The following is a 51,751-nucleotide window of genomic DNA, read 5'->3' on the forward strand; positions in this document are numbered from 1 at the left end:
CATTAGGCGCTATCCCCAAGCTCCGCATCACCCAAGACTTCCTCCCGTCATCCCGCGACTTGATCTCGGGATCCACAACGGAATACATAGATCCCGCGATCAAGTCGCGGGATGACGGGATCATTCTTATAAACCGACAAGAAAAAGACGGGTATATCACTCGGATTTCTGAGGTATTTAGAGTTCAGAGACAGAGCTTAGGCAACGCAAAAAAATATTTCACAGTCCTGTTATGGTCTTTGCTGATCCTATGTTTGGAAAACAAAGTTGTGTTGGGTAGTGGTCCTGGTCCTGCAACCAATCCCTGTCCCCCCGGGTACATAAATATACCGCTCGCTGGGACACATGGGCAGTGCGTTCCTGCGCCCGTTGCGCCTGTCCAAAGCCCTTCACTACAAACTCCGTCACGACTTGACGATGAACCGGGATACACACCCGATGGACCCCCGCCAGCAGGTAATGACTTCGCCGCTTCTGCCAAAAAGTTAGCCATTCTTTTGCAAAGGTTCAAGGGTTTTCAACGTCAATCAACGCCATCTGATCGCCCCACGATCCGGTATATGCTGAGTGAACAAACAAACCAAGAACCCATCGTTATTAAACCAAAGGATAGTAATTGGGGATTCTTTGTTGCGGGTCTGTTTTCCACCGGAAAAAACGAGAAAACAGATCTATCGCCCGCCAGTAAAGATTACCAGGAGGGGATCCTGACCGGTGTTGAATGGCGTGATGCTGCGCAGGAAAATTTTATTAATCTGGCAATTGGGGGAACTCTTGGTGAATCTCATGAGCAAATTCAGCCCAACAATATAATGAAGGGAAAAACCGCCCTATCCACGCTGTATTATAGCCACAGCTTTTGGAGGGAGGGGGAATTAAACACATATGGAACAGCATCGCATACTGTATCAAACGATCAACGTGTTGTGCCTAATCCGACAGGTAATTCTATGTATAGTCATGCTCGCCCCAAAACAGATCGCATTACAGTGGATCAGCAAATAGCCTATAAATTCAAATGGAAAGATGACACATCACATAAAACGATATTTTCAATAAAGCCTTATGCTGGCCTTGTTTGGGGCAATACAGCTCGACGTGCTTTTAAGGACCGTGATGGGGGCCCGAACGGATTTTCTCATGCACCCCTTGCTTACGATACCGTTGATGTGAACATGGGCTTGGGTATTCGTCGTCGGTGGATAACAGAAAACTGGACCCTAAAGGCAACGGGGGAAATGTCAATATCATTTAATTTAAATCGTCCGAAAATTAACGACATGGTGTTTGTAAATAGTTCCCCTGAGACGGGATTCTTAATCCAAGATCCGTCCCCCAGCCTGAAAACCCTGACGCCAAGTTTAAACATGAGCATGGCGCCCAAAGATGGAGCCTGGAAGCTTTGTCTGCAAATGGTAACACGATTGCAAGATCATCGGACATCGAATCTTGTGCTTTTGCGCCTTGTTGTGCCATTTGGGGCAGCAGCCCTTATGAATCCTGAATAGTTTTGTTTTCAAGCCAGGAGCATCGGTGGTTTCTGTGGTGGCCCATTGGCATGGGGCTGGGGATTTGGTTTTATTTCCAGCTCCCATTTGAACCCCCGCTCAGGGAAACGCTTATCGTTATCTTTCCCTGCATAGTGATCTTGAGCGGTATCTGGTTTTTTCTAAGCATTCGTTGGTCCTTTGCGCCATTGTGGCGTTTCATTGTCGCTGGAATGATCAGTGTTTGTATTGGATTTTCGGCGATCGTTATTCGGACGCACAGACTAGCAACCCCGATGTTGGAACAACCAGCCAAGGGTGTAGTGCTTTCTGGCCTTGTGCGCGAAGTGGATCACCCCAATTCCCGTAACGGGGGAAAAAGACGGTTTGTTTTAACCAAGCTAACATATGAAAATCAGCCGGCAGGCCGCACCCCAACAGCCGTACGGTTAACTGCTTTGCCAAATTTATTCGATCAAAAGCCCGGTGATTATGTCCAATGCTTGGTTGATTTATTGCCGGTTCCACCACCCGTCAGTTTGTATGGATATGATGCCCAAATTCATTCCTACTTTGCCGGCGTCGGTGCTGTTGGACGCGTTAAAAACCAATGCCACCTTATCAAGGGCAAGACGGAAACATCCTTGCAAAAGTGGCGGTATCTTTTGACTAAGCAACTTCGAACGCGGATTCCTGGCACCGCTGGCGAAATTGCTGCGGCCCTTGTGACGGGGGATCGCTCAGGTATTCCATCATCCGTGCGCCAAGATTTCACCGATGCTGGGATTGCCCATATATTGGCGATTTCCGGGCTTCACATTAGCCTGATTGCCGGGTTTGTGTTTTTTATTGTCCGCCGTGGTTTGGTGCTAATCCCCCCGGTTGCGGAACGGTTTATGATTAAAAAATGGGCCGCGTGCGTGACAATTGTGGCCACAAGTATTTATTTGGCCATTTCGGGATTTGGGTTTCCAGCGCAGCGTGCATTTATTATGACGTGCCTTGTGATGCTGGGTGTTTTTATGGATCGTAACCCGTTGTCTATGCGATCGGTTGCCCTGGCCGCCACGTTTATTTTGTGTATTTTCCCCGAAAGCATTCTGTCGATTAGTTTTCAGTTATCATTCGCGGCCGTTGTGGCGCTGATCGCGGCCTATGAATCAGGGTGGCAGCCTTTGCGAAATTGGGTTGCGGCCGGTGGGTGGTACAGGCGCCCCATCGGGTATTCTGTTGGCGTTACGATCACAACCATTGTTGCGACGTTGGCGACCACGCCATTCGTGATGGCGACGTTCAATCGGTTGACGGCGCAGGCGATCATGGGGAATCTGTTGGCTATTCCATTGACAAGCCTATGGATTATGCCAGCTGCATTGTTTTCGGTTCTGTCATTGGGTTTTGGTGGGGCTGATTGGATGTTTGATATCTGGGGGCGTGGCATTCATTTTTTGGTGGCTGTATCGCACAGCGTCGCTGGATTGCCGGGGTCTGGTATCCTTGTGGCGTCTCCACCGCCCGGTTTTGTCGCCCTTATTTTGGGGGGTGGTTTGTGGATTTGCTTGTGGCAAAAATTAGGACGCTGGTTGGGGTTGGTGCCCATTGTTCTTGCGTTGCTCATTATAAATGTCGATCACCATCCCCACATTTATATGGCCGGGGACGGCAGCATCATGGCGTATCGATCACTTGGCAAATTGTATGCGTCATCATTAAAGGCAGGATATTTCTTTGCGCAACAATGGGTAAAGGAGCTTGGTCTTTCCAGGATTGAACCCTGGCCAAATCCGATCATCATTATTCCCATTAAGCCTGATCAGAAAATCACCCTGGTTTCCAACCCCTATTATTGGAACAAGGATTATCCGGATTTGACTTTTAAAAGCACCATTCGTACGTGGTGCACAAAGGATGCAATTGTTTTGGGCAATGGATACCTGTGGCGATATTGCCGCAAAAAAAATTTCACAAGTATATTAATCGATCGATTCACCCTCAAGCAAAAAGGGACGCAATTTATCCGGGTCAAAGACGGGCTTGTCAGAGTCATAAACTTGGGGGAAACCTTAGGAAAGCGCCCCTGGAGAACGACTGCAGAAACCTTGACATTTAGATGATTATGTTCTCAAATCCTAGATAAGGGTATAGCAAGAATTTTTTTAGGGGGAAATCGTTTTTTATGAGTATGCGTATGTTAAAAAATCTTTTATTAATGGGTTGTGTTGGGTCGTTTTCCTTTCCTGGATGGGCTATGGACTCGGACCACGTTTTTTCATTCTTTGATGCAGAAGAGCCAGAAATGCCAACACTAAAGAAAAAAGGATCCTCCCGTAGGCGTTACACCACTGATTCTGCCCCTGCCAAACCTTTAAAGACTGTCGCTTCTTTCCGGCACCTTAGCATGGCTGCGTCGGCCAGCGTTTCCCAGACAGTTAAAATTGAATCAGCCCGTGAAATTCAGCCCAAAGTCAAGATTACTCATTCTCCTATCTATTCGAGCTTTGATCTTAATCGGCCTAAGACCCCGTGTTGTTCGTTTGCCTCACTTGATCGTGGTATGCCAGACCAAGAGGCAGAGCAAAAAATACAATCAACAACCTCTCATGATAATGATTGGCATGACGACGATGTGTTTCCGTTTGAGCTTGAGCCCCCGCAGACCCCGCTTCCGCCACCGAGTACGGTGAGTGTGCTCAATCCGCCGTCAATTGAGAGCACGGTATCGAATAATAGCCCGGACACAAACAACAGTCGCACGTCCAGTATATCAAGCGGCCAAACCGAAAATAGAAGAAGGTATTCTGATGCAAGTCGTAGCATGGCAAGCAGTAGCGAGAGCGATGATGAGCTAGGGCTTATCTCTTCCCGGGATCGAAGCCTAATCACGCCATCTCAATCAATCACAATACCCCCGAGTCGTCGACCTTCTTTGATATCCCAATTTTCAGGACTCAGTCAAAATTGCAGAAGCGGCTACCAGCCGGGAATAACAACCCCTTTAAATTCCTTATCAATAAAATCTTTTGTTTCTGGGCTTTGATAAAGGGCGACAAACTTTTGAATTGTGGGGTTTTTTTCGTCCCCCTTTCGGACTGCAATAATGTTCATATAGGGGGAATTTCTGTCTTCGTTAAACAGGGTGCTTTTCGGGTTGATATTGGCTACAACAATCCAGTCCGTGTTAATCACGGCGGCATCTAAGTCATCTAATGACCTTGGAAGGTGAGGGGCCTCCAGTTCAACAATTTTGATGGATTTTGGGTTGTGATCGATGTCTAGGACACTGGGGTTGGTCGATGCTTTTAAGGTTATGACCCCCGCTTTTTGAAGCAACAGCAGCGCCCGACCTCCATTGGTTGGGTCGTTTGGAATACCAATCTTGCTGCCAACGCTTAACGTTCCCAGATCCTTGATCTTGTTTGAATAAATCCCCATGGGCATTAAAACGCTTTGGGCCAGGCTTTGGATTTTATATCCCCGGCTTTTGATTTGTTCATCTAAAAAGGGTTTGTGTTGATAACAATTTACGTCAATCTCTCCCTGGTCCAGGGCTGCATTGGGCAACAGAAAATCATTAAATTCCACAACATCAATCGTCAGGCCATCTTTTTTGGCCATTTTTGAAACGTGGTCCATGATGGTTGCATGTGGCCCCGCAACAACGCCGATACGCAATTTGTTTTCGTTTATCGTGGGGGCTTTCCCAGGGCTTTTCCAATTGAAAAACGCCACCAAAGCTACCGTGCATAATAAACCAAGGACCGCTATTTTTTTCATCTCTTCCACTTTCATTTAGATTAGGTATATCATCATAATGAATGCGTTGGCGAAGCGATAGATCAAAAGCAGAAAGCAGACATGATAAAACTTACAACTATTCGTCACATATATAATCAGCAGATTGCCCTGGACGATATCTCTGTATCGTTTCCTGCGCGGTCCCTGACGGCAATCATTGGGCCGAACGGGGCAGGGAAAAGCACGCTTTTGAAAATAATGGCTGGGCTTTTGCTACCCTCAAAGGGAAAGGTTTCCATCAAACCCGAAAAGCGCGTCGCGTACTTGCCGCAGCATTCCAACATTGATCGTTCTTTTCCATTAAGCGTTTTGGATGTTGTCACCATGGGTTTGTGGCCAAAAATGGGCGTTCTAACGGGTGTTCCACTTGAAAAGAAACAGGATTTGCATCGGGCCCTGACAACGGTTGGGCTGGGTGGGTTCGAGGATCGCGCCTTAACGGCCCTGAGTGGGGGGCAATTTCAACGGCTTTTGTTTGCCCGGATGATAGTTCAGGATGCCGATATTTTACTGCTTGATGAACCATTTGCTGCTGTCGACGAACCAACGACAAAGGATCTTTTGCATATGTTGACAGAATGGCACCGCCAGGGGAAAACAATTATTGCCGTGATGCACAACCTGCATTTGGTTAAAAAGTTTTTCACGCGTACCATGATTTTGTCAAAGCGGGTTGTGGCATACGGGGAAACGTCTCGCATTCTGACGCCCGATAATCTGCTTAAATCCATGTTTGGGGGCGAATAAGAGGTATGGATTTATTTTCACTAGCCATTCAGCCATTTACTGATTATGTCTTTATGAAAAGGGCGTTGATTGCGTGCCTGGGGATTGCATTATCAAGTCCACCTGTTGGCGTTTTGCTTATCCACCGACGGATGAGTTTGATGGGCGAAGCCCTTTCGCACGGTATATTGCCGGGCATTGCCTTTGCGTATTTATTGTTTGGGATGTGGCTTCCGGGGTTGGCAGTGGGCGGCATTATTGCGGGTCTGATTGTCACGTTCCTGAGCAATATGGTTGCGCGCAAAACTGTCCTGCCAGAGGATGCCAGCTTTAGCAGTTTTTATATCACAGCCCTGGCGTTGGGAGTGTTGGTTTTATCCATCGCGGGGGGCAACATGAATTTGATGCATCTTTTGTTTGGCAATGTGCTGGCCGTTGACAAGAGTTCGCTGGTTTTTATTGTAACTACATCGCTTTTAACAATTACGGCGTTGATCCTGCTTTATCATCCGTTGATTTATGATTGTTTCGATCCGCTTTTTATGAGATCTGTGGGCCTGCGTAGCGGGGCCTATAATGCGCTGTTTCTGGTGTTGATCGTTTGTAATTTGGTTGCCGGTTGTCAGGCTTTGGGGACATTGATGGCATTGGGGATTATGATGGTTCCGGCAAGCACCGCGAAATTATTATCCAAACGGTTTGTTCCCATGTTTATCCTGAGTATCATGATCGCTATGACAGCCAGTTATGGGGGGCTTTTGCTGTCTTACCATTTGAACTGGCCATCGGGCCCAACGATCGTCCTTGTTTGTGGCTTTTTTTATGGACTGGCTTTAGTGTATTCGCTTAAGAAGGTTGACGCCCATCATGCGTCCAAGGCCTAGATAAAAGGCACCCCCTGCACTAACAAAGCCAAGGACACTTATAACCTCTAGAAACACAGAACCGTCTTTCGGCATAAAATTATTTTGTAAATACCATACAAAGGTGGCCATAGTGCAGGACACAAAAAGGATTTTTAACAGGGACAGCAAAAGGATTTTGTTAAACGAAAATTGTTGGCGATGTCTCAAGAAGCCCGCCAAAAGAACAACGTTGATCCACGCGGAAATGGATGTTGCCAGGGCAAGGCCAACATGCGCCCAATAACGCATCAAAATGAAATTCAGGACCAGATTGCATAGCACGGAAACCAGCGCCGCTTTAACCGGGGTCACTGTATCCTCCATAGCGAAAAACGTCGTTGAAAAAACCTTGCCGGCCACGTACGCGGGCAGGCCAATCGCATAGGCTGCCAATGTGGGGCTAGTATTCGCAACATCCATCGCCGTAAATTGACCATGTCCATAAATAAGATGAATCAAGGGATCTGATAATACAATCAAACCAAGGGCCGCCGGCACAGTGAATTTCATGGCAAATTCAAGCGCCATGGACTGTGTTTCTCTTGCTTTCTCAAAATCTTTTTGGCGCCAATATCGCGACAACGGCGGCAGCAGGGCCGTTCCAATTGCAACCCCGAAAATCGATAAGGGTAACTGGTTCAGGCGATCTGCATAATACAAATACGAAACACTTCCGGTCGTCAGGAACGATGCAAATATCGTATCGACCATGATGTTGATCTGCATCACGCCGGCACCAATCATTCCCGGGATCATCAATCTGATGACGCGACGCACATCGGGCGATAACGATGGCCATTTCAGACTAAGGGCAAAATCAGCCCGTTTACAAAAATAATACAACCATGATGGTTGCAAAATTCCCGCCACAAAAACAGCGCCGGACAGAATAATACCAGGCTCCAGGGATAAATTTGGCGTCAAAAGAAGCCCAATGATCATGGTGATGTTTAGTAAAATTGGCGCAGCTGCTGCCGCTGCAAAACGATCCAGGGAATTCAAAATCCCCGCCAACAAGGCCGACAATGAAATGAACAAAATATAGGGAAAGGTGATTCGTGTAAATTTTATGGCAAGGTCCAATCGTTCCGGAGTCGTTGCGAATCCGGGGGCCAGAACGGGCATTAATTGGGGGGTGAATACCAGAACAAACACAACAAAAAAGAATAAAAACCAGGCCATCACCGAAAATACGTCTGTGGCTAAGGTTTTAGCGGGGGCGGGTCCTTTTGTGGTCAGGCACCCTGCGAATTGGGGTACGAACGCGGCATTAAACGCCCCCTCGGCAAAGAAACGTCGAAAGAAATTGGGAAATTTAAACGCAACGATAAAGGCATCGGCAATCATCCCCGCGCCCAAAATGTGCGACATTAGGATCTCACGCACCAATCCCAGAATTCGGCTGAGGGCGGTATAGCCGCCAACCGTTGTTGCGGCACGGAAAAGATTCACTCTGTTATTCTTCCTTTTTGGCTCAAACTCACGAAAAACAATTTCATCTAAAGAGCTCCCAAGTCCTCCCGTGGCTTGACCACGGGATCCATGGGCCCCGCGATCAAGTCGCGGGGTGACGGGAGAGAAGAATCTGCAGGGGATTCATCCCCCTTTGGTTCGGAGCGCATCTGTTGTTGCTGCTTTCGCTTAATCAAATTTTTGCGTAATGCTGCCACCAATCGGGCCTGTTTTGGAGTGTCTTTTGGATTTTTAGTCATGTGTGTTCCGGGTTCTTTTCTTCTTTTCTTTTTTCCCTATTCTGGTGAGGAAATAGAGGGTTGGGACAGCGCTCAGGCTAGCAATAAAGAATAGGGTTGTCCATCCCAATAAATCGGCTGCCACCCCAGAAACAACAGAAACCAAAACACGACTAAGTGATCCGATGGAATAAAGCAATGTAAAATGGCTGGCTGTAAAGGGGCGAACGCAAAATCGCGAAAGATAGGAAATAAAAGCCGCTGAACACAATCCAGAACAAAAACTTTCAACGCCAATCGTTACAACAAGAACGCGCATATTGCAGCCGGCCCAGGATTGAACAACAAACATGAAGCATGATAATCCCTGCAAAATGGCGCACAAGACAAGGGACCGCGTTATTCCCATTTTGTGGATCAAAATCCCACCGACCAGGCTGCCGCTGACCATCATGCCGATACCAAAAAATTTGGTGACGTTTGCGTAATCAACCTTTGTAAAGCCAAGGTCAAATAAAAATGGAGATGACATTGCGCTTAAAACGGTATCCCCTACCTTGAAAAATAAAATAAAAGCCAGTAGCTGAATAAAAAATGGTCCGGATGCAAGTGTTTTCCACGAAGCGGAAAAATCAACAGAATGGTCGGGGATGGATACAGAGGGGGCGGTTTCTTTCATTGATAAAAGGGCGACAATGCCAACTGCGCAAAACACCGCCGTCAGGCAATAAGCCGCGGGCCATCCATAGCATGCTGCCAGGTAAAGTGTTCCGGCACCAGAGGTGAGCATTCCAAATCGAAATCCAATGGATTCGGCGGCGGCTCCTGCTCCGGCCATTTTTTTATCGAGCAAATCAATGCGGTATGCATCAACAATGATGTCTAATGTCGCCGCAAAGAACGAAATTCCAAAGGCGCAAAACCCAGAAAACAAAAGATTTGTCGCGGGATTGCTTAGGCCCAGCGCCACAATCATGCAGCAGCATCCGATTTGGGATACAAGGCCCCAGCTTTTCCTTTGCCCCAGGAGGGTAGTTAAAATGGGAAGGGATGCTTTTTCTATAACTGGGGCCCAAAGGAATTTCAAACTATAGGGCAGACTTGTGACCATGAAAAGTCCGATGATACTTTTGCTGACGCCGATTTCCGACAGCCAAAAGCTGAGCGTCGAAAGCGTCAAAAGAAAAGGCACGCCGCTACAAAAGCCCAGGCTAAAAAGGGTGATTAGATTTTTTTGAAGATAGATCGTAAACATTGTTTAATACTAGGACTTCGCCCGCAATAAATCCAGCTGCAATAAAGCGAGCTGATAGGTATGTTTTTTTGAAATCCCTAGTGTCTCTGCAACAATGCGACTGGCATCCTTTACGGATTCTGTTTTTAGATGATGGGTTAAAAGCGCGTTGATATCGTCGTCAGACAATTCCGTCTGTGATGGCGGGCTGAGGGTTATCACAATTTCCCCCCGCGCAGGGTGGTCGGTGAAGTGGGAAATCGCTTCTTCAAAAGTACCGGCGACCGCTTCCTCGAAAATTTTTGTGATTTCCCGAACAACGGTCACGTGGCGGTTGTTGAAAATTTGCGCCATCTTTTGCAATGTTTTTACCAAACGTTTTGATGATTCGTAATAAATCAATGTGCCGTCAATTCGTTGGTGTGCTGGGAATTTGGCTGATTCCACAAACCCAGCGAAAAAAAACCGATCACTGGGCATGCCGGACAAAACAAGACCGCTGATAACGGCGCAGGCCCCCGGGATTACGGTGTAATAAACGTCGTTTTCCTGACACATTTTGACCAATTTATATCCAGGGTCAGAAATAAGTGGGGTCCCTGCATCGCTTATCAGTACAATCGATTTCCCATCTTTGATATCCTGCAAAAGACGGGGGCGAATATGGTCCGCGTTATGGTCGTGATACACGACCAATGGTTTATTGATGCTGTAATGGCTAAGCAGTGTTCGGCTGATGCGGCTGTCTTCGCAAGCGATTAAGTCACAACTTTTGAGGATGCGAAGGGCGCGCACTGTAATATCCTCCAGGTTTCCAATCGGCGTTGCGACAATATAAAGCCCTGGTTTTAATCCTAAAGTCTGTGTCAAGGGAAGGGTCACGCGGGTGTCTCAGGTTTTGATGTGAATAAAGAAAATTAGTATAACCTGAGTTCGACGTAATAATCCCCAAAAACCTCATCTTTCATTTGGTAATCCTGGGTTGCTTCGTCGCTACGCTCCTCGCAATGACGTCGTTGCGAGGAGGGCGAAGCGCCCGAAGAAGCAACCCAGGCCTTAAAACACCAGTCTTGATAAGGGCTTTCGGTCCTTTTTACATCGAGCTCAGGTTACCCCACCCAATTTCGCCATCTTGTCTGCGATCCTTGCAACATGGGGTGAATCGGGTGGAAGGTGACCTTGTGCAATTTCAAAGGACTGTTTTATATAGTCAGTTGCTTTGATCTTGTGGTCTGCTGCCTGTTGGGCATCGCCTTTGGTAGTAGCATCTTCTGATTTTTTCAGATAGAGATCAGATAGGTTTTCAAAGATAATGTGTTTCCTGGGGTGTTTTTGGTGTTTTAAACTGTCCAATGAATCTTGAAAATACTTTTCAGCATTATCATAGTCGTTTTGTGATAAACAGATCTCTCCTTTTATTATTAAAGCCAGGGCAAGATTTATACGACTCATGTCGCTGTGGGTATTTATGATTTTAAGGCTTCTTTCGCAACAATCGTGTGCCTGTTCATAATTTCCAATCGCTGCGTAGAGTTCACTAAGGCGTAAGAAGGCCCACACTGTGTTGAGGGATGTTTCAGAGTGCAGCAGACATATTCTCAGACTATCTTTAAGGATCGGTTCGGCCTTTTCGTGCTGGCCCATGCAGCGATAACAATGTCCTAAAATTAGCAATGCCTCACCAACATCAGGATGATTTTTGGAAAACATCTTTTTATAAACAAGTGTGCTTTGTACTAATAGAGCTTCGGCATTTTTGTAGTATCCAACGTTGACACAAAGAAGTCCGAGCATCCGTTGAATGCGCGCGGCACCAATACTGTCTTTTGACATTTTCTGCTGAGAAAGTTCTAAGCCTTCTTCAAGGGCTTGTTTTGCTTTGACAAATTGGCCTAGGTTTCTATATGCATTTCCAAGAAAAACCATGGCCTGGACGCGCTCTGCGAAATTTTCTGGGTAGTATGTTTTGTAGATAAAAATACTTTTCTCTAGTGGCTCTATGGCTTGTTCAAATTTGTTGATATTTTTGTACATATTCCCGAGAAGGGCCAGAGTTCTTGCGATATAAACATGATTTTCCTGAAAATGTTTTTTGTAGATATTGAGGCTTTTTTCAAGCTGAGGAATGATTTCCTTGAATTGTCCAAGCTCTTGATCTACTTTTGCCAAATCACTTAAGCCTCGTGCTATGCGCTCGAAATTCTGATCATAATCACGATTCAGTAAAACCTGGCTCTCTTCTAGATTTTGCTTTGCCTTTTTATAATCCGCCATGTAAAAATAAATAGCTCCCAGTTGCCCCTTAAACGCCCCTTGTGTGGTATCCGATATTAACGGGGCATGACCCAAAATGGCTTCCCAGTGGCTAATGACAGTCTTCATTTTTTCACAGTCTTCGGTATCCAAAACCTTTTTCATGTAACCTTCCAGCGAAGATGAAATTGAGTGAATCATCGCCACTTTCCGGTCTGGCGACAGTGATTGCAATAAATGACTCAGGCAAATCGCCTGCATGCTTCGGTGAAGGGATATGAACTGGGTATCTGAATCTTGTGATGCTTGGCTCGTCATCAGTGAATAGGTTCGCATCATCTGGATAAACTTATCGACCGTATCCTTGTCTTTGTAATGATACAGAACATCCTTTGGGATTTGCTGGGAATCCATCACGCACAGCAAAAACAACAAGTCCTCAAACTCTGGTTTACCCTGAATCAGGCGGTCAATGACTGACACGATGACGCCATATCGTGTTTTCATATAATCACTGGTTTCTTTCATCAGATGCTCTTGGGATTTCTCGAACTCTTGGCTGTTCTTTTTGGCTTCTTTCAAATAATCTTCGTACGATATTTGTGTATTTTTGATGTAATGCGCTGCCGTGGATACATCCAGCGGAAACAAGGGGATATGATCCAGGAATTTTTCTGCCTCAGCAAATTGTTCGGGTTTTACATCGTAAGAACTGCGCCCATAAAGAATGCGGGTAAAAAGGGTGAGGGCATCCGCCCTTGATAAGGAATCAAGATGAATCACATTTTCGGGATTGATAAAATCAGCGTTTTTAAACGCCACATCGCGTGTTGTGATGATAACCTTGCCGGCCCCCCATGTGGTTTCATCCCGGGGAAAAAAATCCTTGATCTCTGAAAACGCATTCACGTTGTCATAAAGCAAAAGCCAGCCCTTTTGATCCTTGAGGTGTTTTTTGACCAGGGACAATAATTGTTTTTCTTTTTCATCCTGGTTTTTCAGGGTCTGGATGGATTCAAGCTCCTCTTTTTGAAGCCGTGTTTTTGCAAAAGTACCGGCCAAATCCATAAAGGATCGAATCAATTGGCTGTGTGTTTCTGCATTGATTTCCCACACAACAGATGCTTTGTGGGATCGACCAAACTGACGGGCTAGTGTTGTTTTTCCAACCCCACCCATTCCAACAATACCAACAAGCGCAACGGTTTTGATTGCATCATTTCCGCTTAGTTTTTGTTCAATTTGCAGGGATAATTGGGGGCGTTCTAGCAGAAAATTCCGTGTGGGATTGACCAGGTTGGATTTGATGGGATTGGGCGCAAGGAGATCGGGGTTTGTGCGGAGTAGCAGGATTACACACAAGGCGACCAGGCCAAGGGAAACAATTGTTATGAGAACCTTTCGTGCCAAAGATGGAAATTTCTTGCCAGCAAAAGGTGCATCATGAGTTGCATTGGAAGATTCTGTAAAGTTACTCAATTCACATCACCGTATTATGGGTTATTTGCCCACAAAAGATCATATAAAACAAAAGTTTGCAAGTTGTTTTATGGGGTAATAATGCAATGCTGTTATAGCGGATGGGTTGATTGGCGTAACCATTCCAAGGGCGATCCCTGAACCAGGGGTGATAAATGCTTGTAAATATGGGCGTGGTACGTATTCACCCATGCGCAATCCGTCGTGGTTAGTTGATCTAGATCGATCAAATTCCGATCAAGGGGGACCAGTGTTAGTGTTTCGAATTCCAATGCATCTTGTCTATGCGACGATTGAACGACCGTCATTAAATTTTCAATCCGAATTCCATACTCGCCGGGCTTATAATATCCTGGTTCATTTGATAAAATCATTCCGGGCTGTAATGTGGCATTACTTGGCCGTTTGCTGATGCCTTGGGGCCCTTCATGAACGTTTAGATAGCTCCCCACGCCATGCCCCGTACCATGATCATAATCCAGCCCTGCCTCCCACAAATATTGCCGCGCAAAACCATCCAACTGATACCCGCTGGTTCCCCGGGGAAATACAGCCTGGGCCAAAGCAATATGCCCACGCAAAACCCGCGTATATCGATCCTTATGTTCCGCTGTTGGGGCGCCAATAGCAACGGTTCGCGTAATGTCGGTCGTTCCATCCGGATATTGTCCGCCAGAATCGACAAGGTATAATTGACCTGTTTTTATGGGTGCATTACTGGTGGGTGTTGGTTGATAATGAATAATGGCGGCATTGGGGCCGGCTGCTGATATCGTTCCAAAACTAAGATTTTGAAATAAAGGCTGCGCCCGTCGTTGTGCCAATAAATAAGCGGCCGCATCTAATTCTGTGATTTGTTCTTTTTCGGCATTCTTGGAAAGCCAGGATAGAAAATGAATCATCGCAATGGCGTCACGACGATGGGCTGCGTGGGCCCCTTTAAGTTCGGTGGTGTTTTTGATCGCCCTTGGTAAAACTGACGGATCGTCCGCATAAATGACATTGATTCCAAGGTGATCCAGATCCATCGAAACTTTCACTGGAACCTTTGATGGATCCAGCATTATTTGCTGATTCTCAAGAGCAGGGAAGTAATCGATAAACTTGGTCATACAATGCCATCGGATTGTGTCACCGCAATACGTTCGAACATCATGATCGACCTTGTGTAAATCCACGAAAACATCCATCGACGCATCGGCATGTAAGATCGCAAACGCGTGGGCAACCGGCACATGGGGAACGTCATCCCCACGGATATTTAAAAGCCAAGCAACTGATTCCGGTGATGCCAAAATAACAGCATCAACCTTGGCGTTATGAAGGATTTTTGATACACGATGGCGTTTTGCATGGGATTCTTCCCCGCTCCATTCGATAGGGTGGGGGTGGATTCGCGATTTTGGGCGGTCTGGTCGCCCATCCCACAGCAAATCGATGGGATTGTGGGCACAGGGTTGCAGCGTAAAACCATACTGGTGCCCTCGCTTTTCCCATTCCGTGATCTGATTAATGGTATGAAGCCAGGGGTCGTAAAGAATAATTTTCCCGGGATGACTATATGTCGCAAGCCATTCCCCGATGCAGGCTGGCGTTAAGGGCAATATATCAAAAGAATGGGCAGAAACCTGTTTTTGGGCCTGCAACGTGTATCGTCCGTCAACAAATAAGGCGGCCTTGTGTTCCAGGATAATTGCCAAGCCTGCTGACCCTGTAAAGCCCGTTATCCAGGCAAGGCGTTCATCACAAGGGGCCACGTATTCCCCCTGAAAACAATCAGCGTGGGGCACAATCATGCCATGGACATGGCGTTCCCGCAGGTGACGATGGAAAGTTTCAAGATGTTCTGTGAAATTATGCATTTCTCATCATACAATAAAATGTGGAAAGAAATAAAGGTCCTTGTTATAGTGATGCATGTTTCTATTCAATGATAAAATCAAAACATAAGTATTGACAAATTATTAAATGAAAAAATATTACTTTAAAGATATTTAGTTGGTTATCTGTATATGAATTTTTTAAGACAAATTATAGGTGTTTTTCTTGTTACGGGTGTGATCGGATATGCGGCGGATGATTCATGCCAATCTTCAGATTTATTGCATGAAAGAGAAATCAATCCAAAGTTGAATCATATGAGTTTTGATTTTTCGGAATTTGGGGAAAAGGAGGCGATGACTCTTGTTCGGACTATTCGGTGCAATCGAAACCTTACGTCCTTGGATTTTGAAGGGAATGGCATGGGGTATAGTGGGGCGATTTATCTTGCCCGGATTATGAAAGAGAATCACACCATACAAGAGTTGCTTTTGTCCAGAACCAATATTGGTGATGCTGGGGCGGTGGTATTTGCTTGGGTCTTGGATCTAAGTCATAGTTTGATAACCCTGGATCTCTCCGGTTGTGGCATTACATCCATGGGTGGTATAGCCCTTGCTGGTGCCCTTCGACAGAACCGTGTCCTGACTAATTTGCTGTTGCATGACAATGATGTGGGGGATTCGGGGGTGATACATATTGCGGATGCTTTGGAGGGGAATAATACCCTAAAGCAGCTGGACCTAGCTGATAACAATATTGGGGATATAGGGGCGGAACATCTTGCCCTTTGTTTGAGGGTGAACAAAGGCCTGACGCATCTGTATCTTGCATTTAACCAGATTGGTGTGATAGGGGCGAAATTACTTTATGACGTTGTGCGGAATGATAATAACACCATAACGACCCTTCAACTCGAATCCAATGATATCGGGGAGGAAATGGAGTCCCTCTTCTTTAATATGGGACTCTAGCCATTCCCTAATTCTTCCCAAAAATCTTTAACCTTGGCAAAGAAACCACTGGATTGTGGATTGTTGGGTTCCTTTTGCATGGTTTCATCGAATTGTTTTAGGATTTCTTTTTGTTTCTTGGTCAGATTCACCGGGGTTTCAACGGTAACCTCAACAATTAAATCACCGCGTGCGTGGTTTCGGATGACTGACATGCCCTTGCTCCGGACACGGAATTGATGCCCGCTTTGCGTTCCGGATGGTACCTTGATCCCAACATGACTGCCATCAATGGACGGAACATCGATTTCCCCGCCCAGGCATGCTGTTATAATTGTAATGGGAACCTTGCAGTAAATATCGTGACCTTGACGCTTAAAGAAACGATGTGTGCTTATGCTTAGGAAAACGTATAAATCGCCCGGATGTCCGCCCCTAAGGCCCGCATCGCCTTCTCTTGAGACGCGAATTCGAGTTCCATCCTCAACCCCTGGGGGTATTTTGACCTCTAGGTTTTTCTCTCGCCTCGTTTTTCCTGTACCATTGCAGGATCGGCATGGATTGGAAACCATACGGCCGCTTCCGCCACAGGAATGGCATGCCCGTTCAATGGTAAAGAACCCTTGCTGCAGGCGCGTTTTCCCCCTGCCAGAACACGTTGGGCACATAACAGGATGCGCTCCACCGTCGCTGCCTGTCCCTTTACAGGGATCGCAAGCAACGCCCGTGGCATATTTAACGCGCGCTGTTGTGCCCCTAAACGCTTCTTCTAGTGAGATTTCTAGATTATAGCGAATGTCCGATCCTGGTTGCTGAAAGGCATCCGCCTGGGCGCTGCCACCCAAATCACCAAACATTTCGTCGATGATATCGGAAAAACTGGCCCCAAACCCACCATGCTGACCGCCAGCAAATCCAAATCCACCGCCGGGGTGTTGCTGTTGTTGGTTTCCAAATCCACCCTGCTCGAACGCGGCAGAGCCATATCGATCATAGGCTGCCCGTTTTTGATCATCCATCAGAATTTCATAGGCTTCGGTTGCTTCCCGAAACTTTTGTTCAGACTTTTTGTCGCCCTTGGTTCGATCGGGATGATGCTGCATTGCCAGCTTGCGATAAGCTTTTTTGATATCGTCTGAGCTGGCGGTTTTGCTAACGCCGAGTGTTTTATAAAGATCTTTAGACATTTTCTATTCTTGGTTATGGGGCAGTATCCGTCTTGTTGGTTTTGCCTGGTTATTGTTTATTGTCATCCCCGTCTTCACGGGAATGACAACTTGGATTTACTTTCCGTCTTTATGTCCATCTTCATCAGCATGGGAAAATTCTGCATCAACGACGGGGGCTGATTCACCCTCGGCTGGGGCGGCGCCGGCCTCTTGCTGAGCCTTATACATGACTTCCCCGATCTTCATAGATGACTGGGTAAGGGCCATTGTCTTTTCCTGAATCGCCTCAGCATCCTCACCCTCTAGGGTTTCTTTCAGGGCTGCCAAATCAGATTCGATCGTTGCTTTGTCAGCTGCATCTAATTTATCGCCATGTTCTTGCAGGCTTTTCTCTGTCGTATGAACAATGGCATCTGCATGATTTTTGGCTTCGATCACTTCGCGGCGTTTTTTGTCTTCCTCAGCATTGGATTCGGCTTCTTTAACCATACGATCAATATCAGCATCCGATAATCCACCAGAGGCTTGGATTTGGATTTGCTGTTCTTTCCCGGTTGCTTTGTCTTTGGCGGAAACCTTGACGATACCGTTGGCATCAATATCAAAGGTAACCTCGATCTGCGGAACGCCCCGTGGTGCCGATGGCAGACCCATCAAATCAAATTGTCCCAAGATTTTGTTTTGTGCCGCCATTTCACGTTCCCCCTGGAATACGCGAATGGTAACGGCCGTTTGGCCATCTTCTGCGGTTGAAAACGTTTGGCTTTTGCGGGTTGGAATGGTTGTGTTGCGATCAATCAGACGCGTAAACAATCCGCCCAATGTTTCAATCCCAAGGGACAGTGGTGTTACATCCAACAAAAGAACATCCGTGACATCCCCCTTAAGGACGGCGCCCTGAATGGCAGCGCCAATGGCAACCACTTCGTCTGGGTTTACGCCACGATTGGGTTCTTTACCGAAAAAGGTCTTGACCGTTTCCAGAACCTTTGGCATGCGGGTCATTCCGCCAACCATAATGACTTCGTCAATGTCTTTTGCCGAAAGACCAGCGTCTTTTAGTGCGGCCCTGCAGGGTTCGACGGTTCGTTGAATGAGGTCCTCAACCAAGGATTCAAATTTAGCGCGTGTCAATTTAACATTTAAATGCTTTGGGCCGCTGGCGTCTGCTGTCACAAACGGCAGATTGATATCTGTCTGAACAGAGGATGACAATTCAATCTTTGCTTTTTCTGCGGCTTCTTTTAAGCGTTGCAAGGCAAGGCGATCTTTACGAAGGTCGATCCCTTGTTCTTTTTGGAATTCACCAGCAACGTAATCAATAATGCGCGCATCAAAGTCTTCACCTCCCAGGAACGTATCCCCATTGGTTGATTTAACTTCAAACACACCATCCCCAATTTCAAGGATTGATACGTCAAATGTTCCACCACCAAGGTCATAAACAGCAAATATTCCGGTGGCTTTTTTCTCCATACCATAAGCCAAGGCTGCTGCCGTTGGTTCATTGATGATACGCAAGACTTCTAGTCCGGCGATTCGACCGGCATCTTTTGTTGCTTGACGTTGGGAATCGTTAAAGTAGGCTGGCACTGTAATCACGGCCTGTGTGACGGTTTCGCCCAGGTATGCTTCAGCTGTTTCTTTCATTTTTTGTAAGATATTGGCGCTGATTTGACTTGGGCTGTATTTTTTGCCACGTGATTCGACCCACGCATCACCATTATCACCAGCCACTATTTTATACGAGACTAGATTGACGTCTTTTTGGGTAATCGGGTCATTAAAGCGACGGCCAATAAGGCGCTTAATCGCAAATAATGTGTTTTCTGGGTTTGTAACACCCTGGCGTTTTGCCGCCTGACCGACCAGCACTTCTCCGGTTTCTGTAAAAGCAACCATGGACGGTGTTGTCCTGGCCCCTTCTGCATTTTCAATGACCCTTGCGGTTGCCCCTTCCATAACGGAAACACATGAGTTCGTTGTCCCAAGATCAATACCAATTACCTTTGCCATCGCTCTCTCTCCAAAATTTGAATATTATTATTTTCTGACGCGGCCACGTTAGCAGCATCAACGTCAGTCTGCTAGTAATATATAATTTTAAGCTTGCGAAATCAAGAGAATCGCTAGGGGCTTATTGTTTTTTATGAAAATGGCGTTATTTAGAGGGGGGGATTGCTCAAGGCAAATAAATATCGGATGGTCACGCATGCTTTATTCGTTCATGCGGAACATTATTTCTCCAAGCTTTGATTGTAAAAGACAGAAACTTATTTCTGCCTAAACGTGATGCGTCCTTTTGACAGATCATAAGGGGTCATCTCGACTGTCACGCGATCACCAGCCAAAACCCGGATACGATTTTTCCGCATGCGACCAGATGTGTGCGCAAGGATGACATGGTCATTTTCTAATTTAACACGAAACGTAGCATTCGGGAGTAATTCAACAACGACGCCACTAAATTCTATCAGGTCTTCTTTAGACATTAAGTTCCTAGGTAACTAATAATATGCACAATATTCGGTGCGAATTGGTTTCTGGTGCCGGTTGGAGGACTCGAACCCCCGACCTACTGATTACAAATCAGTTGCTCTACCAACTGAGCTAAACCGGCTTCTTAAAATATGTGGGGCGAGTGATCGGTCTCGAACCGACGGCCTCCAGAACCACAACCTGGCGCTCTAACCACCTGAGCTACACCCGCCATATGTATCCTTTTTATAACGGATTTGGCCGCTCGTCAATGATTATTGTGGTGATTGTGCGAGTTCCGGATGAATAAGGCTTTGCGTCCGCCTTGTTAGATTGTGAATTGGCGCGACCCTTTAACGATTTGTTAATATGTTCGTGTATATGATTGAATTTACTACGATGATATATTCTTAAAATAAGGACAAGTATGATGTTTAACTTTCTTTCCAGGGCCATAGTTTTGAGTTTGCTGATTATTCAGCCTTTGTGGGCTATTTGTGGACCTAGGGACAATAACCCTGTTGTGTTGGCAAATCGGCGCCCTCCTGTTTCGGTGAACCAATATGGCAATGGAAGGAATGCTCTTCCGGTTGATCAGTTTCCTTTTGTCAGCAATGAACAATACCAAAATATGGGGCTAAGGGCACCTCTATTAAGCGCTCAGGCTGCGCGCATCAATGCCGAGGAGGATCGGCAATTGAATTTAGCGATAGCGGCCTCTATGCTTGAAAATCATGCGCCTAGGCCTCGCCATAATAACGAAATAGTGGCTAAAGCTTCCATTGCAGCAGTAGCCCCGGAGGAGGAGAAAAAACAAGCCGTTGAACCCCGTGATATTCTTGATGAAATGATCCGCAACTTTAATCCAGAGCAATGGTTCAATCTTGATGTCAGCGAAAAACCATTAATTGCTTTGTATGAGATCTTTACCGAGATAGCAAGATCCAAACAAATAAACTGGAGCGCAAATAGAGGCGCCTTTGATCAAGAATTTTTTAATTTTTTTCGAGAGAGAAATTTTGATGCTGCGCCGGGTATCAATTACCAAGATGCCATTATTGTTAAAAAACAGATTCAAGAGATGCTGTATGGCAGTCTTACCGTAGGGCGTAATCACCATATGCTTGTTTATCAAAGGCTTGACCTAATTTATGATTCAGCCATAAGTGAAGCGAACAAAAAATACGGGAATCCTCCAAGGGAATCAATGAGGCAAAATGGATTTGTTGCGTGGTTTGCTTGGTATATAAAAGAGCTAACAGGCACATCTCACTTGGATCTTAATACCGCAAGCAATTATAAGTTAGCCGTTGATTACCTCGTGCAAAATAGTATCATCCCTGAAAAGTTCAAGCTTCCGCTTCTTGTGTATCAGGCTAACGGTTATTTGTGATTGCCATCAGGATGCTTTCTTGCAACCAAAGTCCGAGTAAGCAGACCATAAAAGTCAGGCCAATCTCCATGAGCATTTGATTTCTTTTATCACCTATATTTTTTTACCAAAGGGGGTTGATTTCTTAAAAATAGGGGTGTATAGACTTACGTGCAAGTTAAGTTTAATGGAGGAGGAAATTCCATGCTAACAGGAACGGTGAAATGGTTTAACCAAACCAAAGGATATGGATTTATAACACCAGAGAGCGGAGGCGAAGATGCCTTTGTTCATATAACAACCGTGCGCAAGGCAGGATGGAACACATTGTACGAGGGGCAGAAAATATTTTTCGATGCCCGAGACAACCACGGTCGATCTTCGGCAACTAACTTAGGACTCTTTTCGTAAAATCTGATGATGGCCTGCGTTGTTTGTCTTTTGTGGAAATGGCGCAGGTCATCAATACGCGATTTTATCAATTTTTTTTGTCCAGGCTGCAAAAACGTCGATGGCTTCGTGCCTTAAAAGTTGTTGCATTGGGACCTGGCGCGATTCTATTGGTTTGGCGATTTCCTGATAAAAGAAATCATCATCGAAATTAATGGATGCAGCATCTTGGCGTGTGTTCGCATAAAAGATAGCGTCAACGCGCGCCCAATACGCTGCCGCCAGGCACATGGGGCAGGGTTCGCAGCTTGTGTAAAGGGTGGCCCCGGCAAGACTAAAAGATGAAATATGGGCGCAGGCATTCCGTATGGCGACAACCTCTGCGTGGGCAGTTGGATCATTGGCGGATGTTACCTGATTCCATCCCTGCCCGATAATTTTGTTATCCAAAACAATAACGGCCCCGAATGGCCCCCCTGAGCCGTCTTGCATTTTTTCAAAAGACATCTGGATGGCTAGTCGCATCGGTGTTTCATGGCAGAATTTCAAATGAACTATACCCTTATCGCAGTTGTTGTGTTGGATAACTTGGGGCGGGATATGCCATCATCATGGGCTGTTGTTGTTGCATGGCGGCAGGAGCTGGATAATAAGCCTGACCGTATCCCTGGACGGGCAATGGCGCACCATAAGGAGCCTGCTGTTGCGCAATCGGACCAGTATAATTGTTGACGGGCATTTGTTGAGCAGGCATTTGTTGAACCTGGGGCCGAGGCTGTATCATGGCGCTGGGCAAATGGGGATTGGGGACCATATTGACCCCGCCAATTACGGCGTAGGGTGCGGCAACCTTGCTTGGTCTTCGATTGTCATTTTGGTTTGTAAGGTTTTGATTCACAGCAGGTGCGGATGCCAATCGGCGCTGTGCCACGATATTAGCGCTGGGCAGGTGTTGCGCCGCCGCCAATGTTTCAGGTCTTGCAACGCCCCCTCCCATTCCATAAAGATTAAATGCCATTAAAAATCCGCTTGTAAAGAACAAGGCCCCCAAAAACATAAGACCTGTTATTAATGCAGTAATTGATAATTTGTTCATGGCAAAAAAGATCTCCTTTTGTATGTACTGCTCTTTGATGGTTTGGCTGATGGCGGACAGCCTTTTTCCGGACTCAATCAGCGTACAAGCAATTGTGTCTGTTTTTTTATGGGTACGTTTTGCTGATTTTCGTGGTTTTCTTTTTTGATTCAACGATGCAGAAACTGTAAAATAATCGGCTGATGTAAAGCTTTCCCCGGGATATTTTGGCTGGTTATGGTGAGCTTGTTTCTGGGTTTTCTGGGCGGGAGCTTCTTGCCTTTGGTGGGTGGAAAAAGGTTGCTCATGCGGAGACGTAGCTCCCTTCCACCATGTTGAAAACGTATCTTCCCACAGATCCTTTTCGGATGGGTTTTTTTCAGCAATCCAAGGATCTGTTCTTTTTCTAGCGCTCGACAACACACATCACCAAACAGGGAATAAATATTTTGGTACCAGTTTAGCAAATTTTTACTATAATTGTACTAAAATAATTTCTAAGTGGCGTGAATGGCGTTTGGGGTAATTTTATGCCAGGCGCATTTCCTCAATTCGAACATCCTTGCCATCATTGGAAATGGTGATCTGCTCAACACGCATTTTTGCAGCCTCTAATTTTTGTTCGCAATGCCGTTTCAGGTGGGAACCTCGCTCGAACGCGCCAATTGCTTCCTCTAACGGTAATCGCCCTTCCTCTAGTCGCTTAACAAGCGTTTCAAGTTCCAGCATAGCCTGTTCGAAACTGAGCGTTTCCAATTGAACGGTTTCTAGTTTGTTGGTATCCATACTTTATCCTCTCTCATTCTATTCAATTTCTAATCCCACGATCGCACGCGCAAAATCCCGCGCATCAAATGATTGCAGATCGTCCTCTTGTTCTCCAACGCCAATCGCATGAATGGGAATTCCATACTTTTCCGCAAGATCAATAACAACGCCACCCCGCGCGGTTCCGTCAAGCTTGGTCACGATAATTCCTGTGACGCCGGCAATTTCTTTAAAAACGCCAGCCTGAGTCAAAGCATTTTGTCCCGTTGTGGCATCAAGGACTAAAATTGTATGGTGCGGTGCTGCTGGATCCATTTTTTTGATCACCCGAATTACCTTGGCCAGTTCGTTCATGAGCCCCTCTTTATTATGGAGGCGACCGGCCGTATCGATGCATAAAATATCCGCATTGTTTTTGGTCGCCTGGGTCAGGGCATCAAATGCAAGTCCCGCCGCGTCGGCGCCATGGGGCGCTGTGTGCACCGGAATCCCAAGGCGCTTTCCCCATACCTGCAGTTGCTCCACGGCGGCTGCCCGAAATGTATCGCAGGCTGCCAATTCCACACTAAGGCCATCCATTTTCCATTGATTGGCGAGTTTTGCGATGCTGGTTGTTTTCCCGGCCCCATTCACGCCAATGATTAAAATCACAACGGGAGTTTTTTGCTGTTCGATCACCAGGGGCACATCAACGGGCGCTAGGATTGATTCGATCTCTTCGGCTAGGCATTCTCGGACCTCGAGCTCGGTCACCTCCTGTCCGAACTTTTTCCTGGACAAGCTTTGGCATAACCTTTGGGCAACGGTCGCCCCCACGTCTGATTCGACCAGCAAATCCTCTAGTTCGTCCAGCGCCCCTTGGTCCAGCGTTTGGTGGGTCAACACGACCTGTAATTTGTCGCCAAACTGATTGGATGTTTTTTTTAAGCCTGTTTTAAGGCGCTGCCATAAACTCAACAGAATGCTCCCTCTAAATGATGTCCGCTTTTGCCAAGAACTTTGACGGTATGAACGGATCCAATTTCTATTTCGTGCAAGTCTACAGGAAATCGGATGGATGCGAAATGGTCTGTCTTGCCATCGGCAATGCCATCCTTTACAGATTCAACCAAAACGGCGACAGTTTCACCCAACAATCGATCGAAAAGGCGTTGAACGGCTTTTTCCCCGGCGTGTCTCAGGATTGCTGCCCTTTCTTTAATGATGGGTCCGGCCACTTGTGGCATCCGGCTTGCGGGGGTCCCGGGGCGTGGTGAATACGGGAACACATGCAAAAATGTTAAATCGCAGTCATCAATGATACGCAGGGTATTGTCAAACATTTCGGGGGTTTCCGTTGGGAATCCGGCAATCAAATCCACGCCAAACACGATGTCGGGCCTGACGTCGCGCGCACGTTTGCAAAATGCAATTGCATCCTCGCGCAGATGGCGTCGCTTCATCCGTTTCAGAATCATGTTGTCACCCGCCTGAAGGCTGATGTGCAGGTGGGATAGTAATCGGGGCTCAGATTCGATCAGTTTCCACAAATCATCATCGATTTCGACCGGATCCAGTGACGACAATCGTAACCGTTTTAAATCCGGAACCAATGCCAGGATTCGTTTGATAGCCTGTCCCAATGGGGGTGCACCGGGCAAATCAGCGCCGTATGCCGTGATATCAACCCCTGTTAAGACGATTTCTTGGTATCCTGATTCAATAACCTGGCGAATTTGTGCGACGACCTCGCCCAGGGGGACGCTTCGTGAATTTCCACGACCAAAGGGAATTGTGCAAAACGTGCACCGGTGATCGCATCCATTTTGAACCTGGACAAAGGCGCGGGCTTTCCCCTCGAATCCTGAAACCAGGTGACCGGCCGTTTCCCGAACGGACATAATATCGTTCACCAGGGTCATACTTTGATCCTTGATTGACGCATACGTGGATAGCTGTAATTTTTCTGCATTACCAATGACGCTGTTGATTTCGGGCATATTGGCATATTTATCAGGATCAATCTGGGCGGAACAGCCTGTCACGATAATCTCTGCATTCGGGTTTTCCCGACGAAGTTTGCGAATAGATTGCCGGACTTGTCGCTCGGCCTCCGCTGTGACAGCGCAGGAATTGATGATGATGGCCCCCTCTAACCCGGCCTCCGCTGATAATTTTTTAATCACCTCGGATTCATATGTATTAAGGCGACAACCAAACGTTACCACCCGATTTTTATTATCAGCGTTTTTGATATCAATCATGGCCAGAATAAATAAACTCTAATATCAGTAAAGGTACCCCAAGATAGGGTACCATACCAATGTCTGTAAAGTTTTTTCTGTGCAGTTTCTCAATGGTAATCACTTGAAATGGGGTTAAAATAATAATTGACGGCGGATTTTCTGGGTAAAAAAATACTAAACCAATGATCGGTTTCCTTGTCGATTATATGTTTTGTGATGAGTCCTTTGATTGTCCATGATGTTTTGTTGGCTTCAAGTGTGTGCCAAAATTCTGCTTTTGTCATTTCTGTCCTGGCGCATTCCTTGTCGATTAGTGGATAAATGAAGCGTGAAAATGCAATAAAGGCGGCATCATCTGGTGATCTTGGGCCATCCAGGTTTTCAATTCCCAATGATTTTGCGGCTAGTTTTTCATTGCATCCCGATTCTTTAAATGCCTGGTGAAACATTTTTATCGTGCGAGGCGTATAGGTATAGGTTCCGTTGTCATCATCGGCCGCAATAGCTTGTGTGGCGATTCCCATTAAGGTAACGACAAATATTAAGTTTGTTAATTTCATGAAATTTCCCTTCAGCATTAATATCTTCCTAAAGTAGACATAGTCTTCAATGGTTAACAAAGTGTTGATGTGGGTGTTAAAAAGCTCCCAATTTTTACAATTTTCGTGTATTATTCACATAAGACAGTATGAAAATAAAACCGAGAGTAAAATGACTCAGCGCCATGTGGCTGTATTAATGGGGGGATGGTCGTCCGAACGCGACGTATCCTTAACGTCAGGGCAGGGGGTTTCTCAGGCGCTTGTTGACCTTGGGTACAAGGTATCGATAATTGATGTTAGGCGGGATCTGAATGCCCTTTGTCAGCAGCTGTCCAATCCTCGACCGGATGTCGTGTTTAATGCCCTTCACGGTGTTGGGGGGGAGGACGGTGTCATCCAAAGTGTTCTGGAGGTATTGCAGATTCCCTATACGCACTGTGGTGTTACGGCATCAGCACTTGCGATGAATAAGATTTTGTCGCGTAAGATTTTTAACGAAGCCGGTTTGTTAACGCCGCCTTGGCTTTTGATTTCTTTAGAAGATTTTCAAAATGGACACCCTATGGAAATGCCCTATGTCGTCAAGCCCATTAACGAAGGGTCCAGTCGGGGCGTTTACCTTGTTTTTGATGAAAATGATTATCAGCATTGTTTGCATGATTGGTCATTTGGTGATCAACTATTGATCGAAAAATATATCCCCGGCAAGGAAATACAGGTCGCCGTTGTGGATGGCCGGGCCCTGGGCGCAATTGAAATAAAGCCATTGTGTGGTTTTTATGATTACGAGGCAAAATATACATCTGGCAAGGCGGACCATATAATGCCGGCCCCATTACCGCCAGAGGATTATCAAAAAGCCCTTGATTTGGCCTTGCGAGCCCATCAAGCCATAGGATGCCAAAGCGTTACGCGGTCAGATTTTCGATATGATGTGACCGATGGAGAGGGCAAGTTTTATTTGCTAGAAATCAACACGCAGCCGGGCATGACACCCTTGTCCCTGGTTCCGGAAATTGCGGCGCATGGTGGGATGTCTTATCGGGATTTGGTGGGGGTAATCCTTGAAAGCGCTAGCTGTGACCATAAATAAATGAGGCCGACAAAACGAAAAAGAATCCCTGCGGTGCCGGATCCCTTTTGGTCCCTTAAAAGGGTAAAAAAGCTATTTGTGTTTTCGGGAAAGGCAAAAACAAAGGGGCGGGGTTCTCAGCGAAAAATTAGGCAAAAGCGGTTTTTTAAGCACTACAAAGGGCTGTTTATTGCCGGGTTTGCAACGATTTTGTTTGTTGCTGGATACGTCAGCTGGTGGCTTGGATATCCCCAGCAGGCAACCATCGTGATCACGGACAAAATCGTTGCGTCCACGGCGATCATGGGGCTAAAGGTTAGCGATGTGTATGTGGAGGGTCGTCAGCATTCTTCCCAAACTGCGATCCTGGACTGTGTTCGTGCCAAACGGGGTGATCCAATCTTAGCCTATAATCTGGACACCATCAGGGCCGATCTAGAGAAAATTGATTGGATTAAGTCGGCCTGTGTTCGCCGGCACTTTCCGGGTTTTTTGTATATTCAGCTCGAGGAGCGAAAACCCATCGCCATTTGGCAAAACCAAAATCAGCAATTCTTGGTTGATCAAGATGGCATCACCATTAATATAACAAACGTAGCCTATTTTCAAAGTCTGCCCGTTATTGTGGGGGGCGATGCACCAGCCCATGCACCCCGTATTTTATCGCTTCTGGAAAAATTTCCGTTGATCCGAAAGGAACTCCGGTCAATCATTCGAATGCGGCAACGTCGGTGGGATCTTGTTTTAGAGAATAGCGTTTTGGTAAAGTTACCCGAGGAAAAGATGGAGGATGCATTGGCACATTTATCCGTTCTTATCGAGAAACAAAAAATTAATCCCGGTGAAGTATCGGTTATCGATCTGCGCATTCCAAAGCAAATTATTTTGAAATTATCGCCGGGTGCTGCAGTGCGCCTCAGGATAAAAGGGAAAGAAACGTGATCTGCCCCAAGATAGGGTAATGCTCTAAAAAAGATGCTGGTGCTGAAGAGAGGAATCGAACCCCCGACCTACTGATTACGAATCAGTTGCTCTACCAACTGAGCTACTTCAGCTAACACTTGAACGCTAATCTAATTTGCTATAAACGTCAAGGGATACCCAATCTAAACGGAAATGTTGATTTTTATGTTTGATATTTTCTCCATAAACGTCGACAAAAAATCCTTAAATAGAATAGCTATTCTCGGCTTTTTTGTCTTGTTTCTGAAAAAACTATCTTTCATAAAATTTCAACATTTCCATTCATCTTGAGTATAGGCTATGCTACTTTCGCATGAAACAGAACTATAAAGGGTTAATCTGGTGCCTAATCAACGAAACAGTGCTCGAAAAAATGTTGAGGTTGTTAAACTGGATCGGGTTAGCCTATATTACCCACAAGGGACCCCGATATTTTACGACCTGAGCTATTCATTTTTTGCGGGTGGATTTTATTTTTTAACGGGAGCCAGCGGCGCAGGCAAGACATCTTTGCTAAGGCTGATTTATCGTGGCGTTAAAGCAACCGAGGGGATCGTGCGTGTTTTTGGCCGTGATGTTTCACGCCTGTCATCAGAGGAACTTCCGCTATTTCGGCAAAAGATGGGATTGGTTTTCCAGGATTGTCGCCTGATCAATCATCTGACCGCCGTTGAAAACGTTGCCTTGGCCATGCGTATTGTGGGGAACCCCCCGCAGCGATGTTTTTCGTATGCAAAAGAATTACTGCATTGGGTTGGTCTGGGCGATCACTTGAATCACCTGCCATCCATGTTGTCAGATGGTCAAAAACAACGGATTGGCATCGCGCGGGCCGTCATTACACGTCCATTATTGTTGATTGCTGATGAACCAACGGGTAATGTCGACGAAGCGGTTGCTTATAAATTAATGATATTGTTTGAAGAAATGAATAAGGTTGGAACGACGGTGATTTTGGCAACACACAACACGGGCCTCGTTAAGTCATTTTCCTATCCCGTATTGCATTTGAACCAGGGGCAGTTGTTGCATGCCGAACCTCGGGATCAGGGTGTTTAGGGTGCGGATTTTTAATCAACACAGAATCCACGAGATCCCGATTGGAAAGGAAGGCGGAAATCGCTATTTGCCATGGGTTGTCGGGCTTTTGGTTTTCCTTTTGACGTTGGTGTTTGTTTGCGCCACAACATTGGGTGGGGCCTTGGGGCGTTGGCAGGGGCGATCGTCTGACAAAATTACCATTGAAATTCCCGCATCCGATATCTTGTCCGCCCACAAAGCGATGCCAGGCGCGCCGATTCAACAACCAGAAACTGACGCGATAACAACCATCGTTCAGCAAGTAACCTCTGTTTTACAAGGTACCCCCGGTCTTTGCGATATCGAGGTTGTCGATAACAAACGATTGTTGTCATTGCTGGCGCCCTGGATTGGGCAGGCCGAAACACTGCAGGGTGTTTTATTGCCCGTGCTTATTGATGCAAAGATTACGCCCGACCCGTCGGGTGTTGGGGTGCTGGATATCGAGGATTTGCGTCACCGGTTAAGGGAAATCAATGCCGGAATACGGATAGAGCCCCATGTTCAATGGCACCACATGTTGATGTCCCTTAGTCATACAATAAAGGCTGTCTCCTATATCGTTATTGCGTTTATTGTTGGGGCGATTTGCGTTGTGATTACGTTGATTACCAACGCGTCGCTTGCAACGCATCATTCCGTTATCGATGTTTTGCGATTGATGGGGGCGGGGAAACAGTATATCGCCAAAAATTTTCAATGGCAGGTGTTCAAATGCTGCCTAAAGGGTGGGGTGATTGGAACCATTTTGGCGTTGCCCATTATTTATGCCGTGAGTTTGCTGACGGAGGATTTTGGAATACCGGAGTTATTTAGGGGCGGACTTGCCAGTGAAATTTTGGTGATCGTTATGGCCTGCCCTTTCTTTGTGGCGGCACTGTGTATGATTGTTTCGCGATTGGCAGTTTATCGCGCACTGCATCGTATGGATTCATGAAAAAACGAATCACTGCGTTTTCAGTTTTCCTTGCGACCATCTTTACGATCTGGTTTATGGGTTTTCTTGCGTTCTGCTTTTGTCTGCCTGGGGATGGTGATCAAGATAAAATCATAACAGATGCTGTCGTTGTTTTAACGGGTGGCAAGGGGCGGGTTCAGATTGGTTTCAGCCTTGTTGAAAAAGGGTTGGCTCAGAAATTGTTTATCTCTGGTGTGAATCCAAAAGTCAAAATGCCTGTGTTGCTCAAGGGGCAGGGGGCAGAGGTGGCTGATGCAATCGTTTCCCGGGCGGAGCTTGGATATAATGCGCGTAACACGATTCAAAATGCCCAAGAAACGGCAGCCTGGGTGCGGCAACAGCATATTCAATCATTGCGATTGGTGACCTCTGATTACCATATGTTACGGAGCATGATCGAATTTGCACGGGCATTGCCAGATGTTCGGATTGTGCCGCACCCCATTCACGAGGGGCGCGGATTCGATCTAAAGACAACTAACAAGCTTCTTTCCGAATATCATAAACTACTGTGGGTTTATTTTGGATTCAGATTAAGCTAGGTCTAATGGCATTCGGTTAGAGAAAAAAGAACGAATTTCCCTCCCTAAATAACACCTCCCGTCATCCCGCGACTTGATCGTAGGGTCCATGTATTTCGTTGTGGATCCCGTGGTCAAGTCACGGGATGACGGGGGTGGGTGTTGTTTGATGTGAATTTCATACTATAGTGTTTTTCTACGTGATCAATAGAGAGATAGCTTTTTGGATGGCCACACTCTCTTCGTTCGCTCGCCATGACGTCATGGCGAGGAGGGCGAAGCCCGACGTGGCCATCCAGAAAGCCATCCTGTTGTCTATTGACTTTGCAGGAACATACTAACCGAATGTTATTGATCTCTATTCGCCCCCGGACGCATCTCCGCCACCAATCATGCTGTCAGCAACAAGGCCGGCATTATCACGGACTGATCGTTCGATTTGGGCGGCAGCCTCTGGGTTTTCCTTTAAAAATACCCGCGTGGCTTCGCGACCCTGTCCGATTCTGTGTGTCCCATAGGAATACCAAGATCCCGATTTTTCTATGACGCCCGCCTTAACCCCAAGGTCGATCAGCTCGCCTGTTTTGGAAATTCCTTCGCCGTACATGATATCAAACTCGACAACTTTAAACGGAGGTGCCATTTTGTTTTTAACAACCTTGACACGGGTTTGGTTGCCGGTGACTTGGTCCTTGTCCTTGATGGCGCCAATGCGACGAATGTCCAACCTGACGGACGCATAAAATTTTAGGGCATTTCCACCGGTTGTTGTCTCTGGGCTTCCAAACATCACGCCAATTTTCTGACGGATTTGGTTGATAAAAATCACCATGCAACCGGTTTTTGAGATTGATCCCGTTAATTTGCGCAAAGCCTGGCTCATCAGACGTGCCTGCAGCCCCATGTGAGAATCTCCCATGTCGCCCTCTAGTTCAGCCTTTGGGACCAACGCTGCCACACTGTCAATGACTACGACATCAACGGCGCCACTTCGAACCAATGTGTCGGCAATTTCAAGCGCTTGTTCGCCTGTGTCGGGCTGAGAGATAATCAAATCATCCAGATTAACCCCCAGTTTCCGGGCATAGCTTGGATCCAAAGCGTGTTCTGCATCAATAAACGCACAGGTTCCTCCGCTTTTCTGGGATTCCGCCACAACATGGATTGCCATTGTTGTTTTCCCAGATGATTCTGGGCCATAAATTTCAACAACACGCCCCTTTGGCAGACCACCGATGCCCAGGGCAATATCTAATCCTAATGATCCCGTGGAAATGACTTCGGCATCAACGGCGCTTTCCTTTTGCCCCAGGCGCATGATTGATCCTTTGCCAAAGGCGCGCTCTATTTGGCTGAGGGCTGCATCAAGGGCCTTTGTTTTATCTGTATCGGTTTTAGTGTTTCGTTCCATGATGGTCACAATGAGCGCTCCCTAAAATTTTATTAGCCGTTGGACTTTACATATTTAGAGTGTACCAAATAAATGCTTGCCAGGAAATCATTACCTTTTCCCATCAATTTCCGGGTTGAAAAAAATGCACTAAATTTATGTCGCTTTAACTTTATATTAAGGTTTTGCGATCTAGTATAGGGAATGCACAAATCAAATCGAGAAACGACTATGAAATTCAAACTAATCACAAAAAAACTAAAATGCCTATTATATTTGGGGTCCGCGGTCTGTGTCGGGGGTGCATTGACATCCATGGCGAACGCGAGCAGCCCGGGAGCGAGTGAGTTGACAAAATCTCTTATGCAAGCTCAGAATATGCCAGCTCTTGGTGCTTTGGCTGGTCTCACGCCAGCTCAGAAATATGATTTCGGAAAAAATCAGGCCATTGGTGCTCCGGCATTGCTGCCCATCGTGCCATCTGCTTATCAAACAGCAATGGTACAACAGCAGCTTTCCATACTATTGCGTGGCACATCTTTTGTGAATCAGCTCACAGCCAAACCTAGTAAGGTAAATAACGACGGTTTTGATGTTACAAAGTGTTCGAATCCACAGAATTTCGTTGCACCGTCCACAGAATCAGTGAATTCCGATCGATCGTTTGATATTTCTGCTCAACCTTTTTATACATCAACCAATATGTCTACTCATGGTCAAACTTTGGGAATGCATGGAACGACACAAGGGGTAATGATCAACCCCCAATACAAGATTTCGGATGATTATTCTGTGGGTCTGATTGCAATGGGGACAAGTTCTGATTATTCAATGCGTCAAAATCAGAGTGATGGAAAAATCAAAAGTGGTTCCTTGGGAATTCAGGGGGATTACATGTTGCCATTTGGCCTGCACGTGAATGGGGCTTTCTTGCTTGGTAAGAACCATTTTGACAGCAAGCGGTCAATTTTTGTTCCGACTCTTTCCCCATTTGTGGCAACACAATCTCATAAGGGGCTTGATACAACGGGTGTTATTGGGGCGGGTGCAACGATTCCTTTGACGCAGCATGTTTTTCTGTCACCCTATTTCAATCTAAGCTATACGCGGTCCCATCAAGACGCGTACACAGAAACTGGTGCGCCTGGGTTTAATGTGAATTCAAAGGCCCGTGATTCCGATACATTGGGGACGGTAGCCGGGGCATCCTTGGTTAACATCGCCCATATAAATAACGATATTGTCAGCACATCTTTTTCATTGACCTATTATCGTGACCAAAGCCTAAGACGAAAAAATACAGCTACTTTATCCTTTGTTGGGCCCAACAGCCAATCATTTGGCATTCCCTGCCCAAGTCCAAAGCATAATCAATTGGCTGCGGACGTTTCTGTCGTTATGTTTAAAAAAGGGGGCGTTTATTTTGGCGCCGATCTTGGCGGAAGGGCGGATCGCCAGACACAAAGCGTGCAAGGGACCCTTAAGGCTGGTTATCGGTTTTAGTGGGGTCGATATGCCCAATCAAACTGGATAAACAATAAAACACACTGGAAGCAAAAAAATGAAGATCTCCGTCACAAAGAAACTAAAATGTTTATTTTACCTAGGATCCGCACTTTATGCCGGGACCAATTTAATCTGCCAGGCAGAGGCCAGCAAATTTGACCTTGGTCAGGATTCGGTTATACCAACAGTCCCGTCGTTATTGCAGACATCGTCAACGCAGCAAGTGCTTGCGGCGGCGCTCAAAAGCATGCCAACCATAGCAAAGGCCATTGGTGCGAAAGAAAGTACCGCAGAGGAGAAGTCTTCTGGGAAAAAAGCAGGCGCTGATCGGTCATTTTATGCCTCCATTCAGCCCTATTCGTCGTTAACCAACGTAACAAAACACAGCGGTAATCCTGGATTAAGATCAACAACGCAAGGATTGGTCGCCAATACCCAATATAAAATCACAAATTCCTTTTCTTTGGGAATCATGGCGATGACATCAAAATTACACTACAAAATGGGGCATAGTTTCGGCGAGGGGAATAACGAAAATGTTTCCGCTGGTGTTCTTGGAAACTATGATTTGCCATCAAATGGCTATATCAATGGGGCTTTCATGGCCAGCGAAAATAATTTCAGCAATAATCGGCCAACCCTTTCCGGTGCGGTAGCAAGGGAATCGCATAAGGGGTATGAAACCATGGGTGCCTTGGGTGCTGGAATGACCGTTCCCCTTTGTTGTCAAATCAATTTGTCACCCTTTATCAACATGGGCTATGTGCGTTCTTTGCAAAATAAGTACACCGAAGAAGGGGTAGCGGGTCATAATATCCATTCGCAAACTCGTCTGTCTGATTCCTTGCAAACACTTGTCGGGGGATCACTAAGCAAAACCTTTGTTATGGATGACAGCATTGTGACCCCAAGTTTTTCCATCGGTTATATCCGTGACCAAAGTCTAAAAAGAAGAAACAAGGCGGCGCTTTCCTTTGTGGGCAGCAATCAAGTTTATGACATCAATCTTTCGAACGCCAAATCACAAAAACTGTGTGCGGATATTGGTGTGCTTGTGCTGAAAAAAAATGCCGTCAGCCTTTATGCGGGAATAGGGGGGCAATTAAACCGATGGCAACAATCGGCTTATGCGGCCGTTAATATCGGATATCGGTTTTAGTAAAAAACACGATTAATCCACCACAGTTTTGTGTGTTTTCTGATGCGGTATGATGGTATTAATAACTGTCTATACCCTCAGAATCCAAAGTACCCCCTATGTTTTGTGCGCTTTCTGATCTAGCTGCGTTTAAATCTGCCAAAAAACCTTTGTTGGGGGTGGATTTAGGTGATAAAACTATTGGCCTCAGTCTATCGGATCGCACGTGGATGATTGCGACACCCTATAAAACAATCCAGCGCACCGGAAATATTAAAAAAGATTTTGCCGAGCTTTCTGATGTTATAAAGGGTCACGCCGTTGTGGCGCTTGTTTTTGGGCATCCCATCAACATGAATGGAACCGAGGGGCCCCAAAGTCAAAAAGTCAAACAATTTGCCGAGAATTTTTTGAAAACGATGGATATCCCGATTTTATTTTGGGATGAACGTCTGTCCACGGCGGCCGTTACACGAACGATGATAACGGCAGATCTTTCGCGGAAACGTCAAAAGGAAGTCGTAGACAAAATGGCTGCGAGTTTTATTTTGCAGGGTGTGTTGGATTTTTTGGCGCGACATCCCTAAAAAGGATGGTGCCCAGAGCCGGAATCGAACCAGCGACACAGGGATTTTCAGTCCCTTGCTCTACCAACTGAGCTATCTGGGCGTTTCCCCCTGAACGGAGGAACCAGTATCTTTATAGCTGTGTTTTATGATTTTGTCTAGCAATTTGAAATGGATAGTTGATTTTATGGATGATCGGTCTTTTCCCACCACGATTAAGCGTTTTTGGCAAGTGGGCAGCACCGTTGGCGGGCTGGCGGCACGTGTTGCAGGGCAACAGTATTTAGGCCGTGACATTGATGATGTTGCCTATGCGCGTGAACTAAAAGCAAAACTGGGGACCATCAAGGGACCCATGATGAAGGTGGCGCAATTCCTGGCAACAATTCCGGATGCGATTCCACCGGAATATGCGGCAGAGCTTTTGGGGCTGCAATCGCAAGCACCCGCCATGGGGATTCCGTTTGTCAGACGGCGAATGGCTGCTGAATTGGGGGCTGATTGGCAAACGCATTTCAGGGAATTTGATTTGGTGGCCCGGGCTGCGGCATCATTGGGACAGGTTCATTATGCTGTTGATTTGGCAGGTCAACCGGTTGCGTGCAAGCTGCAGTATCCCCAGATGCAATCCATGGTGGAGGCTGATCTGAGCAACCTCAAACTCGCCCTTGGGCTGTATCATGTGACGAACAAAGCGTTGGACACATCAGACGTTCAGGATGAGATTAAAAATCGTCTGTTAGAGGAGCTTGATTATCATCACGAAGCCGAACAAATGGCGATTTACCGATCGATATTTCAGGACGATCCCTATATTGGTGTTCCGCAACAGTATCCAGCATTATCAACGGGGCGCTTGTTGACGATGGAATGGATGGCCGGCGATCCGTTGCTGACATATTTGAATCATGACGAAAATTTCAGAAATCATATCGCCGATCAACTTTTTAAGGCATGGTACAAACCATTTTATCATCATGGCGTGATCCATGGAGATCCCCATCCCGGGAATTATCTTGTGACTCAAGATGGAAAGATTAATCTTTTGGATTTTGGATGTGTGCGGCATTTTCCGCCGGAATTTGTTCAGGGGGTGATTGATTTGTATCAGTCGTTTTTGCACAACCAACCCGATAAAGCCGTTCAGGCGTACGAGGCGTGGGGCTTTAAAAACCTGTCCAAGGAAATGATTGATGTGATGAATCAGTGGGCGCGGGTGTTATATGATCCATTGCTGGATAATCGTGTTCGGCCCATCCAAAATAATTTCAGCGCCTCTGCCGGGTGGGAGGCCGCCACCAAAATCCATTCCGAACTTCATCGATTGGGGGGTATTCGCCCCCCCAAAGAATTCGTGTTTATGGATCGTGCCTCCGTTGGGCTGGGGGGCGTTTTTATGCGCCTTAGAGTAGAGCGCAATTGGCACAGATTGTTCGAGGAGCTGATTGAGGGCTATCCCGGAAATTTCTGAAGGATTTTAATGAACACGCCCTGAATCAAATAAAGACCAAATACCAACGCCAATGGGGATAAATCAATATCACCCATGTTGGGCATAAAACGCCTGATAGGGACCAGGGCTGGTTCTATGATTCGGAACAAAAAAGTATGCAAACCATAAATGAATTGGTTGTACCGATTCACGATGCCGAACGCTTCTAGCCAGCCCATGATAACATATATGATCAAAAGCCATCGATATAGATCAATGATTTTGACGACAACGGCTAAAAGAGGAACAAGAATAATATCCATACGGGTCGGCATTTCGCAATAGGGTGGAGCTTTCAACTATAGGTACCGCACATTACCAAGGGATGCAAGGGATACATTTTCCCGATAAAAAACATTTTGGGTTGACAACGTATTTGCCTTGCAAATTCCCTAAAAAATGTGGTAAAAGTTTCTCGATTTACTAAAATTTATGGAAAAATTGATGAGAAGCACGCAGGTTCATGAAGCACAAATGGCGAAACACTTAACAAAAGCTATTCATCATGGCAGCCTGTCCTTGTTTGCTCAGCCAAAATTACACTTGGCGTCTGGTAGAATTGTGGGGGCCGAAGTTTTGTTGCGTGTCCCGCAAAGCGCATTTCTTACAGTGCAAAAAAACAGTCGACTTTCAGATCAAAAAATCTTGATTAGCCCCATTTCAACGGATAAATGGGTCCAGGCGGCGCAAAACCGGGGGCTTATGAGGCCGCTATCAGAATGGGTTATTAAGGAAGTTTTTCATCATCTGGGACAAAGCAATTTTCCAAAGATACCGCTGGCCGTTAATGTTCCGCCCAGCCTTTTGACGCCCCGATTTGCGCATTTTCTTGAAGCCTGTGCCGAGGAAAGCGGGATCCCTTTGTCGTTTCTTGAAATTGAGATCACGGAATCTCAAAAGCCATTTAACCTGAAAGTTATCAACCAAACGGTTCAAAAGCTTCGTGCTATGGGTGTCAAGGTTATGATCGATGATTTTGGAAGCGGCTATGCAACAATGCGGTATTTGGTGGATGTTGTTGTCGATGCGGTCAAGATTGACAAGGATTTTGTACAAAAGGCCGCAACATCACAAAGCGCGCATTTGATATTGAAGTCATTGATCTCCCTGGCAAAGGAAATGGACGTTTCTGTGATTTGCGAAGGGGTCGAGACGATGCAGCAATTGTCCGCGGTCCAGGAATTGGGATGTGACGTTGTTCAGGGATTTTTTATCAGTCATCCTATGCGCATTGATGAATTTTTTAACAGCCGTGCCAATTCTTACCCAAGCATCAGAATTCAATAGTTAATAAATAGTTAATAATTCATAAAATTTTTGATTTATTTTACGATTATTCGCGATGTTTTTGAAAAATGCCCTGTATAATGAATATTATCCATAAAGGTTGACAAAAATACCCTTATCCGTTTAAATAAGAGCAACAGAGAGAAACCTGGTTACTTATAGTGCTTCTTAAAATTTGCCTTTTGACTGTATTTATTGTTGCCGGGTTGATGTCGGATCTTTGGGCGGGACCAAAGGGGACAAGTGGGCGCTATGCAGCCGTTGTTCTGGATGAAAAAACTGGCAAAATTCTGCATGCGGAAAACGCCAATGATGCGCGTCATCCTGCTTCGTTAACAAAAAAAATGACACTTCTCCTTTTATTTGAAGCATTGAAAAGTGGCGACATCAAGCTGGAAACTCGCTTTAAAACATCGAAACTAGCGACCATTCAAATTCCAACAAAACTTGGGCTGAGAGAGGGTGACTCGATCAGTGTTGAGTGCATTATTAAATCGCTTGTGACGCAGTCGGCGAATGATGCTGCAGTCGTTGCGGCAGAAGGCTTGGCTGGAAGTCTGGAAAATTTTGTTGCGCGTATGAATCGGACAGCAAAAAGGTTGGGTATGAATCAGACGCGTTTTTACAATGCGTCGGGTGTCCCTGATTCCAGACAGGTAACAACCGCTTACGATATGGCCGTTTTGGGGCGTGCGCTGTATAAAGATTTCCCCGAATATTATCCCTATTTCAAAACAGTGAGTTTTCAATATCAGGGGCGATCCTACAGAAATCATAATCATATGCTGGGGGATTTTCCAGGTTTAGATGGCATCAAAACTGGTTTTGTGAATGCGTCTGGATTTAATATCAGTACATCGGCCGTTCGAATGGATTCTGCAAATCAGCCTCGGCGTCTTTTTGCTGTTGTTATGGGTGGAACAAGTTGGCGAAGCCGCGATAAGCAGGCTGCCCAATTGCTAGAGGCAAGCTTTCGCAAGATCGGCGCGCAGTCAACGGGAACCTTAAGCGGTACCCTTGCAAGAAGTTTGTTGGCGCCGGGAACGAAAAGCAGTTCTGTTTCATCAAGAAAATCTAATGGTGTGCCCGCTGATGATGGCCAGGGCTATAACCAAGCCAAAGCAGACCTACATACAATTCTTTTGTCCCAGCATGCGGAAACTATTTCGCTGCCGGTTGTGACTGCCCATCAATGCAAGACACCTGAAGTTTCGGGGCAAAGCAAGGCAGCTGTCCTGCCGGCCCAATGGGTGATCCCGCAGGCGTCTGGGGAAATAAGTACTCAAAAAACCGTTTTGACGACTGCAAAGCAGAAAAATTTCGTCAAGCCCATAAAAAATACTAAAAAACTAAAGCGCAAAATAAGTGCACGGCGATGGGCTTAAGGTTTATTAGTGCCATTTTCAAAAATTGTTGATCAATTGTTTAAATTCCTGGATAGCCACGTCGGACTTCGTCCTCCTCGCTATGACGTCATGGCGAGTGAGCGGAGCGAGCGTGGCCATCCAGGAAACTTACTCATAATTATGAAAATAGTCCAAGGGTGCCCTCTCCGACTGTGATGGCCTGCCCGGAAATTGATACGCGGTCACCTTGTGTGGCCACTCTTAATACGCCGCCCCGACGAGAGGCTTGATGCGCCAAAAGCGTGTCTTTCCCCAATGCAGCGGCCCAAAATGGCGTCAGGCGACAATGGGCAGACCCGCAAACGGGATCCTCTGGGATTCCAACTTTTGGCGCAAAATAGCGTGAAATAAAATCATAGCGTCCATTCGCGTAAGAATCATCAGATCGAGCCGTCACAATAATTGCCCGACAGGATAGCTGTTCTATTAGATGTAGGCTTGGATCCATGGATAACACTTCTTCTGTTGAGGACAGAACAACAAGGTACACCGTTTCATCCTTGTGGACGGACTGCACGCAGACATCCCCAAGGGCAGTCATTAGCAATTCGGGCATGGGGCAGGGGGCAACCAGACGGGTCGGGAAATCGAGCGTAATCCACCCCTGCTGATCTTTTTGTTTACACGCTGTTAAGGGTCCGCCCAGGGAATCAAACGTAATCAGATTGGTTCTGGCAATTTTTTGTTCCCACAAAACATGGGCGGACGCCAGCGTTGCATGTCCACATATGGGGGCTTCGTCCCGCGGGGAAAACCATCGGATGTGAAAATGCGTGTCGGATTTTTGTTCAACGAATGCCGTTTGCGACCAGTTCATTTCGGCTGCAATGTTTTGCATAAAATCAGTTGATGGAAAGGATTGAACCAAACAAACCCCGGCTGGATTCCCCTGGAATGGGGTATTTGTAAACGCATCCACCAACCAAATTCTTAACGCTTCCCCTTTTATCGTAGCCCCCAAAACACTCTGCCTTGCTTTAAATGGAATCACATAAAAAATAGCATACAATTTTTTGTTCCAAGAGAACAGTTAATATGCTAACATCCAAACAATTGTTGAGAGAGGATACCCTTCTGGGTATTTATTAGTTTTACGTACGCGTACCCGAAAGGTGATAATAAAGTGAAAAGAACATACCAGCCAAGCCGCATCGTCAGAAAACATCGTCATGGATTTAGAGCGCGCATGGCAACAGTTGGCGGACGTCGCATTATATCTGCTCGTCGTGCAAAGGGCAGAACAAAGCTATCAGCTTAGTTTTACCAAGCGCCATCATGTCAGTAACCCGTTTAAAAAAACGCACGGAATTTTTGCGGGTTTCAAAAGAACGAATCATAGCCCGAATGCCGACGGTGATGGTGCAATGTTGCCCGGTTGTTGAGCCTGCGGAACAAACGCGGGTGGGTTTTACAGCCAGCCGACGGGTCGGGAATGCTGTCCACAGGAATCGTGCAAAGCGACGCCTTAGAAATATCATTGACAATAGGATAACAAGTCTGTTATTAAGCCTTAGTGCTCCTGCATGTGACTTTGTGTTTATTGCAGTAAAGGCGACAGCGTCAGCGGATTTTTCAAAGTTGACGACTGATGTAGAACGTGGCGTTTCATATTGTTTGCGTCAGGTTCTATCAAGGTATCCTAATCATCCCACAGGAGAATGATAGATGGCGCGTACGATTATCGGACTGATTCATTGTTATCGTTGGATTATATCCCCTTTTTTGGCACAAGGTTGCCGTTTCGAGCCAACATGTTCGCGATATGCGATCAATTCAATAGAATGTCATGGCCTTTTTAAGGGCCTTTGGTTGACAATCAAGCGCCTTTTGCGCTGCCATCCGTATGAAAAATTATCGGAACAAATTGGAAAATCGTGGGGATATGACCCGGTTCCCGAAAAAGAGCCAGCAAACACACTGATTCTTGGACCAGAAACAACGCATTCCTAAAACAAGTTGCTCCTTGTGAAAAAATCCCGTACCTTTTATAGAAATCTATTAACAAAACGTTAGTTTTAGTGAAGTTGTAATGTCTGATCAGAAAAATTTAATTGTCGCCGTCGGCCTTTCTATCCTTATTTTGGTTGGGTTTAACTATTTTTATGAACGCCCCAAAAGCCTGGAGCTTCTTAAGCAGGCTGAAATAGCGGCCACCCAGGCACCCTTGACAGCTGGAATTCAACAAGCTGAACCTGTAAAAGAAATTTTATCGCGTCAAAAGGCGCTGACCAAAACAGAACGGGTTTCTATCGATGCTTTGAAAGTTCGGGGATCTATTAATCTTAAGGGAGGCGTTTTGGATGACCTGGTTTTGGTCAATTATCATGAGAAACCTGATCCAGCAAGTCCTGAGATTGTTCTACTTTCTCCGCTAAATACCAAGGAACCGTATTATGTTCGTTTTGGGTGGGTTGGCCAGGCCAGCGATCAGCTTAACGGTCAGGCAAGCGATTTACCCGGCGATGATACACAATGGAAAATTTCCGAAAAAACCCCCCTGCAAACAGGTAAGCCGATTAAATTGCAGTGGCAAAATAGCGACGGATTGAAGTTTGAGAGAAGTTTTGAAATCGATGATAATTATCTGTTCACCGTAACAGACCGTGTTATTAATACGGGAAAAACAGACGTTTCGTTGGTTCCGTATAGCGAGGTTGTTCGTGTTGGAACCCCTGTAACAAGCGGATATTATATTTTACACGAAGGGGCCCTGGGCGTTTTGAATGGCCGTTTGAATGAATTTGACTATCCAAAGCTTCAAAAAACAGGAATGGTCAAACAGGAAACGACGGGCGGCTGGGTTGGTTTCACGGACAAATATTGGTTGGTCGCGCTGATTCCGGATCAAAAGCAACCGGTCCATATATCGTTCGCCAACAAACCAGCGGGACAGTCGTATCATTGTGGATTAACAGTCGATTCCCAGGTCGTGAAGCCAGGTCAATCGTTGGAATTCAAGCAATATGTCTTTGCCGGGGCGAAGGTTCTGCAAATCCTCGATCAATACGAAGAAAAAATGGGATTCGACCATTTTGATCTGGCTGTTGATTTTGGGTGGTTTTATTTTGTAACTAAACCTTTGTTTTACGTGCTTGATTTCTTGCGTCAGATTTTGGGAAATATGGGGTTGGCCATTATTGTGCTGACTGTTTTTGTGAAATTGCTTTTCTATCCATTGGCCAACAAGTCCTTTAAATCTATGGCCAGGATGAAAGCTTTGCAACCACATATAGAGCGCATCAAAGAAAAGCACGGCGACGACAAAATGCGCGTGAACCAAGAAATGATGGAGCTTTACAAAAGGGAAAAGATTAACCCTGTGGCCGGGTGTTTGCCGATGCTGATTCAGGCCCCCATATTTTTCTGCTTGTACAAAGTTTTCTTTGTCACGATTGAAATGCGGCATGCTCCCTTTTATTTATGGATTCATGACCTATCAGCGCCTGATCCAACATCCTTTTTTAATCTTTTTGGATTATTGCCGTTTGATCCACCGTCTTTCTTGATGATTGGTGTATTGCCATTGTTGATGGGTGTGACGATGTTGTTGCAGCAAAAAATGAACCCGCAGCCGACTGATCCGGTGCAGGCAAAAATGATGATGTTGATGCCGGTATTCTTTACCTATTTATTCGCATCATTTCCGGCTGGTTTGGTGATTTATTGGGCATGGAGTAACATTTTGACGATTGCACAACAGTACGTTATCACGCGCATGGTCCCAAAGGTGGTCCCAAAGCCAAGTCCACTGGCGATTGCAAAGAAAACATCTAATACTCATAAAAAGAAAAAATAATGATTCTGATGGAGCAACCTGAAAACAAAGAACAGGACTGGGCGGATTGGTTTTTCGTCCAGGATTGCACGTTCATTATGGGCGTTGTCAAACTGCAGGATCTGCCTGAATTTGGATTGCCGGAGGTTGCCTTTATCGGTCGATCAAACGTTGGAAAGTCAAGCTTGATCAATGGGTTGGTTGGTCGCAAAAAGATTGCCCGTACATCAAACACGCCGGGCCGCACGCAGGAGTTAAACTTTTTCTCCCTAGCTAATATGCTGTTGCTTGTTGATTTGCCCGGTTATGGGTACGCAGAGGCCCCAAAAAAGCTTGTTGAGAAATGGCAAAAGGTGATGAAGGGATACCTTCGGGGTCGGCCAACTCTGCAGCGCGCCTATTTGCTGATCGACAGCCGTCATGGAATCAAAGAAAACGACATTGAAATGATGAAAATGCTGGACGAGGTTGCCTTGTCTTACCAGATCATCTTGACCAAATTTGATAAATTAAAAATATCAGAACAGAATGCCGTTTATGAAAAAACACAAGCACAGGTCAAAGAACATCCAGCAGCCCATCCGGTTGTTATAGCGACAAGCTCTGCCACCGGTCATGGGATGGGTGCCCTTCGACGCGAGATTGCGCATTTTGCCCAAAAACCTGCAGCAGAATAATCCACGGTTCTTTCCATGACGACAGCGAAACTTATCGACGGTTATGCGATTGCCGAAAATTTGCGGGCGCAAATCCGATTAGATGTTGATGTTTTCAGGGATCGATTGGGGGTGGCGCCAGGATTGGATGTTATTCTGGTTGGTGACCAAGCCCCCAGTCAAATCTATGTTCGAAACAAACAAACAGCTTGCGCCACTGTTGGGATACGATCGACGGTGCATCGCTTGCCTGGTGATGTGGACGAACTGGAATTGATTGCCCTTATTAAACGACTGAATGTGGCAACGGGTGTTCATGGGATTTTGATTCAGTTACCACTGCCGCCCCATCTTGATACCCAAAAAATTCTGGAAGTAATTAATCCTCTAAAAGATGTTGATGGGCTGCATCCTTATAACCTGGGTCGATTGATCGCGGGTCAGCCTGTATTGACGCCCTGCACACCCCAGGGGTGTATGCATTTGATTTGCTCTGTCTTGCCGAGCCTGAGTGGCATGCGCGCGACCATCGTTGGGCGATCGGTGCTGGTTGGAAAGCCCCTGATGATTATGCTGATGAATGCGGATGCAACCGTTACCATGGCGCATTCCAGGACGTGTGACCTGATGCAGGTTTGCGCCCAATCCGACGTCCTGGTTTGTGCGATCGGAAGCCCTGGTTTCATCACGGCTGATTATATTAAGCCCGGTGCTGTTGTGATTGATGTTGGGATCAATCGAGTCCAGCAAACAACCGGGGAACATATCATCCGGGGCGATGTGGATTTTAGCGGTGCGCTTACAAAGGCTGGGTTCATAACCCCGGTGCCACGGGGCGTTGGCCCCATGACGATTGGCTACTTGTTGGTGAACACGATCAAGGCTGCGCAGTTGCAGGTGGGATGAGTATTTCGTAATAATACTCATCAACTGTCTGTATTTATTCGTAATGAGTCCACATCCGAATAATTTTGACAGCTTTTTCATTTTCGTAAACTTGATAAACAAGCCGATGCTGTATGGTAATGCGACGATAATAAGCCCCGGCCAAATCACCAACAAGTTTTTCATAGGGAGGATAATTATGAAAGGGATCCTTGGTCAGCCTTTCCAACACGGTTTCCACTTTTTCTTTCAAGCCAGCCTGCTTTATTTTTTGCGCATCTTTTTGAGCCTGCCTTGTAAAATACAGCGTATAGATCATGACCAGTTTAGCGATGTATCTGATTTTTCTAAAGGTTCCCTTATCCCTTGATAAATTGAGTCACGCATCCCAGGGATAGAGAGCAAATGAATCGTTTCCTGCAACGAACGCCAATCATCCTCCGCAACTAAAACGACGCTGTGGCGCTTACCTTTTATAAGGGTAGGTTCATGATTGATGTTGGTTTCGTCTATTAATCTATAAAAATTAGCCCGGGCTTCGCTGGCTGTCAAAATTGCCATTCAATTTTTCCTTATCATTCGCCTTATGCGACAACAATAACGTACGCTTATACGTACGTCAACTTTTTTAAGAGCCTGAGCAGGGAATAATATTGTCCCAAGCCTTATAAGTATAGTACTGTTAGAATCATTTTTACATTTACACAAAATACCTTTGAGCATACACAGATGAGCGTTTTTAGTTTTTTCCAAGACTCTATTCATAAAATTGTTAATCAGTTGGCAGAACAAGAAGGGTGGGCACTTCCCAGTGATTTAAAAAAATTCATGGTTGAACCAACGCGCGACCCCGTTCATGGTGATATCGCAACGAACGTTGGCATGGTGCTGGCCAAACCTCTGGGGATTAATCCACGCGAATTGGCGCAAAAAATTGCCCAAAAACTGGGTGCCCTGGACTGTGTTGAAAAAACTGACGTGGCGGGCCCTGGATTTATCAATTTAAAGCTGACGGATTCTTTTTGGCATGACCAGCTTTGGGAATTGCTTGATCAAGGTCTGAATTACGGGGATTCGACCATCGGTCAGGGGCAAAAACTGAATGTGGAATTTGTTTCTGTAAATCCAACCGGCCCCCTGCATACAGGTCATGGCAGAAATGCTGTTTTGGGGGATGCAATTGCATCCTTATTGCAAAAGGTTGGGTATGACGTTTTTCGGGAATACTATGTCAATGATGCCGGGGGTCAGATTAATGCCCTGGCGCGGTCTGTACACCTGCGGTATCAAGAAGCATTGGGCCATGAAATATCCCCATCGTCATTCACAGAAGGCATGTATGGCGGCGATTACCTGGTTCCCCTTGGAAAAGCCCTGGCGGAAAAATATGGCTCCCAATGGCTTGATTGTCCGGAATCAGAATGGCTAGAAATCTTCCGTATCTATTCTGTTGATGCCATGATGAAAGATATTCGATCTGACTTGGCATCCCTTGGGGTTTGTATGGATATCTATACATCCGAACGGGAATTGGTCAAGGCTGGTTTGATTGAGGAAACCTTAAAAATCCTCGAGGAACAAGGCGATGTGTATAAAGGTGTGCTAACCCCCCCAAAGGGTTTCGTTGTGGATGATTGGGAAGAACGCCCCCAAACCCTTTTTCGGGCAACAACATACGGGGACGATATCGATCGCCCATTGTGCAAATCAGATGGATCGTGGACTTATTTTGCAGGGGATATTGCTTACCATGTCGATAAGGTCCGCCGTGGTTTTTACCACATGGTTAACGTAATGGGGGCCGATCACAGTGGATATGTTAAGCGTCAGCTGGCCGCCGTCAAGGCTGCAACCCAAGGGGCGGGTAATCTAGAGATTAAAATCTGCCAGATGGTTAATTTTTTGGATAATGGCGTTCCGGTGCGTATGTCAAAAAGGGCCGGCGTTTTTATCACGATCAGCGATGTTATCGACCGTGTTGGCAAGGATGCCACGCGATTCATGATGATCTCAAGACACCAAGATATGCCCGTTGATTTTGATTTTGTAAAAGTGTTAGAGGAATCAAAAGATAACCCAATTTTTTACATACAATATGCACATGCGCGGATTTGTTCTGTTCTAAGGCATTCCAAGACTGTGTTTCCGGATCTTGATTTGACTGACATAAATGCGGCCCCGCTGAAAATCTTGACCGACGACAGTGAACTGTCCATGATCAGAATACTAGCAGATTGGCCACGACAGGTTGAATTGGCCGCACAGGTTAGGGAACCCCACCGTGTGGCAACTTTTTTGCATGATGTGGCATCACAATTCCATTCCCTGTGGAATAAGGGAAAGGATAACACGCACTTGCGATTCATAGACCCGTCCGACCAAGAAGCAACAAAAGCAAGGCTTGCCCTTATCACTGGGGTGAAATCAGTAATAGCCGGTGGTTTGACGCTGTTGGGCATTAAGCCAGTAGAGGAGATGAGATAATGACACATTCTAAAATACATTCTGGGGCAAATGGCGGGTCACGATTTATTTTCGGTGGTCGCAAAAACAACAACTCTGCAGCGCACAATCAGCGGGATAACGAAATTTATCTGAACAAAGGGATGGCGCATCATGGCAACGCGGAACGTGATCTTTATCGCAACAGCAACCATCATCCCTATAGGGACCAAGATGATTCACGCCTGGGCGAACCAAGATTGGGAGAGCCAAGATTGGGAGAACCAAGGCTATCCATCCGACCAACAGACAGGGAATCGATAGACCCCTTTGATCATTACCAAGGTTTTCGCCCAGGATTTCGCAAAGAATTTAACCCTGAATTTGCCCCTGAATTTGCTCCTGGTTTTAATCAAGAATCCGAACGTGCCCCGCAAAGAAGCGAGGAATTTTTTTCCCCACAATTGTCACCTCAGCTGTCGCCCCATAGGCATGCACATGCTAATCCCATCGGGCATCGCGACGATTTTCATCCATTGCGTCTTTATGATCAAAAACAACACAATAATAAAGAAGACCTAAAAACACTTTCATTTTGGCAAGAGGACGATGCCCTGCCAGAAGATACTCAGGAAGAATGGTCCGAACGATCGTCGCCATTAAAGTTTGTTCTGACCATATCGGGATTGGTCGTGTTCGCAAGCATCGCGTGGTTTTCTTACCGGTGGGCCAGTCAACCCAGCACAGACAGCATTCCCTTGATTCAGGCAGAACAAGGCCCCTTTAAGGTAAAGCCAGAAAGCCCAGGCGGAACGAATGTCCCACACCAAGATATGCTGGTATACAGGCGATGGGAACCAAATTCGGGGACCCAGGTGGAACAATTATTACCGCCAGATCAACAATCAACCGTTATGCCGGCGCCGATGCCTATGCAGGCACAGCAATATCCGACGTATGACCCTCAGCAGCAAACTGCCCAACCTGGGTATGCTCAGCCAGGATATAATCAACCGGAATATGCCCCGCAGCCCTATGCCACAAATGTTGCCCCAGGAGGAGGTTACCAGCAGCAACCCATGATGCCCCCTCCAGCGATGTTACCTTATAATGGGCAACAGCCGATGCCCTATGGATATGGGGTAATAGTGCCTGGACAACAGCCCATCCAGCAGCAACAAATCCAACAGCCCATTCCGCAGCAACCCATGATGCAGGCAACCATTCCTCCTGTGCCAGCGGCGGACACCGTTCAACAAGTCCAGGCAGAAAAACCAAAAGCAGTTCCAGGATTCTATATCCAAATGAGCACACTTGAAACCGAAACCCTTGCCAAGGCGGAATCCAACAAGCTTCGTAAAAAACACGCCAATGAACTTATGGATTGTGAATTGGTTATCCGCCCGCAAGCAACCAATTCCGGAAAGGAAGCGTATGGTGTTTTGGCCGGACCCTTTCCATCACGAAATGAGGCTGCGCGGAAATGTAGCAAAATGGGGAACAGCTGCCGCGTAACACAAATGCCATAAAGTTTTGGGATATCTTCTTGCGGTCTTTTAGCAAACATGCCATATATACTCTAAATTCACAGGAATGAGAGATATGTAAATGGATTGTATTCCGCAAGAAGGGCCCGTTTCTAACGAAACATTAGATGCGCAACCCCGGCATCCACTGACCGACAAAGTATTTTTCCTATCTACAATCCTAGAGGAACTTGTCGGGGCCATTGAATCCCTTGTTGGATTTGAGGAGGCCGCGGGATTAATGCACATCGTTGGGCACAATATTGCCGAAAAAGTACACCCTCATTCAGAAGAAGGGCACCTCTTGACGGCCGATCAGGCGCTTTCCATTTTTAATGACTGTATGAAAGCAAAGGGTGGGGAGGCTTATTTGCTTTCACCAGATCCAGATAAAAGGGTGATAAAAATCAAAGAGTGCCTTTTTGGAAAGGAACATGTTAAGAATCACCCTTCACTTTGCAAACTAACAACCAGCATTCTTGGCAGGTTTATTGCCCAAAACCATGGATACAGCCGAATAGAAATCAAAGAAACGATTGCCCAGGGCTGCGCGGAATGCCATATAAATATTGATCTTAAGCCAAGTTCCGATACTGAAAGCAGCCATGGCATTGAATTCTTTGGGGACGCATTTCTGTTTGATGGATCCAAATAATGATAAAGGAAAGACTCGAGCTTTTTCATTCCCTTTATGATCCGATCGAACGATTTATCATCATAGTCGATAAAATGGGTTCCATCGTTGCCGCCAACAAACTCGCCATTCAAAAATTACAAAAAAGCGAAGATGACCTTCTGAAAACGGAGCTTCATCAATTGGCGATTACCAGCCAAAAGGAAATACAGGCCTACCTTAGGGTGTGTTACAGCACGACACAATTCGTTCCCGGAACATTGATTCTAAAATACGATAACGACAAAACGCTGGACCTTAGGACCTATGGAAATCGATATAAATTTCCTAAAGCAAAAGATACCCCAGATGCCAACCAAGATAATCAATCCTATGTTATCATCCGGGCCATCAAAAAGCAGGACGCTATTTCTTCATATGCTTTTCTTAGGGAAAAACTGAACAACGAAACATCAGAAAAAATAAAAAAATACAACCTTGTTCAGCAAAAAAAATTAGCTGCTGTTAATGATACTCTCCTTCAAAAAAACGAAACTCATGAATTTACCGAATACTGCAAAACATGGTTTCTGAGTCGACTGTTACAAGATTTTCACCTTCCTATTAATAAGATCTACGAACGCTGCAAAGAACTTTCTCGGTTGACTGGGTCCGATTCTTCCTCGGTAACCAACAATTTTGAATCCTTATATGGATATATCAAGGAAATTTTGGCGCTTGTCGGAACAATGGAGGAAACCCTTAAGGATGAGAAAGCCCCCATCATTATCGAAGAAAGCATTGATCTACAAGAAGCCGCTGCGGATGTTGTTCATTCATTTTGCGCAGAACATGGGATCAAAGAAGATGACATAGAGCTGGTGGATCATCCTAATTTTCCATGGCTTCGTGCCAATAAAAAAATAATTCAAAAAATCATCACGATGTGCCTTGGTTGCCTGCAGGACCTAAGGATGCCTGGCATGCCATTAGCCATAGAATTCCGCCTTTCTTCCAGTGGAAAGGGGGTCATTTCCCTGTCCATGGGGGAAAGCCAATCATCGATATCATATTTGCAAAGCCATAATGAAAGCATCCTGACCAAAAACTATGAAACAAAAATGGACAAAAAAATAAATTCAGCGCTGTTGCTCAGTAAAAAACTGATGGCCGCCCATGGTGGCAAACTTATTTGCAGCGTTCAACGCGACCAGGGGGCATCCATTAGCCTGATATTTCCGGAGGATCGGTTAATAGGGGTTTCCTGCCCAATCAATCGTTCGGGTTTTGGGGAAAGTCATTTTGACATGGCCCGGGCTACCAATTAATTGTTGTTAGGGGCCCGTCATTCGTTTCCAACATTTTCCTTGGAATTCAAAAGCCTAAAACAAAATTGGCATTCATGCCCGCTGTTGCTTGTTTTTATCATATCCCTATTGTCTTTTTCGGCAGAACAACAAACGGGACTGGTCGTCCCCCCGTGGTTTACGCCAACGGTATTCATATTTTATTCGTGGATCGCCATGAATACATTCCACAGTGCATTAACAGTGGATTTCATCGATGGCAGCCTTGATTGGTTAGTCAGCCAAAAAATGGCACCATGTACGTATTTTATGGGAAAAATGGCGGCGTTTTTAATAACGATTATATGTCCGGCCCTTGTCACTGTCCTTGGTATTTCTTTAATCGTGCCCGTCCTAAACAGCCCTATCGCGACCTGCCTTGCACTGTTTTTGAGTGCCATACAAATCACAGCTTTGTCGGCTGCTTTATCGATAACGCCCCCCTTTCAAAAAGACGATGGGGCCAAAATTACCCTGCCTCTGTCGTTATTGCCGCTGCAGATACCCGCGCTTTTGCTTGTGATACACGTGGATCAGGCGGCTGAAAAACTGCCAGCACTATGCATCCTTTCGGGTCTTTGTCTTTTTAGTACGGCGATCGGCCTTGTTGCGTTTAATTATTCCATGTGTGCGGCGACAACTAGAATTCCCTTCTAACGACAACTAGAATTCCCTCTTTTTACGGGCATTAAAATAGCCTTAAGAACCAGTTAAAGTGACGTTTTTAAGCGTTGATGAAAACTGGAGCAAAAAGGTTTGACCGTTA

The 51,751-nt window shown here is 46.0% G+C and carries 50 protein-coding genes and 4 tRNA genes; 29 read left to right on the forward strand and 25 right to left on the reverse strand.

Annotated features, from left to right (window positions below; genetic code table 11):
* Together NTX76_04510 and NTX76_04515 are read left to right on the forward strand one after the other, a co-directional pair.
* Window positions 1-1,508: autotransporter outer membrane beta-barrel domain-containing protein (locus tag NTX76_04510; GenBank protein MCX7338525.1), on the forward strand; the 1,508-nt coding region annotated here is incomplete at its 5' end.
* Window positions 1,509-1,510: 2 nt separating this feature from the next.
* Window positions 1,511-3,601 (forward strand): ComEC/Rec2 family competence protein, encoded by a 2,091-nt coding sequence (locus NTX76_04515; GenBank protein ID MCX7338526.1) that lies wholly within the window; start codon window positions 1,511-1,513, stop codon window positions 3,599-3,601.
* Window positions 3,602-4,457: 856 nt separating this feature from the next.
* Here the strand turns inward: NTX76_04515 and NTX76_04520 are convergent.
* Window positions 4,458-5,261, reverse strand: a complete 804-nt coding sequence (locus NTX76_04520; protein MCX7338527.1) for a MetQ/NlpA family ABC transporter substrate-binding protein — start codon at window positions 5,259-5,261, stop codon at window positions 4,458-4,460.
* Between the two features lie 81 nt (window positions 5,262-5,342).
* Here NTX76_04520 and NTX76_04525 point away from each other — a divergent pair, with 81 nt between their 5' ends.
* Both NTX76_04525 and NTX76_04530 read left to right on the forward strand, forming a co-directional pair.
* Window positions 5,343-6,029 (forward strand): ABC transporter ATP-binding protein, encoded by a 687-nt coding sequence (locus tag NTX76_04525; protein ID MCX7338528.1) that lies wholly within the window; start codon window positions 5,343-5,345, stop codon window positions 6,027-6,029.
* Between the two features lie 5 nt (window positions 6,030-6,034).
* Window positions 6,035-6,892 carry a metal ABC transporter permease gene (locus tag NTX76_04530; GenBank protein ID MCX7338529.1) on the forward strand — a complete coding sequence of 286 codons (858 nt, stop codon included), beginning with the start codon at window positions 6,035-6,037 and terminating at the stop codon, window positions 6,890-6,892.
* Here NTX76_04530 and murJ read toward each other — a convergent pair.
* From murJ to NTX76_04560, 6 genes are all read right to left on the reverse strand, one after another.
* Window positions 6,842-8,365, reverse strand: coding sequence for a murein biosynthesis integral membrane protein MurJ (gene murJ / locus NTX76_04535; protein ID MCX7338530.1), 1,524 nt, complete (start codon window positions 8,363-8,365; stop codon window positions 6,842-6,844). The genes NTX76_04530 and murJ overlap by 51 nt on opposite strands.
* A gap of 47 nt (window positions 8,366-8,412) precedes the next feature.
* Complete coding sequence (locus tag NTX76_04540; GenBank protein MCX7338531.1) at window positions 8,413-8,625, reverse strand: hypothetical protein; 213 nt, start codon at window positions 8,623-8,625, stop codon at window positions 8,413-8,415.
* Window positions 8,618-9,859 carry an MFS transporter gene (locus NTX76_04545; protein MCX7338532.1) on the reverse strand — a complete coding sequence of 414 codons (1,242 nt, stop codon included), beginning with the start codon at window positions 9,857-9,859 and terminating at the stop codon, window positions 8,618-8,620. Before NTX76_04545 ends, NTX76_04540 begins: the two co-directional genes overlap by 8 nt.
* A 9-nt stretch (window positions 9,860-9,868) precedes the next feature.
* A complete protein-coding gene (gene rsmI, locus NTX76_04550) occupies window positions 9,869-10,720 on the reverse strand; it encodes a 16S rRNA (cytidine(1402)-2'-O)-methyltransferase (GenBank protein ID MCX7338533.1) in 852 nt (283 codons plus the stop codon).
* A 222-nt stretch (window positions 10,721-10,942) separates the two neighbouring features.
* The gene (locus NTX76_04555) at window positions 10,943-13,570 is read right to left on the reverse strand and encodes a tetratricopeptide repeat protein (GenBank protein ID MCX7338534.1); all 2,628 of its coding nucleotides are present in this window, start codon (window positions 13,568-13,570) and stop codon (window positions 10,943-10,945) included.
* Window positions 13,571-13,662: 92 nt separating this feature from the next.
* Window positions 13,663-15,432, reverse strand: a complete 1,770-nt coding sequence (locus NTX76_04560; protein MCX7338535.1) for an aminopeptidase family protein P — start codon at window positions 15,430-15,432, stop codon at window positions 13,663-13,665.
* A 150-nt stretch (window positions 15,433-15,582) separates the two neighbouring features.
* Between NTX76_04560 and NTX76_04565 the strand changes: the two genes are divergently transcribed.
* A complete protein-coding gene (locus NTX76_04565; GenBank protein MCX7338536.1) occupies window positions 15,583-16,365 on the forward strand; it encodes a hypothetical protein in 783 nt (260 codons plus the stop codon).
* Here the strand turns inward: NTX76_04565 and dnaJ are convergent.
* From dnaJ to NTX76_04590, 5 genes are all read right to left on the reverse strand, one after another.
* On the reverse strand, window positions 16,362-17,531 hold the full coding sequence (gene dnaJ / locus NTX76_04570; protein ID MCX7338537.1) for a molecular chaperone DnaJ: 1,170 nt from the start codon (window positions 17,529-17,531) through the stop codon (window positions 16,362-16,364). The two genes, NTX76_04565 and dnaJ, sit on opposite strands and share 4 nt — an antisense overlap.
* Window positions 17,532-17,627: 96 nt before the next feature.
* Window positions 17,628-19,529 carry a molecular chaperone DnaK gene (dnaK, locus tag NTX76_04575; GenBank protein MCX7338538.1) on the reverse strand — a complete coding sequence of 634 codons (1,902 nt, stop codon included), beginning with the start codon at window positions 19,527-19,529 and terminating at the stop codon, window positions 17,628-17,630.
* A gap of 257 nt (window positions 19,530-19,786) precedes the next feature.
* A complete protein-coding gene (gene infA, locus NTX76_04580) occupies window positions 19,787-20,005 on the reverse strand; it encodes a translation initiation factor IF-1 (protein ID MCX7338539.1) in 219 nt (72 codons plus the stop codon).
* A gap of 52 nt (window positions 20,006-20,057) precedes the next feature.
* Window positions 20,058-20,133: transfer RNA gene (locus NTX76_04585), tRNA-Thr, on the reverse strand.
* 13 nt (window positions 20,134-20,146) lie between these two features.
* Window positions 20,147-20,223 (reverse strand) — tRNA-His (locus tag NTX76_04590).
* Window positions 20,224-20,421: 198 nt separating this feature from the next.
* Here NTX76_04590 and NTX76_04595 point away from each other — a divergent pair.
* Window positions 20,422-21,384: a hypothetical protein gene (locus NTX76_04595; protein ID MCX7338540.1), complete on the forward strand. Its 963-nt coding sequence runs from the start codon at window positions 20,422-20,424 to the stop codon at window positions 21,382-21,384.
* Window positions 21,385-21,567: 183 nt separating this feature from the next.
* A complete protein-coding gene (locus tag NTX76_04600) occupies window positions 21,568-21,774 on the forward strand; it encodes a cold-shock protein (protein ID MCX7338541.1) in 207 nt (68 codons plus the stop codon).
* 51 nt (window positions 21,775-21,825) lie between these two features.
* Here NTX76_04600 and NTX76_04605 read toward each other — a convergent pair whose 3' ends face one another.
* The 6 genes from NTX76_04605 to NTX76_04630 all read right to left on the reverse strand — a co-directional run bounded on the left by NTX76_04605 (window position 21,826) and on the right by NTX76_04630 (window position 26,381).
* Window positions 21,826-22,278, reverse strand: a complete 453-nt coding sequence (locus NTX76_04605; GenBank protein MCX7338542.1) for a nucleoside deaminase — start codon at window positions 22,276-22,278, stop codon at window positions 21,826-21,828.
* A 37-nt stretch (window positions 22,279-22,315) separates the two neighbouring features.
* Complete coding sequence (locus tag NTX76_04610; protein ID MCX7338543.1) at window positions 22,316-23,251, reverse strand: hypothetical protein; 936 nt, start codon at window positions 23,249-23,251, stop codon at window positions 22,316-22,318.
* Between the two features lie 105 nt (window positions 23,252-23,356).
* Window positions 23,357-23,614, reverse strand: a complete 258-nt coding sequence (locus NTX76_04615) for an exodeoxyribonuclease VII small subunit (protein MCX7338544.1) — start codon at window positions 23,612-23,614, stop codon at window positions 23,357-23,359.
* 18 nt (window positions 23,615-23,632) lie between these two features.
* Window positions 23,633-24,553, reverse strand: a complete 921-nt coding sequence (gene ftsY / locus NTX76_04620; protein ID MCX7338545.1) for a signal recognition particle-docking protein FtsY — start codon at window positions 24,551-24,553, stop codon at window positions 23,633-23,635.
* On the reverse strand, window positions 24,550-25,839 hold the full coding sequence (mtaB, locus tag NTX76_04625; GenBank protein ID MCX7338546.1) for a tRNA (N(6)-L-threonylcarbamoyladenosine(37)-C(2))-methylthiotransferase MtaB: 1,290 nt from the start codon (window positions 25,837-25,839) through the stop codon (window positions 24,550-24,552). The genes ftsY and mtaB overlap by 4 nt, the downstream gene beginning before the upstream one ends.
* A gap of 89 nt (window positions 25,840-25,928) precedes the next feature.
* Window positions 25,929-26,381: a hypothetical protein gene (locus NTX76_04630; protein MCX7338547.1), complete on the reverse strand. Its 453-nt coding sequence runs from the start codon at window positions 26,379-26,381 to the stop codon at window positions 25,929-25,931.
* A gap of 151 nt (window positions 26,382-26,532) precedes the next feature.
* On the opposite strand from NTX76_04630, the gene NTX76_04635 reads away from it, so the two are divergent.
* Both NTX76_04635 and NTX76_04640 read left to right on the forward strand, forming a co-directional pair.
* Window positions 26,533-27,456 (forward strand): D-alanine--D-alanine ligase, encoded by a 924-nt coding sequence (locus NTX76_04635; protein ID MCX7338548.1) that lies wholly within the window; start codon window positions 26,533-26,535, stop codon window positions 27,454-27,456.
* On the forward strand, window positions 27,457-28,377 hold the full coding sequence (locus NTX76_04640) for a cell division protein FtsQ/DivIB (GenBank protein MCX7338549.1): 921 nt from the start codon (window positions 27,457-27,459) through the stop codon (window positions 28,375-28,377).
* Window positions 28,378-28,414: 37 nt separating this feature from the next.
* On the opposite strand, the gene NTX76_04645 is transcribed toward NTX76_04640, so the two are convergent.
* Window positions 28,415-28,490: transfer RNA gene (locus NTX76_04645), tRNA-Thr, on the reverse strand.
* A 250-nt stretch (window positions 28,491-28,740) separates the two neighbouring features.
* Between NTX76_04645 and NTX76_04650 the strand changes: the two genes are divergently transcribed.
* The 3 genes from NTX76_04650 to NTX76_04660 are packed head-to-tail and all read left to right on the forward strand — an operon-like array spanning window position 28,741 to window position 30,978.
* Complete coding sequence (locus NTX76_04650) at window positions 28,741-29,457, forward strand: ATP-binding cassette domain-containing protein (protein MCX7338550.1); 717 nt, start codon at window positions 28,741-28,743, stop codon at window positions 29,455-29,457.
* 1 nt (window position 29,458) lies between these two features.
* On the forward strand, window positions 29,459-30,415 hold the full coding sequence (locus tag NTX76_04655; protein ID MCX7338551.1) for a hypothetical protein: 957 nt from the start codon (window positions 29,459-29,461) through the stop codon (window positions 30,413-30,415).
* Window positions 30,412-30,978, forward strand: a complete 567-nt coding sequence (locus NTX76_04660) for a YdcF family protein (protein MCX7338552.1) — start codon at window positions 30,412-30,414, stop codon at window positions 30,976-30,978. Before NTX76_04655 ends, NTX76_04660 begins: the two co-directional genes overlap by 4 nt.
* Before the next feature lie 337 nt (window positions 30,979-31,315).
* On the opposite strand, the gene recA is transcribed toward NTX76_04660, so the two are convergent.
* Window positions 31,316-32,368, reverse strand: coding sequence for a recombinase RecA (recA, locus tag NTX76_04665; GenBank protein ID MCX7338553.1), 1,053 nt, complete (start codon window positions 32,366-32,368; stop codon window positions 31,316-31,318).
* Between the two features lie 327 nt (window positions 32,369-32,695).
* On the opposite strand from recA, the gene NTX76_04670 reads away from it, so the two are divergent.
* The 3 genes from NTX76_04670 (at window position 32,696) to ruvX (ending at window position 35,578) form a co-directional block, all read left to right on the forward strand.
* Window positions 32,696-33,850, forward strand: a complete 1,155-nt coding sequence (locus NTX76_04670) for an autotransporter outer membrane beta-barrel domain-containing protein (protein MCX7338554.1) — start codon at window positions 32,696-32,698, stop codon at window positions 33,848-33,850.
* 58 nt (window positions 33,851-33,908) lie between these two features.
* On the forward strand, window positions 33,909-35,012 hold the full coding sequence (locus NTX76_04675) for an autotransporter outer membrane beta-barrel domain-containing protein (GenBank protein MCX7338555.1): 1,104 nt from the start codon (window positions 33,909-33,911) through the stop codon (window positions 35,010-35,012).
* A 98-nt stretch (window positions 35,013-35,110) separates the two neighbouring features.
* On the forward strand, window positions 35,111-35,578 hold the full coding sequence (gene ruvX, locus NTX76_04680; GenBank protein MCX7338556.1) for a Holliday junction resolvase RuvX: 468 nt from the start codon (window positions 35,111-35,113) through the stop codon (window positions 35,576-35,578).
* A gap of 6 nt (window positions 35,579-35,584) precedes the next feature.
* Here ruvX and NTX76_04685 read toward each other — a convergent pair.
* Window positions 35,585-35,660, reverse strand: a tRNA-Phe gene (locus tag NTX76_04685).
* Window positions 35,661-35,705: 45 nt separating this feature from the next.
* Between NTX76_04685 and NTX76_04690 the strand changes: the two genes are divergently transcribed.
* Window positions 35,706-37,028: an AarF/ABC1/UbiB kinase family protein gene (locus tag NTX76_04690; GenBank protein MCX7338557.1), complete on the forward strand. Its 1,323-nt coding sequence runs from the start codon at window positions 35,706-35,708 to the stop codon at window positions 37,026-37,028.
* Here the strand turns inward: NTX76_04690 and NTX76_04695 are convergent.
* Window positions 37,010-37,312 carry a YggT family protein gene (locus tag NTX76_04695; protein MCX7338558.1) on the reverse strand — a complete coding sequence of 101 codons (303 nt, stop codon included), beginning with the start codon at window positions 37,310-37,312 and terminating at the stop codon, window positions 37,010-37,012. The genes NTX76_04690 and NTX76_04695 overlap by 19 nt on opposite strands.
* A 181-nt stretch (window positions 37,313-37,493) precedes the next feature.
* Here NTX76_04695 and NTX76_04700 point away from each other — a divergent pair, with 181 nt between their 5' ends.
* Together NTX76_04700 and NTX76_04705 are read left to right on the forward strand one after the other, a co-directional pair.
* Window positions 37,494-38,336: an EAL domain-containing protein gene (locus NTX76_04700; GenBank protein ID MCX7338559.1), complete on the forward strand. Its 843-nt coding sequence runs from the start codon at window positions 37,494-37,496 to the stop codon at window positions 38,334-38,336.
* Between the two features lie 161 nt (window positions 38,337-38,497).
* Window positions 38,498-39,721 carry a D-alanyl-D-alanine carboxypeptidase gene (locus tag NTX76_04705; GenBank protein ID MCX7338560.1) on the forward strand — a complete coding sequence of 408 codons (1,224 nt, stop codon included), beginning with the start codon at window positions 38,498-38,500 and terminating at the stop codon, window positions 39,719-39,721.
* 139 nt (window positions 39,722-39,860) lie between these two features.
* On the opposite strand, the gene NTX76_04710 is transcribed toward NTX76_04705, so the two are convergent.
* Window positions 39,861-40,733, reverse strand: coding sequence for a PhzF family phenazine biosynthesis protein (locus tag NTX76_04710; GenBank protein ID MCX7338561.1), 873 nt, complete (start codon window positions 40,731-40,733; stop codon window positions 39,861-39,863).
* Window positions 40,734-40,865: 132 nt separating this feature from the next.
* Between NTX76_04710 and rpmH the strand changes: the two genes are divergently transcribed.
* The 6 genes from rpmH to folD all read left to right on the forward strand — a co-directional run bounded on the left by rpmH (window position 40,866) and on the right by folD (window position 45,079).
* A complete protein-coding gene (gene rpmH, locus NTX76_04715; protein MCX7338562.1) occupies window positions 40,866-41,000 on the forward strand; it encodes a 50S ribosomal protein L34 in 135 nt (44 codons plus the stop codon).
* Between the two features lie 17 nt (window positions 41,001-41,017).
* Window positions 41,018-41,404, forward strand: a complete 387-nt coding sequence (gene rnpA / locus NTX76_04720) for a ribonuclease P protein component (GenBank protein MCX7338563.1) — start codon at window positions 41,018-41,020, stop codon at window positions 41,402-41,404.
* Between the two features lie 3 nt (window positions 41,405-41,407).
* Complete coding sequence (yidD, locus tag NTX76_04725) at window positions 41,408-41,692, forward strand: membrane protein insertion efficiency factor YidD (GenBank protein ID MCX7338564.1); 285 nt, start codon at window positions 41,408-41,410, stop codon at window positions 41,690-41,692.
* A 79-nt stretch (window positions 41,693-41,771) separates the two neighbouring features.
* Window positions 41,772-43,538: a membrane protein insertase YidC gene (gene yidC / locus NTX76_04730; GenBank protein ID MCX7338565.1), complete on the forward strand. Its 1,767-nt coding sequence runs from the start codon at window positions 41,772-41,774 to the stop codon at window positions 43,536-43,538.
* An 8-nt stretch (window positions 43,539-43,546) separates the two neighbouring features.
* The gene (gene yihA / locus NTX76_04735; protein MCX7338566.1) at window positions 43,547-44,194 is read left to right on the forward strand and encodes a ribosome biogenesis GTP-binding protein YihA/YsxC; all 648 of its coding nucleotides are present in this window, start codon (window positions 43,547-43,549) and stop codon (window positions 44,192-44,194) included.
* A 15-nt stretch (window positions 44,195-44,209) separates the two neighbouring features.
* On the forward strand, window positions 44,210-45,079 hold the full coding sequence (gene folD, locus NTX76_04740) for a bifunctional methylenetetrahydrofolate dehydrogenase/methenyltetrahydrofolate cyclohydrolase FolD (GenBank protein ID MCX7338567.1): 870 nt from the start codon (window positions 44,210-44,212) through the stop codon (window positions 45,077-45,079).
* Between the two features lie 34 nt (window positions 45,080-45,113).
* Here folD and NTX76_04745 read toward each other — a convergent pair whose 3' ends face one another.
* Together NTX76_04745 and NTX76_04750 are read right to left on the reverse strand one after the other, a co-directional pair.
* Window positions 45,114-45,377 (reverse strand): Txe/YoeB family addiction module toxin, encoded by a 264-nt coding sequence (locus NTX76_04745; protein MCX7338568.1) that lies wholly within the window; start codon window positions 45,375-45,377, stop codon window positions 45,114-45,116.
* Window positions 45,374-45,619, reverse strand: a complete 246-nt coding sequence (locus NTX76_04750; protein ID MCX7338569.1) for a type II toxin-antitoxin system Phd/YefM family antitoxin — start codon at window positions 45,617-45,619, stop codon at window positions 45,374-45,376. The genes NTX76_04745 and NTX76_04750 overlap by 4 nt, the downstream gene beginning before the upstream one ends.
* Before the next feature lie 168 nt (window positions 45,620-45,787).
* Here NTX76_04750 and argS point away from each other — a divergent pair, with 168 nt between their 5' ends.
* The 5 genes from argS to NTX76_04775 all read left to right on the forward strand — a co-directional run bounded on the left by argS (window position 45,788) and on the right by NTX76_04775 (window position 51,642).
* A complete protein-coding gene (argS, locus tag NTX76_04755; GenBank protein ID MCX7338570.1) occupies window positions 45,788-47,542 on the forward strand; it encodes an arginine--tRNA ligase in 1,755 nt (584 codons plus the stop codon).
* A complete protein-coding gene (locus tag NTX76_04760; GenBank protein ID MCX7338571.1) occupies window positions 47,542-49,029 on the forward strand; it encodes an SPOR domain-containing protein in 1,488 nt (495 codons plus the stop codon). Before argS ends, NTX76_04760 begins: the two co-directional genes overlap by 1 nt.
* A 79-nt stretch (window positions 49,030-49,108) precedes the next feature.
* Window positions 49,109-49,681, forward strand: a complete 573-nt coding sequence (locus NTX76_04765) for a methanogen output domain 1-containing protein (protein MCX7338572.1) — start codon at window positions 49,109-49,111, stop codon at window positions 49,679-49,681.
* Window positions 49,681-50,967 (forward strand): hypothetical protein, encoded by a 1,287-nt coding sequence (locus NTX76_04770; protein MCX7338573.1) that lies wholly within the window; start codon window positions 49,681-49,683, stop codon window positions 50,965-50,967. The genes NTX76_04765 and NTX76_04770 overlap by 1 nt, the downstream gene beginning before the upstream one ends.
* Window positions 50,968-51,642, forward strand: a complete 675-nt coding sequence (locus NTX76_04775) for a hypothetical protein (GenBank protein MCX7338574.1) — start codon at window positions 50,968-50,970, stop codon at window positions 51,640-51,642.
* The last annotated feature ends 109 nt before the right edge of the window (window positions 51,643-51,751 follow it).

The organism is Alphaproteobacteria bacterium, from assembly GCA_026400645.1.
GTDB lineage: Bacteria > Pseudomonadota > Alphaproteobacteria > Paracaedibacterales > CAIULA01 > JAPLOP01.

Coding starts and splice junctions, on each gene's coding strand:
- mtaB (MCX7338546.1), bottom strand. CDS start 25,839: ATGATTGATATCAAAAACGCTGATAATAAAAATCGGGTGGTAACGTTT.
- NTX76_04640 (MCX7338549.1), top strand. CDS start 27,457: ATGAGGCCGACAAAACGAAAAAGAATCCCTGCGGTGCCGGATCCCTTT.
- NTX76_04545 (MCX7338532.1), bottom strand. CDS start 9,859: ATGTTTACGATCTATCTTCAAAAAAATCTAATCACCCTTTTTAGCCTG.
- yihA (MCX7338566.1), top strand. CDS start 43,547: ATGGAGCAACCTGAAAACAAAGAACAGGACTGGGCGGATTGGTTTTTC.
- NTX76_04635 (MCX7338548.1), top strand. CDS start 26,533: ATGACTCAGCGCCATGTGGCTGTATTAATGGGGGGATGGTCGTCCGAA.
- NTX76_04560 (MCX7338535.1), bottom strand. CDS start 15,432: ATGCATAATTTCACAGAACATCTTGAAACTTTCCATCGTCACCTGCGG.
- NTX76_04530 (MCX7338529.1), top strand. CDS start 6,035: ATGGATTTATTTTCACTAGCCATTCAGCCATTTACTGATTATGTCTTT.
- NTX76_04520 (MCX7338527.1), bottom strand. CDS start 5,261: ATGAAAAAAATAGCGGTCCTTGGTTTATTATGCACGGTAGCTTTGGTG.
- NTX76_04615 (MCX7338544.1), bottom strand. CDS start 23,614: ATGGATACCAACAAACTAGAAACCGTTCAATTGGAAACGCTCAGTTTC.
- yidD (MCX7338564.1), top strand. CDS start 41,408: ATGGCGCGTACGATTATCGGACTGATTCATTGTTATCGTTGGATTATA.
- NTX76_04630 (MCX7338547.1), bottom strand. CDS start 26,381: ATGAAATTAACAAACTTAATATTTGTCGTTACCTTAATGGGAATCGCC.
- NTX76_04765 (MCX7338572.1), top strand. CDS start 49,109: ATGGATTGTATTCCGCAAGAAGGGCCCGTTTCTAACGAAACATTAGAT.
- folD (MCX7338567.1), top strand. CDS start 44,210: ATGACGACAGCGAAACTTATCGACGGTTATGCGATTGCCGAAAATTTG.
- NTX76_04770 (MCX7338573.1), top strand. CDS start 49,681: ATGATAAAGGAAAGACTCGAGCTTTTTCATTCCCTTTATGATCCGATC.
- NTX76_04595 (MCX7338540.1), top strand. CDS start 20,422: ATGTTTAACTTTCTTTCCAGGGCCATAGTTTTGAGTTTGCTGATTATT.
- NTX76_04690 (MCX7338557.1), top strand. CDS start 35,706: ATGATTTTGTCTAGCAATTTGAAATGGATAGTTGATTTTATGGATGAT.
- rnpA (MCX7338563.1), top strand. CDS start 41,018: ATGTCAGTAACCCGTTTAAAAAAACGCACGGAATTTTTGCGGGTTTCA.
- infA (MCX7338539.1), bottom strand. CDS start 20,005: ATGTCTAAAGAAGACCTGATAGAATTTAGTGGCGTCGTTGTTGAATTA.
- NTX76_04700 (MCX7338559.1), top strand. CDS start 37,494: ATGAGAAGCACGCAGGTTCATGAAGCACAAATGGCGAAACACTTAACA.
- dnaK (MCX7338538.1), bottom strand. CDS start 19,529: ATGGCAAAGGTAATTGGTATTGATCTTGGGACAACGAACTCATGTGTT.
- NTX76_04660 (MCX7338552.1), top strand. CDS start 30,412: ATGAAAAAACGAATCACTGCGTTTTCAGTTTTCCTTGCGACCATCTTT.
- NTX76_04760 (MCX7338571.1), top strand. CDS start 47,542: ATGACACATTCTAAAATACATTCTGGGGCAAATGGCGGGTCACGATTT.
- dnaJ (MCX7338537.1), bottom strand. CDS start 17,531: ATGTCTAAAGATCTTTATAAAACACTCGGCGTTAGCAAAACCGCCAGC.
- ruvX (MCX7338556.1), top strand. CDS start 35,111: ATGTTTTGTGCGCTTTCTGATCTAGCTGCGTTTAAATCTGCCAAAAAA.
- NTX76_04605 (MCX7338542.1), bottom strand. CDS start 22,278: ATGCGACTAGCCATCCAGATGTCTTTTGAAAAAATGCAAGACGGCTCA.
- NTX76_04750 (MCX7338569.1), bottom strand. CDS start 45,619: ATGGCAATTTTGACAGCCAGCGAAGCCCGGGCTAATTTTTATAGATTA.
- recA (MCX7338553.1), bottom strand. CDS start 32,368: ATGGAACGAAACACTAAAACCGATACAGATAAAACAAAGGCCCTTGAT.
- argS (MCX7338570.1), top strand. CDS start 45,788: ATGAGCGTTTTTAGTTTTTTCCAAGACTCTATTCATAAAATTGTTAAT.
- yidC (MCX7338565.1), top strand. CDS start 41,772: ATGTCTGATCAGAAAAATTTAATTGTCGCCGTCGGCCTTTCTATCCTT.
- NTX76_04695 (MCX7338558.1), bottom strand. CDS start 37,312: ATGGATATTATTCTTGTTCCTCTTTTAGCCGTTGTCGTCAAAATCATT.
- NTX76_04540 (MCX7338531.1), bottom strand. CDS start 8,625: ATGACTAAAAATCCAAAAGACACTCCAAAACAGGCCCGATTGGTGGCA.
- NTX76_04675 (MCX7338555.1), top strand. CDS start 33,909: ATGAAGATCTCCGTCACAAAGAAACTAAAATGTTTATTTTACCTAGGA.
- NTX76_04745 (MCX7338568.1), bottom strand. CDS start 45,377: ATGATCTATACGCTGTATTTTACAAGGCAGGCTCAAAAAGATGCGCAA.
- NTX76_04600 (MCX7338541.1), top strand. CDS start 21,568: ATGCTAACAGGAACGGTGAAATGGTTTAACCAAACCAAAGGATATGGA.
- NTX76_04565 (MCX7338536.1), top strand. CDS start 15,583: ATGAATTTTTTAAGACAAATTATAGGTGTTTTTCTTGTTACGGGTGTG.
- NTX76_04525 (MCX7338528.1), top strand. CDS start 5,343: ATGATAAAACTTACAACTATTCGTCACATATATAATCAGCAGATTGCC.